Source organism: Rufibacter glacialis, from assembly GCF_008271745.1.
Lineage (GTDB): Bacteria > Bacteroidota > Bacteroidia > Cytophagales > Hymenobacteraceae > Nibribacter > Nibribacter glacialis.
Genome location: NZ_VKKZ01000024.1, coordinates 173,014 through 230,383 on the forward strand (window position 1 = coordinate 173,014; position 57,370 = coordinate 230,383).

The window sequence follows — 57,370 nt, forward strand, 5'->3', positions numbered from 1 at the left end:
AGGTGCATACCAATGACGGGCTTATTGTGGGGGCGCCCGGTGTGTTCAAAGGGCTGAGTGAACCCGCCTTCAGGGTAGGGGCTAACGCCAAAGCAGGGGTTTCCTTTGAGTATGGGCGGTATATGGAGAGCGTGACGGGGATTGAGGTAGGCATGATGGTAGAGGCATTTGCCGGAGATATGACCATGGTGCCCGATGCTCCCAAGCGTAATATCTTCAGGTCTGTCTACCTCACCCTGTATTACGGGCGCCGCCGTTGAACGATCCTACCTAATTGGCTGTTTTTTGCCTATCCGCTCCTCACTTAGTACCTTTGTACCATGGATCAATTGATTGCGTTGCCGGTTATTCAACCAGCTGAAGCTCAAACTAAACCCCGCAAGCCAGACTGGCTGCGTGTGAAACTGCCGGTAGGCAAGGAATACGCTAAAGTCAGACAACTGGTAGACACCTATAAACTACATACCATCTGCGAAAGCGGAAACTGTCCAAACATGGGAGAGTGCTGGGGAGCCGGCACGGCTACCTTCATGATTCTGGGCAACGTATGTACCCGCTCTTGCTCTTTCTGCGCCGTAGCTACCGGCCGCCCCAATGAATATGATCTGGATGAACCTCGCCGCGTGGCGGAGGCCATTCATCTTATGGGGGTGAAGCACGCGGTGATCACCTCGGTGAACCGTGACGAACTGAAAGACCGTGGCGCCAGTGTATGGCATGAAACCATTGTACAGATCAAGAAGCTTTCTCCTGAAACTACCATTGAAACGCTCATCCCAGACGTGAAAGCAAACTGGGAAGCGCTGGAGACCATGATCTCTGCCGGTCAGGAGGTAGTGTCCCATAACGTGGAGACGGTGAAAAGCCTCTACCGCCAGGTGCGGCCGCAGGCCAAGTATGACCGCAGCCTGGAGCAGATCCGGCGCATCAAAGAATACGGCAAGCGTACCAAGACCGGTATCATGCTTGGGCTGGGAGAAACCCAGGAGCAAGTATATGAGGCCATGGATGACTTGGCTGCCAACGGCCTTGATATCCTGACGTTGGGCCAGTACCTGCAGCCTACCAAAATGCACCTGGAGGTGGCGGAGTTTATCCACCCAGATATGTTTGCCCACTACCGGGAAGAAGGACTGCGCCGAGGCTTGAAATATGTAGAGTCTGGCCCGCTGGTTAGGTCTTCTTATCACGCTGAACGGCACGTACACGTATAGGTATTTTCAGTCATTCTCAAATAGTCCATAAAAAAAGCCCTGCTGATCAGCAGGGCTTTTTTTATGGACTATTTTTAGTGGTTTATTCACTAGTATAACTTAATCAAGATGCAGGAGAGGTTGCAAGGATTTGTATAAAAATAATAAAATGTATTTCCTGACATATAGATGGGTTTTAGCCGCCAAGGGGAAAATAAAGATTTCTTTCCTAGTATTAGTACTTACCTTGCGGAGATATTTACCTATTTACGCTGCAAAAAAAGAATTTTCCTGAACTGTAAACTCTATTGAAAGAGCAAGTGGCCATGCTACTTAAGGAAAACCAAATTCTGCCCTGGAACCCCGTATTGCATCTTTTTTATAAGTCAAAACCTTTATAGGAAAGCACAGTACATGCAGTGGTTCTATTCAAATATATGAATATCTAATAGCAGCTAGTACCATAACATCCTTTAGTAGATCACATGAAGAAAATTTTACTTTTGATAGCAGCGTTGTTTGCTATTTTCTCCCCTTCCCATGCGCAAACCCAAAGTAGCCCTACTTTTGGGGCAGCGCGTGAATTTGCAGTATTAGGGAGCGGCTCTGTTACCAGTACGGGTAGCAGTGTGCTGTACGGAGATGCAGGCACCTCTCCAGGAACAGTAGTGACCGTGCTTCCCCTAGGAAAAGTACTAGGCGATGTGGAGGCGGGTACTGCCATTGCCGCCGCCGCGAAAACAGACGTGGTGCGGGTATACAATGAGTTAGGCCGGTTTGCCTCTACCAGTAACCTTACTGGGCAGACCTTGGGCGAAGGCTTCAACCCAGGTGCGGCCGCAGTGCGCGGAACGACAATCACCAGAGGGGTCTACAAATTTGATGGCGACGCTCGCATCAGTGGCCGCCTGAAGTTTGACGGACAAGGCAACCCTAATTCTCTGTTCATCATTCAGGTAAACGGTGACTTGGTGATTGATCCAGGCTCCGCTATCAATATCTTCAATGCCAGCCCCAATAATATCTTCTTTTGGGTAACCGGCAAGGTCACGGTAGGTACCGGAGGTATGACCGGGACCCCTTCGGCGTTAACGGGTAACTTCATTGTTCAGAATGACGCCACCCTTAGCCTGAACACCACCCTGGTGGGCCGGGTACTGTCTACCAATGGCAATATCTTCCTGAACAACAATAATATCTCCTTGCCTGAACCTGTCACCACCGGTGGTGGAAGCGATGGCGGCGGCGGCCCTGGCGGAGGAACCGGTAGCCCTAACCTGCGGATCACCAAAGCCGTGAACGGTACTACCTTTACTATTGGCGACAATGTGACCTACACCATCCAGGTAAGCAACTCCGGCTCTGGAGATGCCAACAACGTGACCGTTACAGATCAACTACCGGCAGGTCTGGAGTTAGTGCCACCCGTGGAGACTGACAAAGGAACCTTTAACGCTACTACCGGCATCTGGACCATCGGGACCTTACCGGCCAACCAGACGGCAACGTTGCGCATCACAGCCAAGACAACGGCTATTGGTGAAATCACTAACGTGGCGGTACTAGGGAACGGCGGCGGTTCAGACGAAGCCGTCATCTGCGTGCGCCCTGCCCGACCAAACGTGGTGGGCCTGCAGGAAGTGTGCGTGGGAGGTACTGCTACCTATACTGTCAATAACATTTCTCCGGGTGTGACCAGGCTTGCTATCCTGGCGCCGGAAACCAATGGCATCACCATTGAGGCACAGACCTTGACTTCGTTCACATTACGGGTGAGCGCTACTACCGCGCCGGGTACATACCCTGTCACAGTAGTGGCAGTGGCTACCGGGAACTGCCTCAACAGCCAGGAGTTCCCTATTGAATTAGTAGTAAGAGCCGCCCCGATTGCCCCTGCCATCACGAGTCCGCAAGGGGCCTTGTGCGCCGGAACCACCTACCAGTACAGCATCAGCCAGCCAGTGGCAGGCATTACCTATACCTGGAGCGTTTCTGGTCCTGGTTGGGATAGAATCAGTGCCGCTACCGGTACGCAAGTGCAGGTAAAAGCAGGCACCGGTCCTGGAAGAGTGACCGTTGTGGCCTCTAACGGTTGCGGTACGGCTACCACTTCTACGCCAGAGGTAATCCCAGGCATTGCCCCTGCCACCCCAATTATCCTGGATAACAGCGGCCTGTGTACCGGTTTGGCCTATGCCATCTCTAACCCAGTGGCTGGTGTTACCTATACCTGGACTGCCCCGGCAGGTTTCACCTTCGCAGATAACAACACGACGGCTACAGGTACTTCAGTAAATCTGAAGGCTTCCAACCCTAATGCCGTAGGTACCCTCACGGTGACCGCCACCAACTCTACCGGATCTGCCTGCGCCAGCAATGCAGCCTCTGTAGAAGTTAGAGCCGCTGATGCCGGATCAGAGATTGTGCCTCCTACGGTGTTCAGCCCGAATGGAGACGGGATCAATGATACCTGGGTGATCCGGAACTTGGTGAACTACCCAGAAAACGACCTCACCATCTACAACCGTTGGGGCAACGAGATCTTTAAATCCAAAAACTACAAGAATGACTGGCGTGCCACCGGGCTCGAAGAAGCCACCTATTTCTACGTGCTGCGCGTGCGAGGCTGTGACGGCAAGGATCAGGTATTCAGAGGACCGGTACAAGTAGTGCGCTAGCCGCAGGCATCCAGAACATTAATTCACCTTATCAATGAAAAGATTAGTTATCATATTGATCACTATGTTCACCGCAGGCAGCGGTTGGGCACAGCACCGGTCACAATTCTCCCAGTACATCTTCAACCAGCTGGTGATCAACCCTGCCTATGCGGGTAGTAAAGAAACGCTTACCCTCAACGCCTTCCACCGCACCCAGTGGGTAGGCTTGAGGGGAGCACCCAATACGCAGACCTTCAGCATAGACGGACTTACCAGGAACAAACACCTGGGCCTAGGCTTCCATGCCACCCGTGATGAGATCTTCGCCCAGAACCGCAAGAACATTGAGGTAGACGCGGCCGTGAAACTGCCAGTGAGCGAGACCGGGGTTCTTTCCTTCGGTTTGGCAGCGGGGGTGTCCCACTTTGCGGTGAACGGCTCCAAGCTCATCACCGGGAACGACCAGGAAGACCCAGCCGTGATCTCGGCCCAAAAGGAGACCACCTGGAGCCCCAGCTTGAAAGCGGGTATCTTCTTCCACACAGAGCGCTTCTACGCCGGGGTTTCCGTGACTGACCTCTTGGGCATTGACAAAGACATCAACTATGACCCGGAGCGCCATTACTTCTTTAACGTGGGGTATGTGGCAGACATCAGCCACAACATCAAGGTAAAGCCCAGCATCATGCTGAAGGAGAATTTTGACGGCCCTACCAACGTAGACTTCAATGCTTTCTTTCTGTTTGGGGAGCGCATCTGGTTAGGCGCCAGTTACCGCACGGCCATGAACATCTTCAAGAATGACTTTGAAGCCAAAGGCCTTTCCGCTAAAGATGCCGTGGTAGCCATGGCAGACCTGTACGTGACCAAGCGGTTGCGCCTGGGGTATGCCCATGACTTCACGCTGCACAGCAACATGAATGATTTGAGCACCCATGAGATATCTGTTGGGTATAGCTTCCTGAGAAAGGAACCTACCAAAATGGTAACCCCCCGGTATTTCTAATTTTAAACAGACGCTTCTATGTATAAAATATACAAACCACTTCTCCTTTCCTTCTTAATTGGCAGTATGGCCCTGGGCGGCTGCCAAACCACTCGCAAGGCTGACCGGCTGTACGAGAACTTTGATTACACCTTAGCCATTGAAGAGTACCAGGAGGTTTTCGCCAAAAAAGACGCTGACCTGCAGGGAGCCCAACGCCTCGCTGATTCTTACCGCCTGACAGGCCGCACCAATGAGGCCGAGCAGTGGTACGCCAAAGTGGTGGCCATGCCCGAGGCCGATCCTATCAACACCTATTACTTCGCTGAGGCCCTTAGAAGCAACGGCAAGTACTTTGAGGCGAAAACGCAGTACCAGAACTACGCCATGAAAGTGCCCGCCGAGGCCGCCAAAGCCAACGCCAAGGCTCAGGCCTGTGATGCGGCCCTGAAACTGATGGAAGAGCCGCCTTCGGCCATTGTGGTCAATGAGACGGCCATCAACTCCGGCAACGCTGACTTCAGCCCCACGGTGTATGGCAACGGCATCTTGTTCGCCTCTGACCGGGGCGGCAACGTGAGCAACGCCAAAGATAAAGATGCCGGTACCTATGGCTGGACAGGCAGACCTTATCTGCAGATGTTCTATGCCCAGCGCAACCAGGACAGCACCTGGCAAATGCCCGCCATTGCCGGCAGCACCCTCAACTCTGCGTACCATGACGGCCCGGCCGTTTTAGATACTGCCCAAACCACCCTGTATTTCACCCGCACCAACATGGTGGAGAAAAAGGAGAAAGACGTCAACGTGGACCCTACCAGTTGGGTGAAGAAGCCGCTCTCCAGTGGCTATGTGAACCGGTTAGAGATCTTCTCGGCCCGCCGCAACGGCTCTAGCTGGGCAGATGTGAAGCCCTTTGCCCATAACAAGGTGGAAGAATACAGCGTGGGCCACCCGGCCATCTCCCCAGACGGGCAGGTACTGTACTTTGTGTCTGACAAACCCGGCGGCTACGGCGAGACGGATATCTACTACTCAGAACTGCAGGCAGACGGCACGTGGGGGCAACCCATGAACGCTGGCAACATGATCAATACGGCCGGTAAGGAAATGTTCCCGGGCTTTGACCAGTCTGGCAACCTGTACTTCTCCTCAGACACGCACACTGGTTTTGGTGGTTTGGACGTGTTCAAGACCAAAGGCAGCCGCGCTACCTGGGCCAAGCCAGAGAACCTGCGCGCGCCGGTGAACTCGCCCAAAGATGATTTCGGGATGGTGTTCATGCGGGGTGCCGCCAACGCACAGGTAGGATACCTTTCCTCTAACCGTGACAGCAACAACGGCACAGATGATATCTACTCCTTTAAGCTGTTGAGCAACGCCATCTTGTTTGTGACTACCCTGGAGCGGGTGCAGGTGAAAGGCAAGCGTGCCATCAACCAACCGCTGGCCGATGTTCGTCTGAAGCTGACTCCCAAAGAAACCAACGATTCTGTGGTGGCCTTCTCAGACCGCAACGGCGAGTATAAGTTTGGTGTCATGAAAGGTACCACCTATGACCTGATAGGCGATAAATTCGGGTACCTGACCCAGTCTGCCCTGGTAGCCATTGATACCGTGAAGCTGGCAGATACCACCCGAGTTACGCTTATCTTTGACAAAAGCCAGAAAAACCAGGCCATCGCCATTGAGAACATCTACTATGACCTTGACAAATGGAACATCCGGCCAGATGCCGCGGTGGAGTTAGACAAGGTGGTACAGATGCTCAAAGACAACCCCAGCATCAAGATTGAGCTAGGTTCCCACACAGATAGCCGCGAAGGCCACGGGTACAACCAGTTGCTGTCTGAGCGCAGAGCACAGTCAGCGGTGGAGTACCTGGTGAGCAAGGGCATTGCCCGTAACCGGCTTACCTGGAAAGGCTACGGCGAAACCATGCTGATCAACGGCTGCGCCGACGGCGTGGAATGTACCGAAGACCAGCACCAGCTGAACCGTAGAACCGAGTTCAAGATCAAGTAACCTGTTTCTACCCTACTTCTATAAAAGAGCCGCCTCTACAGGGCGGCTCTTTTTGTTTGCCGGCTCTCGGTTTAAGTCCTGTTTCAAGAAAAGGGCCTTGAAACAGGTTGAAAGCCAGAAAGGGTTTAGCAGCGTACATATAATATACTAACGTTCCAGTCCCATGCAGCCCAATGATGCCAACGCCGCCTTGCCCGTAGACCAGCGCCCCTTCCGGGTACTGCTGATTGCGGGCTCTAACCGCCGCCAGTACAACTGCCCCGGCGTAGACTCCAAAGCCCGGGCCCTCATGCTGAGAATGGCCGAACAACTGCCGCCTCAATGGGAGATTGACATTGAAGACATAGGCAACGTGTATGGGCGTGCGCGCATCCAGAGTTGCAATGCCTGCGTGAGTACCAGCATGGCGCTGTGCGTGTGGCCCTGCAACTGCTACCAGAAGAATGATGCTGCTGAGCCAGACCTCCTGTGGGATCTGGATATGTACGCCCGCCTGGACATGGCCGATGCCTGGGCGATTATAGGCCCCATTAACTGGTACGCCCCTAGCGCTAACCTCAAGCTCATGTTTGACCGCCTGGTGTGCATGAACGGCGGCAACCCCAAAGAAGGTCTTATTGAGCACAAGAACCCAGAGATAGCCGCCAAGCTGGAGCATTCTGAACAATGGCAGGAACTCAGCCAGAACCACCTGGAAGGCCGCACCGCGGCTTTCTTCTGCTACGGTGACGCCGGGGGCGATGAATTGGATGAAGCCGGAAAACCTAAGATCCTGCGGCACAAACAGTATTTCAACCCCGAGGAAGAGCCTTTTGAGAACAACCGCGACGCCTACGCCCCCTTGGTGTGGCAATGCCGGTACGGCGGCGTGGAAGTGCCAGACTCTTTGTGGCGGTATGAGGAGTTTGGCGTAGACGAGAAATACTCAGACAACCAGGCGGAGCACCTGGTGGAGCGAAAAGAGGTGATGCAGCATTTTGACAACTGGGTACAGGAATTCGCCACGTTTGTGGAGGCGAAGGGCAAGGTATTGCCCGGGAAATACCGGGCCTATGGGTATGAGCCGCCCAAGAACCGGTGGCATGAACTGAAAAGCGCCTTTAGGGACGCCCGTATGCGGGTGGGCTTGCCGCCCAAAGGCTCCTCGCCAGATCTGCAGCAGCAACAGGGCATCAACCAGGATGTGACCCTCAGGCCCGGCAAATCTGAGCGGGACCAAGGGCACGATCTATAAAAAAAGGCCTCTGCACACGCAGAGGCCTTTTCAAGGCTATTTTCTGAAAAAAGGCTGAAAACTACCGGCGGGCGGTGGCTCTCTCGTCAGTTTGAGGCGGGAACTTGGCCAGGATGCTGGAAACGATCAGCTGTACTTTCTCATCGGTCAGGGATCTTTCGGTGGCGGCGGTTTCACTGCTTCCGCGCCAGATCAGTTCATTGGATTTGGCATCTACCACATCCAGAATCAAGGTGCCTTGCTGGTAATCCTGTAGCGTGGTGGTATTGTAGAGGCGGTTGTAGGTATAAGCGTAGCGGTAGCCGTACCAGTACCCGAAGCCAATAGAAGGAACGCTCACAAAATCAGGGCGCAGGCGTTGCTGGTTCTCCACGGTAAAATCATACGCCAGCAGCATGTCTGGCTTCTCAGAAGCCGCTGCTTTCTGGAAACCCCGGCGCTGCATCTCGGTCTCTACCGCGTTTTTGACCCGTTTATCTAAAAACGTAGTATATCTGCGGTTTGTAGAGTCTTTGGCTACCGGTTGGTCCTGGTACCAGCGCCAGGTCTTGTAGGCTTGGAAATTAGTGCTCTTGTCAAAGTCGGTGGCCGCGTTGTAGGTAGTGGCGCACCCCGAGAAACCTATCACCAGTAACCCCATCATGGCCCTCGTTACCCACTTCGCTATCTTATTGAATGGTCTCATTAGTTTGTAAAGTTTAAGTGTAGTTGAAGAATGAGAAAGAACCTCCTCTTCAGGGTCTCCTTTGCCTTTTGAACTACCTGAACAGCTGAAAGGAATGTTCCTGAAGATGTTGCTTTCGTGCAAGAAGAACGCAAAAACTATGCCTTAATTATACCGTTTGGTTTATTTCAAGCTGAATCTGAAAAACATTTTTTACTCCGTTTTCAGAGGTTTTTTGAGAAAAGAGGGGAAAAACAAAAACGCCTGTGGAAGCTCCACAGGCGTTTTCTAAACAGGATTATCGTGTTCGCTTAAACGGCTTTCATCTCTTCACCTTGCTCATTATAAGCTTCAATAGGGGCGCAGCTGCATACCAGGTTACGGTCACCGTAGGCGCTGTCAATCCGACTCACGGTTGGCCAGAACTTGGCGGTGCGGGTATACGGCATTGGGTACACAGCCCGCTCGCGGGAGTAAGGCAACGTCCATTCTTCAATCAATACCACGTGCGCTGGGTGCGGCGCGTTTTTGAGCAGGTTGTTTTTCTGATCAGCGGCACCTTCCTCAATCTCCCGGATTTCCTCCCGGATAGAGATCATGGCATCGCAGAAACGGTCCAGCTCTTCTTTGCTCTCGCTCTCCGTGGGCTCCACCATCAAGGTGCCCGCCACTGGGAATGATACGGTAGGCGCATGGAAACCATAGTCCATCAAACGCTTCGCGATGTCTTCTACTTCTACGCCGGCCTTTTTGAAAGAGCGGCAGTCTAAGATCATCTCATGGGCGCAGCGGCCTTTGGAACCAACGTACAACACCGGGTAATGGGCTTCCAGACGCGCCTTGATGTAGTTCGCGTTCAGGATCGCCATTTTAGTGGCCTCGGTCAAGCCTTCGCCGCCCATCATGTTGATGTAAGCGTAAGAGATTGGCAGAATGCTGGCGCTACCCCAAGGAGCCGCCGATACCGCGTTGATCGCCTGAGGGCGCTCTAAGTCTACTACCGCGTGGCCGGGCAGGAAAGGAGCCAGGTCCGCTACTACACCAATGGGACCAACGCCTGGTCCACCGCCGCCGTGCGGGATACAGAAGGTCTTGTGCAGGTTCAGGTGGCACACGTCCGCGCCAATGTTGGCCGGGGAAGTCAGGCCTACCTGGGCGTTCATGTTGGCACCGTCCATGTAGACACGGCCGCCGTTCTGGTGAATGATCTCGCAGATCTCAATGATGCTTTCCTCGTACACGCCATGGGTAGACGGATACGTCACCATGAGGCAAGACAGGTCATCTTTGTGCTGCTCGGCTTTCGCTCTCAGGTCCGCTACGTCAATGTTTCCTTTCTCATCGCACTTCACAATCACCACTTTCATACCGGCCATCACCGCGGAGGCAGGGTTGGTGCCGTGCGCCGAAGACGGGATCAGAGAGATGTTACGGTGATGGTCGCCGCGCGATTCGTGGTAGGCTCTGATCACCATCAGACCCGCGTATTCGCCTTGGGCGCCGGAATTAGGCTGCAAGCTCATGGCGGCAAAACCCGTCACCTCGCATAACCATGCTTCCAGGTCCTGGAAGATCTGGGCGTAGCCTTGGGCCTGGTCTGCCGGAGCGAAGGGGTGCATTTGCCCAATCTCTGGCCAGGTCACCGGAATCATCTCAGCGGTGGCATTCAGCTTCATGGTGCAGGAACCCAATGGAATCATGCCGTGGGTCAAAGAGAAGTCTTTGTTTTCTAAGTACTTCATGTAGCGCAGGATCTCGCTCTCTGAGTGGTACTTGTTGAACACCTCGTGCTGCAGGTAAGGAGACGTCCGGATCAAGGCTTCTGGCCAAGTGATCTCGGTTTCTTCCGGAATGGTGTCCAGTTCCAGCGTGGCATCCGGTTTACCGGCTACTTTCGCGAAAACGGCCAGGATATCCTTCACCTCGTCCAGATCGGTGTTCTGGTTCAGGGAAATCCCGATGTTGTGGTTTTCTCCGAAATAACGGAAGTTGATCTGAGCGGCTTCGGCTTCCTGACGGATGGCTTGCTGCAACTCAGCGCTCTCGATGCGGAGGTTCAGCGTATCAAAGTAATTCTCGTTCAATTGCTCAAAGCCTAAACGCTCCAGGCCTTTCTCCAGAATCTGAGTCAGGCTGTGGATGTTCAGGCCGATGTACTTCAGGCGGCGCGGTCCATGATACACGGCATACATACCGGCCATCACGGCCAGCAATACCTGCGCGGTACAGATGTTGGAAGTCGCTTTCTCTCTCCGGATGTGCTGCTCACGCGTCTGCAGAGCCATACGGTAGGCTTTCTGCCCAAAGGCATCCTGAGACAACCCGATGATGCGGCCTGGGATTGAGCGCTTGTACTCGTCTTTGGTGGCGAAGAAACCGGCGTGCGGTCCGCCGTAGCCCATGGGCACGCCAAAGCGCTGCGAAGAACCCACCACTACGTCGGCCCCCATCTCACCCGGTGATTTCAACAGGGTCAAGCTAAGCAGGTCGGCAGCCACGGCCACCGGTACACCCGCCTCATGGGCCTGGGAGATAAAGTCTGTGTAGTCAAACACCTCACCGTCGGCGGCCGGGTATTGCACCAGGGCCCCGAACAGGGTGTCGTCTTGGCGGTCCATCTGGCGGTGATCACCTACTACCAGTTCAATGCCCAGGGGCGTGGCGCGGGAAACCAACACGTCAAGGGTTTGCGGCAGAATCTGGTCAGACATATAGTAGCGGTTGGCGTTTTTGCGGGCGCCTTTGCGCAAAGAGTATTGCAGGTTCATGGCCTCCGCGGCAGCGGTGGCTTCATCCAGCAGAGAAGCGTTGGCGATGGCCATGCCGGTGAGGTCAATGATCACGGTCTGGTAGTTGATCAACGCCTCTAGACGGCCCTGGGCAATCTCGGCCTGGTACGGCGTGTATGCGGTATACCAGCCGGGGTTCTCAAAGATGTTGCGCTGGATCACCGGGGGCAGAATGGTGTCATGGTACCCCAGCCCGATGTAGGATTTATAGAGTTTGTTCTGCTTGGCGATCTTGGCGAATTTCCGGAGGAAATCACGTTCCGTCAAGGCGGCCGGCAGGTTCAGGGGTTTCTTGAGGCGGATAGCCGGCGGAACCGTCTCATCTATCAATTGGTCTAAAGACGCTGCCCCAATGGTTTGCAGCATTTCCTGCATCTGCTCCTTGACAGGGCCATTGTGGCGCTCCTTGAAGATATCGGCAGGTTTGGTTTTAAAGATCATTTATCGCTGAGATTAAGGTAGATAAGTTTCTTTTGTCTGTGAACAAACGTTAGAAGCAAATGATTTAACAAAAGTACAGGTTAAAATTCACTAATTACAGGGGCAGCCCTTAAATTGCGCCACAGGCTGTGGAGAGTTATGGTTTTTGCCTTGTTTTGGGAAAAACAGCCGTGAAACAATGCTCAAAGGTTAGATCTGCTCTATGAAGAAGCTTAAGATTGGTGTGTTGCGTGAAGGCAAGGTGCCGGTAGACAAACGGGTGCCGCTTACCCCTAAGAAGTGCCTGGAGGTGCTGCAGACGTTCCCCTGGGTCCAGTTGGTGGTGCAGCCCAGCCCCATCCGGTGCTTCTCAGACAAGGAGTATGCAGAACTGGGCATTCCCCTGCAGGAGGACCTGAGTACCTGTGACGTGCTGTTTGGCGTGAAAGAGGTGCCGGTAGACCAGTTGATTTCTAACAAGACGTACTTCTTCTTTTCGCACACGATCAAGAAACAAGCCCATAATCAGAAACTGCTGCAGGCTATTCTGGCCAAGAAGATTACCATGATTGACTACGAGACCATCACCAACGCCAAAGGCGAGCGGGAAGTGGCCTTTGGCCGATGGGCGGGCATTGTGGGAGCCTACAACGGCTTGCTGACCTACGGGCGCAAATGGAACCTGTACTACCTCAAGCCTGCCCATGAGTGCCAGGACATGGATGACATGCTGGAGGAGTTCTTCAAGGTCAAGACCTTGCCTAGCATCAAGATTGCCGTGACCGGTGGCGGGCGCGTGACCCAGGGGGCGCTGGAGGTACTAACCAAGATGGGCCTTAGGCAGGTGTCAGCGTTTGATTTCCTCTATAAAGAGTTCGCGGAGCCGGTGTTTGCCCAGTTACGCTCCTCTGATTACCATGTGCGGCCCGATGTGGAGGTATGGGACTCCAAAGACTTTTACCAGAACCCGCACCTGTATAAATCCACGTTCAAGAAATTCTACCGGGTAACCGACCTGCTCATGGCCTGCGCTTACTGGAACCCGGCGGCGCCCGTGCTCTTCACCCAGCAAGACATGCAAGAGCCAGACTTCAAGATCAATACGATTGCTGATATCACCTGTGACGTGGATGGGTCTATTCCCTGCACCAAGCGGGTGTCTACCATTGCCGAGCCGGCCTTTGACTATAACCCCTGGACAGATGAATTAGAGGAGGCGTATTCCTCTGAGAAGAACATCACCGTGATGGCGGTAGACAACCTGCCGTGTGAACTGCCCCGCAACGCTTCCCGTGATTTCAGCCGGCAGATCATTGACAAGATCATGCCCCATCTGTTCAACGGAGACCAGGAAAAAGTATTGGCCCATGCGACCATTGCCCAAGATGGCGCCCTTTGTGAAAGATATAGGTATCTGGAAGACTATGCCTACCCCGTGGGGCAGGTTCCGGGGGAGAGGGCTTCTTAGGAAAGGAGTTGCCGGTGGAGGCTTGCTGAGACGGCAGAGGGTTGCTGGGCAACGCCTACTTCTTCTTTGGCCGCTTTGCCGGTGGCAATCCATTCCAAGGCAGAAGAGACCTCCCCGAAGTACTGCATCTCAAAGGGCATGAAAAAGTGATTGGAGTACACCATGTGGTTCAGGTTGAGCGTGTCTGCCCCGGTAGAGGGTTCCACTACTGCTACCCTGCGCAGCTGTGATTTCAGGAGCAAGGGCAAGGCCTCGTCAAAAAACCAATCCTGGTCCTGAGGCGGAAGACTCCTCATGCGGCGGCTATCATAGATGGCGGCTGTGATTCCTTTGGCTTTGATGAATTCTATTACATTGAGAATAGATTGCCTGAATACACTGCTGGGTACAAACCCTTCTAGGGCTAAGTGCACGACTTGGGCACCCAGATTGGTGTAGATATAGGTATAGGGCAAGTTTTTGCAAGGTAAATCCACAAGGCAGGGCTTTAATAACTATTACCGGGGAACGGGATTACAAATATAGAGCCTTATAGATAAGTTATATCATTTTGAAAGAAAAAAATTGAATAATTTTATCAACATGCCTGTTGATAAAAATCCGTTGGCCACCAGGCAGGGCTGACAGCCAACAGATTTATTACTACTTAATATAAGAGTATTTCTACTGATTCTCGGTCTTGTCTGCCACGCCATCATTGACTGGGCGGTCTTTTACGGTGATGGTATCAGTAGGGGAAAGAGCAGAATCAGCTTCCGCTTCAATCTCATCAGCGGCTGTTTCTGCGCTATTTTCAACGTTTTGGGCTGTTTTAGATTCACAAGAGGCAAATCCGAAGGCAAGAGCCATTGCAGCCACTGCCATAACCTTAGGTGCTTTTTTCATAGTTTTGATAGTTTAGTTCTATTGGAGAGGGTATACGGTAAATACAGACAATTAGATTAACTTCTTGAGATAAACCACATTGCCATTTCAGGTGGTAAGGCCCTTCCGGCAAAAATACGTATTTGAATTTTTATGAATATTTAAATAAAAAAATAAATTAATAATGTCTTTAACTCATCAGCTACTTGAAATATGTAAACCTAAATGGGTAAAATAAAGAAGTGTTGAAGCCAAAGGAAATGCGGGAAAGTAGAGCAGTCAATTGTAAGGGTTTTCAAAAAATTAAGCAGAAAATAGGCCAAGCAGGAATGCGTATTAATACCTGATTTTAGGGCGCTAATAGAAACGGAATTTGAAAGCAATTGATTATAGACTAGGCTCTAAGTGGCTGCAGCACAGAAAAATATGTGGGAAATTTGATTTTTTAATACCTGTATTTTGCTAATAAGAATTAGGGATAAACCTTGTCCGAAATAAAGTGGCGGTCGTTTAGGAAGTGGGTATATCATGTTTAATTCACTAACTATAATAGCCCATGTTCTTTCATGATCGCAGATTACAGTACAAAGTAAGGGTAGATAAACCCAATCCGGCATTTGCCCGAATGTTGCAGCAGGCCATTGGGGGTATTGAGGGAGAAATAAGGGTATGCTTGCAATACCTGTTCCAGGCGTGGGGCAACAGAGGCCCTGTCAAGTACAAGAACATGCTCCTGGAAACCGGCACAGAAGAGATAGGCCACATTGAGATGCTGGCAACTGCAGTGGCCTTGAACTTGGAAGGCGCTACCAGTTCACTCAAGGACGAGATTGTGGGAGCCAATCCAGTGGTGGGGGCCGTCATGGGCGGCATGGATCCCCGGCACTTCCTGTCTTCCGGGCTTTCTGCCATGGCCGTTGATGCCAATGGCGTTCCGTTCAATGGTTCCTGGGTGGTGGGCAGCGGAAACCTGGCCGCCGACATGTATGCCAATGTAATGGCCGAATCGACAGGACGGGTGCTGGCTACCCGGCTGTGGGAATCTACGGATGATCCCGGCATGAAAGACATGCTGGCCTTCCTGATTGCCCGTGACACCATGCACCAGAACCAATGGATGGCGGTGCTGGAAGAATTAGGAGGCATGACCAACAACCATCCCATTCCTAACAGCTTTCCGCAGGCAGAAGAGAACCAGCAATTCAGTTACGCCTTTGTCACCACCAACATCTTTAAAGACCAGGAAGCCTTTGGCCGCTGGGCAGAAGGTCCGTCTATTGATGGCAAAGGAACCTTCCAGATGGTGCCAGGTGAGCCCATGGGGGATATTCCCATCTTGCCGCCCCCGGCCCCGGAAGGACATGCCCAGGTAGAGCAGATGACCGGTGCTTCTGGTGACGGAATCATAGACAAAATCAAAAATGCTCTTTAAAACAGCCGGCATAAAAAAAGCCTTCCTTTCAAAAGGAAGGCTTTTTTTATGCCGGCTGTAACTGGTCTTGCCGGTATACACCGTCCAGTTTCTGCTTTCCTACCCTAAGGCCAAAAAGCGGGGCGTCTTCCGGCACACTCCAGTAGATGTCTGTGATCTCGGCCACCGGTCCGGCCGGCTGTTTGGCGGGTTTTACCCATTCCCCAAACGTGAAGGGCAGCCATGAGATGGTGGTGAAAAGGTCGGGCCGCACCTTGAACTCTTCATCTGAGTAGCGCAGGAGCAGCCACCCGTTTATCTCGCCCACTTTCTCAAACACTTTGTTGTGGGGCTCCAGTAACTCAAACTCCCTGCGGTTAGCCGGATGGATATGGGCGTAGCCATACCCCGGAAACCAGGAGTATAAACCAAACTCAAGGCTCTTCTTAGGCATAATTCCTTCTGTTTCGTACCAACTGCTTTGCTTCTACAAGGTGATCTGTAATTCCTGGGCCATGGCCTGCACCACCTCCCGGGCATAATTTTTAGAGATGACCAACTGGCCGGTCTGGCTGTAATGGGTGATAATGCTTTGGTCAAGGAGCATGGGGGTGGCGTAGGCACCATAACGCTCTATCAAGCCCCGCTGCACGGTGCACAGCAACTCCCGCCGGGCTTCGGTCTCAGGTGTCTTTAGCCGGGGTGGGTATTGGTTGGGCGGCATGCGGTTAGGGACCCTGCGTTTCTTGGCCTCCTCCAGGGCTCCGTTCATGATCCGCTGGAGCTGTTGCTCAAACCTTTCCTGCTGCACCCGGCCATGGATGCCCTTGGTGTGGTACAGCCACTCATTGATGGGTTGCTCTGGGTTGCTGAGCAGCTGCATGAGGGCATTGGTATTGATGACCTGCCCAGCCGGGAGGTTCCATTTCTGGGCCAGCTGGTCACGGAAGTCATAGATGGGCTTCAGGATGAACTGCTGCAGCAGGGTGAGCCGTTGCGGGAACTTGATCTTCAGGTGCGGGTCTTCCTGCTCTGCATAGGTGATGGATTCCAGCAGCTGGTCTTCCTCTTGCAGCCAGGCCAGGCGGCCCATCTCCTGTATCTTGGAGACCATGGCGTTTTTGAGTTCGTGCAGGTAGAGCACGTCTTGGGCAGCGTACTCCAGCTGGCGCTTAGACAGCGGGCGCTGGTTCCAGTTGCTCATCTGCTGGGATTTGTCAAGGCGCAGGCCCAGTTCCTCTTCTAAGAGCGTGCCCAAGGCCGCTTTGGCATAGTTCAGGATCTTGGCTGCTACCGCGGTGTCTACCAGATGGCGCACCTGGCACCCCAGCATGCTGAGCAGCATGAGGTCATTGTTGGCGTGGTGGAAAATCTTGAGGATGGCCGGATTCTCCAGAACATCCCAAAGCCCCTGGAGATCACTCAGCGGGAACGGGTCAATGATGAAACACGTGTGCCCGTCAGAGATCTGAATAAGGCAGAGCGTGAAACCATACGTATAATGGTGCTGGTCAAATTCCAGGTCTAGCGCTAGTTCGGGTCTCTGGCTGAGATGAGCGACCGCCTCTTGCAAGGCTTCATCGGTTTGTACCACATGAACTGGCTTGCCTTCCAGGGTAAATGCAGGTTCCTTCATAATCTTTCAAATGTACCCAAAAAACAGGATAGTTCCTTGACGGGGAACCCGAATAGGGTGTTGCCGCTTTGGCCCTGTTTTCCAGAAAAGGGGGTAAAAACGCTCAAAATGGGTATATAATACCGTAGATAAGGTGAAAAAGTACCGCGTCAGCAGGAAGAAAAGGTGTTTTGCCTTCTTTCTGCTGACGCGGTACCAAAAAATTTCCGCTAACCTCAACGGCTGCTTACAGCACCCAAGCCTTCTACTCTAACAGAAAGCTTACCTGCACGCTTGAGGAAATGATGATCTCGCCCAAGGCTAGGGTAGGGCCGCCTGCATCCATGGCCATGGATTCGCGCATCATGGTTTTGTACATGACAGGACCGCCCGGATTGGAATTCCCTCCTTCACTGATCTGGTAAGGACGGCCCACCTTTGCCCCTAACTCAGAGGCCAGGGTCTGGGCTTTCTGGCGGGCGTCTTGCACGGCTTTTTTGCGCGCTTCTTCCTGGTATTTCTTCAGTTGCGAGGTTTGGTAGGAAATGCCGTCTACGCGGTTAGCGCCCGCCTTATACAAGCCGGTCATAAGTTCGTCAAATTTCTCTGGTTTGGTAACGGTCACCGAGATGGAACGGGTAGCCAGGTAGAACTGGGGCGTGGTTTGGCCAAACTCACCGGTATAGACGGGTTGCAGCGAAAGGTGGGCCGTTTGCACGTGTTTGTCTTCCACGCCGCTTTTCTTCAGGTACGCCAGAAGCGCCGCCGTGCGCTGGTCTGCCACCCGCCGGGCGTCTTCCAAGGTTTTCTCGCGTATCTCCACCCCGGTCATGAAGGTGAGCTGGTCAGGGCGTACTTTCACCTCGCCCAGGCCAGAGGTGCTGACCAAGGGCGGCAGGGGGCTTTGTTGGGCATGGCTAGAAAAGGCAACCAAGGAGAGTACAAAGGCAAGGGCAAAGGGTAGGGCAGTTTTCATAGTTTTAATGGTATATATAGAAAGTATATTACAACTTCCATGCCGGGTTTCACGGCAGATACTGGTTTAACGGGTGCCACCAGCCCAAGAGTGTGTGCTATGCCGGTATGGTGTGTATCTTTGCGCCGTACCACCGGTTTTACCTCGTCTTACCCTTATGCAGCAGCACCTGACCATTTTTGATCCGTTTGACGGAATGCGTTTTGGGAACCATATCTGTTTCCTGTGCGGCACTACCGTGACGGCAGAGGAACAGACCACCATCTTCCCGACCTGGCTCATGCAGGAGTATGGCCTGAACCAGGAACTCCTGCGCCTCCTGGACCAGAGCGTGGTCACCTATGAATCCTTGAAGGTGCCTTGCTGCCCCACCTGCCAAACCCAGTTCCTCCAGCCCCTGGAAGAGCAGGTCCAGGCGGCGGTGCGCCAGGGCGTGGCCGGGCTGCGGGCCCTGGACGAGAAGCTGCTTTTCCAGTGGATGGGCAAGATGTTCTACGGCACCTTGATCACTGAACTCATTAAAGAGCAGAACCCGCTGGTGCAGCCGGAGTATGCCGTGAGTGAGCAACCCAAGATGCTCATGAAGTTCCAGGCTTTCTTCAGGGTATTGCAGTCGTTGCGGGTGCCCATGGAGTTCGCCGATTTCATACCGGCCTCTGTGTTTGTAGTAGACGTGGATGCCGCTGCTGAACCCAGCCGGTTTGAGTTCAGAGATGAACTGTCTACCATGATGTTCAGCCTGCGCCTGGACAATGCCCTGATCATCTGCTGCCTGTTAGACAACGGCATGATCAAAGACGCCCTGGGCCCCGTATGGCAGGTGGTGGAATCCCGGCAAGTGCAGCCCATTCAGGCCGCAGAGTTCAGCGCCCGCGTTTTCTATGCCGCCTATCTCCTGAACGTGATCCCCGACTATCTGCTCAGGCCGTTGAAGCCCACAGATGACCACCTGGTCATGGACACCCTTATTGATGACGTCACTAACGTGATCTTCAACCCGTGGCAGCATAGTTCCTATGCCAAGCTGCTGGCCACCGTCTGGAGCAAATGGGGCATTACTCCTGAAGACATTCTGCGGAACCCGCAGGAACCCCTGAGCATGCTTTTTTCCCACGAAGGCGAGTTTATAGAGTTCCCCGCCATTCCAGGGCAGAGTTCTTAAAAGTAAGGCCAGAAAGAGGAAGTCTCTTACGCGTTCCGTTCCGTTTCTTGGTAGCCGTTTAGCGGCAGATTCTGCAGAATCTGCCGCTAAACGGCTACTCGTTTTTACGGGCGGCAGAAAAGCTACAAGGGTTTAAGCCCTCCTTTTTCCCTAACGGCTAGGGAACGGGTTTGCCGCTTTGCCTCCAGCCTGGCTAAGTGCCTCAGAATAAACCTCTCTTGAAAAGCTTCGTACGCAAGTAAGCAGCCCTTGCTGCGCAGATCTAACCAACATAAAACTATGGCTGAAATAAACATTGAACCTAAAAAACGTTCTGGCTGGGGCTGGATTGTGGTGCTGCTGATACTGCTTCTGGTAGGGTATCTTCTGTACAGATATGTCTTTGAAGCGCAGGGGGGTAACCCTGAAACCACCGGCACCCCAACCTCAGGAATGGTGATGCCGCTGGCCCCTGTTTTCCTGTCTCATTAATCACAACCAAGCTAAAACAAATACCATGGCAAACCATGCAAATGATGGGCTGGCAAGACTAGCCCCTTTACACGACCTGAAAGATTTCAAAGTTGCTAACCGTAACCTGGATGTGCGGGGCTGGGAGGTGATAGGCTCAGACGGGAAACGGATTGGCAAAGTAGATGACCTGATCGTGGACCGTGAACTCATGAAGGTGCGCTACCTTGACGTAGACGTAGACAAGGAACACGTACTGGTAGATACAGACCCCCGCCATATCCTGATTCCCATTGGCGCGGCCCAGTTAGATGATGACGGGGACCAAGTGTTTGTGGGTCTGGATCAGATGTCACTGGCGCGCTTTCCGTTCTACCGAGGCGGCGCCGTGGATGCGGACTATGAATACCGCGTCATGCATGCCATCACCAGCCCAACCGATACCCAGTCCCAGCAGACCCAGGCCAATACCCAACAGGTGTCGCCTAACGCGGATTTCTACGGCCGCGAGCATTTCAATGAAGACCGTTTCTACGGCAACCGGCACCAGCGGAGCCAGTCTCATGCCCAGGACCAAAGCCATTTCCAAGGCACAAACACGAATCTGGGGTCTAATACGGGCTATTCCTCCAATACCGGTGTAGGGGCAGGGTCGGGCACGGATAGCAGGCCGGTGCAGGATGACATTGCTACCATTGAGCGGCTGCGCGCCATGCTAGAGGAAGGAACCATTACCCAGGAAGAGTTTACCGCCCTCAAGCGAAAAGCCATTGGCTTGTAGCCCTGTGCGGTTTGGAGCCTTGTTTCATAAAAAAGCCTCTAAAACAGCATGGGCCTCACCACCAGATGTGATTCCCCTATGAAAAAGAAAGGGCATGCTCCTCAAAGCATGCCCTTTCTTTTTGTCAAAGCCCTGAAGAAGATCAAGGGTAATTGTTGGTGATGTTCACGTTGGGGTCATGGCTGATGTTGCCCTGATCCTGCGTGTCAGATCCCCCGGGGGAGAAAGATTGGCCGGGCCTTCTGGCATACCCCGGCCAGGTTCTTTTCACCCGGGCGTTGGTGCTGGACTTGCGTTGCTTGGTGAAAGCATAGGTAGCCAAGCCGGCCAACGCCACCAGGCCAGCGGTAGCCAGTACCTTAGGCACGGTGTTGTTCACGGTAGGCGGCAGCTGTACCACCCCTGAACGGTCAGTGATGGCGGGCTCGGGAACATATCGGCCTTTGGCCGGAATGGCCAGTTGGTCAAACAGCCGGGCCAGTTCATCAAGCCCTTGCTTTAGTTCCTGGCCGCGCATGGGCAGGCCATGGCCGCTCGCCGCCACTTCCGGGTGTAGGTCAGCCAGTTTTCTAACGGAAGAACGGGCCGCTGCCCAGTCTGGGGTGAAATAGGCCGGAGGGCCGCAGACTTCCTGTTTCTGGGTTAGCACCGCCAGCGCCGACTCTGGTTTGCGGGTCACAAAGGCATCGCCTACCAGCAGCACCCGGTCATGCTCCCGGAAGAAGGAGACGTGCCCCGGCGAATGGCCCGGCGTTTCCAGCCATTTCCACTCTGGCATGAACGGCACTGACCCGTCTGGGTGAAGCAGTTCCAGCCGCCCTTTGAACGTGATAGGCTTCTTGGGATACATAAACGACATGTACGCCATGCCGCCGCCGCCCACACTGGAGTCTGGCGGAGGGTAGCTGGAGAGCCCGGTCAGGTAAGGCAATTCCAGGGGGTGGGCAAACACCGGTACCTGCCAGATGTCGGCCAGGGTCTGCAGGGCGCCTACGTGGTCAAAGTGGCCGTGGGTGAGCAGGATAGCCCTGGGTGGGTTGCCTTTGCCGAACTTGTCCTCGGCGGCTTTTCTGATCCGGTCGGCAGAGCCGTAAAGGCCCGTGTCTACCAGCACCCAGGACTTATCTGGGTTCTCAATGTAATACAGGTTCACGAAAACAATCTCCATGCCCATGACACCTGGTGCCACCGGAAAGCAGGAATGCTGCTTTTGCCGCAGCGCATTGGTGATATGATCTTGCATAAGTCTGGGAAACAGAAGTGGATTAACTGTCTAACCGGCCAAATACGCTCAACTCATCTCCGGTGTCATGCCGCGAGTTCTCATCTCCGTCAGTGGATTTACCGCCCTGACCGCCTTGGCTATTGCCGGGCTGCTGGCCTCCCTGCTTGAAACTGGCGTTGCCTTTGGCCTCAGCGCCGGGTTCCTCAGAGGTGTTTTTCAGTTCATCGGCAGATTCTTTTCCGTCAGGCAATTTCTCGTCTTGGTTAGGCTTATTGTTGTTTTCCATGATGTGGTATGGTTTAGGGTACAAAAACAAGGGTAAACCGGATGGGCCGGCTTGTGTTTGTACGGGCAGATGAAAAAGAGGGTGTCCCGGACCTGGGAATTTCTGCCGGGCTAAGTTGGAAAAATAAAATTACGTACGTATACTAGTCTTACTTTAAGCGGTAGGTATATGGTTTTGCCAAAGAAGGCCCATAAGCCATAATTGAAAGAGAGTCGTGTGCCGCCGGAATTTTTCTCACCTGTTTATAGTTGATAAGACATGGTTAATCTGATCTATCCACCTAGCTATATGGCGGTTTATGCAAAGTGCATTGACGCCACCCTGCCTACTTTTGAGCCTGAAGAATGGGTGCAAGAAGGGCATGTATACATTGTGAAACATTTTACAGAGCCTTTGAACCAAGAGGAAGGCATGGCGGTGACCATCATTGATGAAGAGGGCGAAGAGATCCATCCTTCTCCATCGCACTGGAGTTTTTCCTCTAACCGGTTTGAACTCTTCTCTATCTTCCTGAACTAAGTTTTTTAACGCTTCTTTTCAGAATATGCCATCAAAACAGAAAGGGCTGACCATTTGGTCAGCCCTTTCTGTTTTGATGGCATTTTTGGTTTTTAGAACAGGAAACCCGCCCGCAGCAGGAACTGGGTTTGCTCCTGAGACGAAGCCATGCCTAAGGAGATCACCACCTGGTTCAACGGGGAGAGCCACACGCCTCCGCCGTAGCCGGTGTGCCACTTGTCAGAGTCTTCATTGTCCATCCATACCCGGCCCACGTCATGGAACCCGAATACCCCCAGCGAAGCCGGGAACAGGTAGGTGGTGAAGCTGAACAGGCGAAGACGGGCCTCGGTGTTGTTGTAGAAGCTGCTCTGGCCGCTGAAGCGGTTGCGGCGGTACCCGCGCAGCATAGAAGGACCATCCAGGAACTGGGCCTGGAAGAACTCAAAGCTGTTCCCAAAGGTATGGCCCCCTCCAAAGCGCGTGGCCAACGTCAGTTTCAGCGGAACGCGCAGGGTTTTGTAAATGGCAAATTGGGTATGCACCCGCGCCACGTCTGAAGAACCCTGTTTGGTGCCCTTGAGCAGGTCTGCAGCTACTTGCCAGTGCACCCCTTTGCTGGGCAGGGCGGCCAGGTCACGCGAGTCCAGCACATACTCCAGGCGGGCCCCCGCGTAGGATTTAGGTTCATAGTACCCTATGCCTTGTTCCGTGCCCTCCAGTTGCATGGGTAGAAAGCGCCCCGGGATCTGGTCTACGTTCACGCTCTGGTAGGCAGGCCCCACAAACAACGTTTCATATTCACTCAGCTTGCGGCCCACCAGCAGGTTGGTGTAGAACTGAGAAGACTCAAACCGGTAATTCTCAATGTCAATATCTGGGTTGTAAGGCGTTTCATTGCCTAGCCCAAAGAAGTTCTCGGCAAAGCCCGGGCTTTTCCAGTTCACGTTCACCTTCAGGTCCAGGCCCAGGCGCAGGTTGGTGAAATGCGAGGCATAGTCTACCAGAAACGACTGGGTGTTGAAGGCGTAGCTGCCCACCAACCGGTGCATCATGCCATACGGCTCCTTCTGGAAACTCTGGGTTTTGAGCAAGACGCCCGCGCCCAAGATCAAACCATCGTCGCGGTTGTATTCCACAGAACCCAAGGGACCCAAGTAATTGTATTTGAAGCTCTTGCGGTCATACACCGGCGTGTTGCGCAGATGGGTGAGGTTTCTGGCTTCTGGCCCTAGCTGGAGCTGGGCGCCGTTGGGTTGGTCATACACATAGGTAAGCCTCCGCAGGCCCACCACGCTGGAACTATCTGTGATCAGGTCCTGGCCCTCGCCGCCTATGATCCTTAGCCTGATGCCGTCCGCGGCTTTTCCCCGCACAATGAACTCATCCGTGCCGCCCAGGCCGTACAGCCTGATCTCGCGGGTCTCATCTGGCAGGAAGCGGCGTCTGTACAAAACGTTCTCCGCGTCAGCATCCTTTTTCTTGGTAATGGTCACCAGCGTGGCGCCGCCTGGTTCCCGCAGTACCTCAAAACGCTCTTCCTGGTCAGTGCCTACCACGTCTACCTTGTGGGCCAGGAACTCATAATAGTCTTGGGCGTCGCGTTTGATGGTGGCGCGCCGGGCTTTCAGCGTTTGGGCCAGCTGCTGCCCAGAGACTTTCTGGATCTCTGCCGGTAACTGCCTTACCGCCTCCTCAATAGCGGCATCTGTGAGGCCGGCCTCCACGGAGTCTGCCATGGCCACCCAGTCTTGGCGTTCCAGGCCCGTGAGGAAATAGCGGTCAAAGTACCGGTTGTTGAAGTTGAAGCCCTTGATGTCGCGCAGGCTCTCGTCAAAGCCCTGTACTTTGGGCATGATCCAGCGGCGGCTGGCAATGTTCGGGATTACGCCCTGGTTCACGAAGAAGGCTTGGTCACGGTCGCGGGGAACCGGTCTGTAGAGCTTGCCTTTGCCCTCTTTCTTGAATTCCGCCCAGCGCCACTGGTCATCATGGCGGTCCCAGTCGGCAATGAAGAAGTCCAGGAGGCGGGCCCGCAGCACGCTGCGCTGGTCTACCTGGTCGTTCTGATCTTCCAGGGTGTTCTCCAGCACCTTGTCAGTGCCTACCACGTTCTCTGATCGGCCAAAGCTGGCAAGGTCAGACATGTCCTCGTCGGGGCGTTCCTCAAACATACCAATGGTGTTGGCGAAGCCTTTCAGGTATTTCCCGAACCGCGGGTCATCCGGGATAATGAAATACTGCGGATTGGTGTGGTACACGCCCACAGCGTTGGCCAGCCGCGGCACCACCAGAGCCCCGTACGGGTGGGAGGCCGAAATCTGGTCTTTCACCACATCGGCGGCCAGGGTATGGCGCAGGATCCTGGGCAAAGCGGCGTCTGGGTATTTCTCTACTGACCGCAGCACGTACTGGCGGCCGGTGCTGTCTTCCAGGCGCAAGGAAACAGTTTGGAACCCGCCGCCCTTCTGCACCACCTTCAGGCCGCCGTTTTGGGTGCCGATATCAAAAACCGGCAGAGAAACGGGGGTTTCCCATTCTGGCCGGTAGTTCTTGCCCAGCAGCCATTCCCTGAAACCGCTGGCTCTGTACACCAGGCTGGCGGGCAGGGCATCTTTCTGCCCCGCGAAGTTCAGGTTCAGTTTCTTGGTTTCCTCTTCTACCTGTTTCTGGGTAGGCTTGCGGGAGAGCAGAGTCCGGTAGGCCACCTTCCCCTGGGTGCTTTTTACGTCTGGGGCAGTCCAGATCTCCAGCCAGGTTTCCCCGTTGGGGAAGTACAGGAGCTTGGCAAACCCGGGCGCGTTTTCAGTGAAAGCCGCCGCAGCGTCATGGCCTAGCTTTGCTTTCTCCTGGCCCAGTCCCAAACCCAGGTAATGGATGCTGTCTTGACGGCTATGCGACAGAGAAGCTGAGTTCCCTTCTGCGTGTACCACACCTGAGTGTTGGGTGTACATCTGCGCAAGCTGGCGGTGCATGAGACGGCGTTCCAGGCTCTTCATCTTTGGGGAGGTGCTCATCACCACCAAGAGGTTTTTCTCTTCGTTGCTGCGCAACACATCATCCAGGGCGGCCAAGGTAGCCGTGACGCCGGTGGTAGGGCAGCTGCGTTGTTCCTCTTCCTCGTCCATGCGGCGGTTAGGCAGCAGCCATTGGGTGTCCATCAGAAACAGGTGCACGTCTTGGGTGAGGGAGACCTCGGCAGGGCCGGGGCAGTGGTTTTCTGGCAGGAACAGCTTCTCGTTCTTCAGGTAGGTGGTGATAAACCGCTCCTGGTTGCGTACCTCCTGTACCAGATTGCCTTTGGCGTCATGTTCACCGGGTAGGAGAATGAGCTTGCCTGGGTAGCCTTGCAGATAGCCCAGTTGGGTTTGCAGTTGGGCCTCCAGCTCTTTCCGGTTAGGCGCCGAGACGCCGGGCAGGGCCGCCGGTAGGAACGGGTTGCCTATAAACACCATGGCGCTTTTCTCGCCGGCCAGCTTAAGCTGCTCCTGCAAGAGGGGTAAGGGGGCCGCCGTGCTTTGCCCCGGAGACCACCGGCCCGCTAAAAGCACCGTGTAAGAAGGGGCACCAGAGGGTAAGCTGGGCTGTTGGGCCCAGGAGGTAAAAGGGCAGAAAACCCAAAGGCAAAGGTGAAGCAGGATTACCCTGAAGGGTAAATTTTCTTTCATGTTCATTAAAATTAGATGCTGGTAACCCGGTTGTTTCAGGCCTCTTCCCAGAAAAGGCAGGCCAAACCAAATAGACCCCACGGTATACACGCTGGGGAGTGTCCAGGCGCGTTTGCGGCTGTTTACGCATTTTTTGCTATATAAGGTTGATTCTAAGAGCGGCTTTCCTGCGTAAAAGTGGTCTTTTGTCAAAAGTTTGAGAACCGGCCCCTGAAAGGAATAATTTGAGGCCCTGGTTTGTTTACCCAGAAGAGACTTGATTTTACTATGCCTGCATTGGATAAAGACCTCCGGAAGGCCCTGTTGGCCTTGCCCGCCGCCAAAAAAGACAAGCTTTTGGTTCAGTTACTGGCTACCCAGCCCGTGTTGCAGGACCAGCTCAGATTTGAGTTACTGGAAGGGCCCAGCGCGCTGGAAGAAAGAAGGGAGGCGCTGCGAACGCAGGTGCAAACCCTCTCCCGGGGCTTTTACTACAACGCCACGGAGCTACTGACTGGCCTGCGGCAAATGTGCCCTCCGTTGAGCTACCATGTCAAAGTAACCGGTGATGTGTACGGAGAGGTAAGCCTGCTTTTGTTGCTCTTGCAGGAAGTGCTAAAGCATCAGCAGGAAATGCTGTCTTCTCTTTCTGGGGCCACAGAGGCCTTGGCGCTCTTTCTGGCCAAGCGGGCCCAGGAGCTGGTACAGAAACTGCAGAAGCTGCACGAAGACCTGCACGTGGAATTCTCTGAGGCGGTGAATGAAGTGCTCCCCAGGCTGCATGCTTCCGCGGCCGGATACTCCGCCAGAAAGCTGGGCGTACCCGTGCAATGGCAAGGGTAGGTGTCCCGGTAAACAAGGAAAATTAACGCTTGCGGTGCTGAAGGAAGTTTAAAGACCAGTTTTCAGAAAAGGGCGGCAAAACGAACACCCGGCTAAACATTCCCTGAAAAGGTCTTCCTTTGGCAGAAAGAGGTCCAAAACAGCTTATGCTGCCTCTAGCCAGTAACTCTCCGGCACGCCCGCATGTAAGGCTTTGACTGCAAACAGGCAGCCGGGTACATCTTTCTGCAACTGGCAGGCCCAGATCACCAGCACCTGCCAGCCGGCGGCCTTGAGTTTCTCCCGGTTCCGGTGGTCCCGTTCCTGGTTGCGGGCGAATTTCTCGGCCCAGAAAGTGGTGTTGGTCTTGGGCAGGGCCGGGGCGCAATAGGGGCAACGGTGCCAGAAACAGCCGTGCAGGAAGATCGCCAACCTGCGGCCGGGATAGCAGACATCGGGCTTGCCCGGCACCTTTTTCCAGTGTAGCCGGTAACCGCGTAACCCGCCGTGCCAAAGGGCCCGGCGCAGCAGAAGCTCTGGTTGCGTGTGCTTGGCTTTGTTGCCGCGCATGTACCGGCTTACGCGCTCCTGGGCGGTGAGCGGAGCGGTCTCTGCGGGAGCGTATTTCTTCTTGGTTTTTGGCATGCTACGGGGTGTGCAAAGAAAACACAATTACCATAGGCAGAGTGCCAGGCAAGGGTTCTTTTTAGGGTGATTGGAGTAAACCAAGGCGTAAACGCTACAAAGAGGCAAGCCGCTTTTGGTCAGTTTCTACCAAAACAGCCGTAAAATGGTCTCTCCCATGAGCAAAGAGGGGCTAACGGTTCAAGCTAATTTTTGGTGAAGCGGGTGACCTTGTGCTGCACGGCTGGTAGGCTCTGCAAATAGACATAGATAGCCTCCAGGTCTTCGCGCTCCATGCCGGCGTACATAGACCACGGCATAAGGGTGTTTAATTCACCTTTGCCTACGGTGTGGGGGCGGTACGAAGAGTCTGCGTATTGCTTGAACCGGCTCACGAAGGTTTCTTTGCTCCAGCGGCCAATGCCCGTCTGTGGGTCTGGGGTGATGTTGGCCGAGGCTATTTTGCCACCCCCCGGCAAGGGAAATTCAATTCCTCCGGCAAACTCCATTCCGGCCACGTTTTGGCCCTGCTTTTTCTGGGTATGGCATTTAATGCAGGCCGCCGCCGTGGTCAGGTATTTCCCGTACCGCACTTGGTCAGCAGCAGAAGGCACCGGCTGGAATGCTGCTTTCTTGGGTATGGTGTTCAGGAGGAAGTTCATGGGGAAGTCTGCGCGCGAGGCGGGTACCTCGTTTTCTATGGCCGGCAACGTGCGCAAATACGCCACCACGGCTTCCATGTCTTCCTGAGCTAACTGGCCGTACAGGTGGTGCGGCATCACCGGGAAAAGCGGATGGCCTTCTTTATTGACGCCCATGGTGATGGCCCTGAGCACTTCCCCGTCGGTCCAGTCACCTATGCCGGCCGGGGTGATGTTGCGGGCGTAAAACATGCCCGGGAACCCCATTTCTTTAGAGAAGGCTTCGCCGCCTTTGCCCCACGTGCCGTCTTTGGGCGGACCGGTGAATTTGGTCCAGTCCCGCTCAGAGTGGCAGTCTATGCACACCATCACGTGATGGGCCAGGTACCGGCCCCGGGCCAATTGGCTTTCAGTGGCGGTGATCTTGAGGTCAGGCGCAGCCCTACGTTGGGTAAGGCAATTTTTACATACGCCAGGGCAGAAAGAATTACTACCAGCAATCCCGCTCCGCTAATAAGGAAAATACGTCTCGCTTTTTTCATTGTCACATGATTCTTGGCAACCGTATGATAATTATATAATTATTGTAATAAAGAACTTTAATATTAACATTTTGGGCAAGAAAAAACTCCGCCTAATGCCTTAAGCGGAGTCTTTTACTGAAGAGAGAAGGGAAGGTCTGTTAGCGCACTTCCTCTGCCTCATTGAACTGATGGTTGCTGCCGTAAGAAACCAGCACAATGGCTCCAATGGCCACTGCTGCCACAGACAGCACCAATTGTACGGGCGTCAGTTTCTGCCGTACCTTCAGCAGCATTTTGCCAGCGTCTGACAGCAGTTCTGGCAGTGACTCATGGTTGCCTTGGTAAACGCTTACAATTGACTCCACGGTTTTGGCGAAGTCTTTTGGCTGTACAAGCTGAGGGGTTTGGGAAGAAGTATTCTGGTTTTGTTCCATGGTAGTGGTGTCTCTGATGAAAATCGGTTAAATAAAGAATCCCGGCCTGCGCTGGAGCCGGACCGGGATTTTTATACGCAAATACTGACGCTTAGGTCATGCTTTTTTGCAAGTTATGCCACTTGGCCACCCGCGCTGCGAACGGCTTCGTCTATTTTCTGGATGATCTTGTCTGGGCTGAACATCATACTGGCCGGAAAGCTGACCTGTACGTTGTTGATCTGCAGGGTCTGAGAGTTTTCTTCATACGCATAGTCGGCGGTGACGCCTTGCTTGGACACCCGCCCGCTGTTGCCTGCCAACTCAATGCCGGCGGCGCCTAATTTGCCTTTCAGGTTGTTGTACAGATCTGGGGTTATACCTGTGTAGGTAGCACTGTTTGCCATAATTATAGACTTAAGGTTTTGGAAGAATTGTTTTAACGCAGGCGCCAACCGCAAGGTTGACTTCTGGCCGTTGAGGTTAAAGGTATAAGTTTTCCGGCGGTTTTCAGTAAGGCAGGGCTAAAAGGCCGGTGGCAATTTGCCTGAACCTTTCCGGCCGTTTTAAGGTAAAGCTGAACTCTAAATTTAACCGCGTACATGAAGAGAAGGATTTTACTGGCACTGGTGGGGGCGCTATTCCTATTTGGGTTGGTGGACTTTCTCTTTCCCCAGCCTCCCGCAGAGCATGCCCCTGTGCCAGCCTTCCTGGGTAACGCCAGCCTGCTGAACAACCCCCATGACAGTGTGCGGGTAAGTGCCGGCAGCCACTACCAAATCAGCAAGGTGGGGGCCTTCTTTCTGGGCAAGCATTACCGTGATGTATGGGCGGTGCCGGTCAAGGCGAAGGTGTTCCACATGAAGGAGTTCCAGGGTGGGCTTTTGATAGAGAAGCTGGGCGGCGGCATGCAAACCACCAGCCTGACCCTCACTGACACCTTGGGCCGCCGGTTTGCCTTGCGTTCCTTAGACAAAGACCCCATCAGTGTGCTTCCGCCTTTCTGGCGCAAAACCTTTGTGGGGGCTTTTGTGCGGGACCAGATCTCGGCCACCAACCCCTATGCCGCCCTGGTGGTGGCGCCGTTGGCCGAAGCAGCAGGCATTTTCCATCCTTCGCCCCAGTTGGTCTACGTCTTGCCCGCAGATCAGAGCTTCAAGCAATATTCAAACCTTTTCGGGAACAAGCTTTTTCTGCTAGAGGAAAAGTTCTCCACCAAGACCTCCCTCACTGAGAAATTTGGGGCGGCCTCTGATTTGGTGAGTTCTGAGGAAATGCTGCAACAGCGCTTCGGGTCTAGCCGGCACCGCATTGACCAGTGGGCGTTTGCCCGGGCGCGCCTGCTAGACCTCTTGATCAGCGACTGGGACCGCCATGAAGGGCAGTGGGATTGGGCCGTGTATGCGCAGGAAAACGAGTTCTGGTACAAGCCGGTTCCCAAAGACCGTGACCAGGCACTCTGCCGCTATGATGATGGATTGATACCTTGGCTGGCCACCCGTAAATTCGCAGCCCGCAAGTTTGAGTCGTTCCATGAGGAATTCAAGGATGTGTTTGGGCTCACCATCAATGCGGCTTTCCTGGATGCCCGGGCCCTCTCTGAGGTTTCTTTGGTGGATTTCAGGCGGCTGGCACGGGAGATGCAGCTGGCGCTCTCTGACTCTGTTTTGCGGGAGGCTGTGCGCCAGATGCCCCCTTCGGTGTATGATCTGGTGGGCGAAGATACCTTTCAAAAGCTCAGAAGCCGCCGGCAGTTGCTGGTGCAGACCGCAGAGGAGTATTATAAGATCTTAGCCAAAGAGGTAGCCGTGGTGGGTTCAGATGAGCCGGAGCGGTTTGTGGTGCAACGCCTTTCACAGGGTAGAACCGTGGTAGAGGTATTCCGGTTGGGCAAAGGGAACATGAACGGTGCCAAACTCTACAGCCGTACCTTCTTTGCCAGCGAAACCGAAAGAATCAACCTCTATGGGCTCAAGGGACATGACATTTTTGACCTCAAGGGTTCTGCCGCCAAAGGAAGCTACGTCTATCTATACGGCGGGGCCGGCCAGGACCAGGTCACCGACAAGTCTACCGTGGAGGGCTGGCGCAAGAAGACCGTAGTGATAGATGATGTGCGCGGGGTGCAGGTACAGGCCGGGCCAATTACCAAGACCCAACTTTCTGAGGCCGCCGTAGATGTGCCTTCCTTTGCGCGGGTGCGCAACCGCGAGTAGCGTCTCTGTTTAAGGGGTGATTTTGTCAAAAGGCCGTGAAATAAGGGTAGAGCTAAATCTAGGAATAAGTAGGTTTTTGGTTATTCCCTTCCTTAGGCGTGGATGCCCTGCGCATTAATAACCACATTATATATAGGCCCTTCCTGTCATTTCTCTAAGCCAGCCACTTAGCCTTTATTACCCCTTAATTTCTGATTTTGGGCCTGTTTCTTGAAAAGTGTGCCTAAATCATGAGCATTCCCTAATTCATAGCATAAAACGAGACTTCATCTGAAGCAGCCTCTTTCCCTTCTCTCACTCATCCTTTCTCACTAATTCTCTCAATCACTCCTTCTCTCAATCATTCAATCCTTTCAAGGCCCTGCCTGCAATGATGTAGGTTTGGGTGCGTTCCCTGTAGGAATGAGATCAACTACTAGGGGGGTTGGCAGGAAAGAAAGAAAAAGCAGGAATAAAAGGGCTACTTCTGCTAAAGGTTTGTCCCTTATCTATTTATCTATAATTTCGCCTAAACCACGATTTTTCCGTATGCCATACATGATTTTGACAAGCAAAGGCAGAGGAGCCCGTAACTAGGGTGGTGAGAGGTGACAAGGCCGCATATTTGCCTATGCGAATTTAGGGCTATGTTTAATGGGCATCATTTTATAATTTGCCAATAATTAGGTAAGTACTAGTAATTCTTATGGATAAATACTCATATATAGCCAACGCGCACGGAACCTATATTGATGAACTGTACAAGCAGTATCAGCAAGATCCGGCCTCAGTTGAGTTTGGCTGGCAGAAATTCTTTGAAGGGTTTGATTTCTCCCAAAGCTACCCTAGTGAAAACGGCGAAGCCACCACAACCGCAAAGCCTGCCACAGGTTCCACCACGGGTGGCGCCTCTGTGGGGGAAGTAGAAAAAGAAATCCAGGTACGGAATCTGATCTATGCCTACCGTTCCCGCGGTCACCTGCGCTCTAACACCAACCCGGTAAGACCCCGCAAAGACCGCAAGGCCCTTCTGGACCTGAAAGACTTTGGCCTGTCAGAGGCTGATCTGGATACTAAATTCATCAGCGGCGCAGAATTGGGCTTAGGCACCGCTCCTTTGCGTGACATCTTAGCCACGCTTAAGAAAATATACGAAGGCACCATCGGGTTTGAGTTCATGTACATCCGCGACCCGGAAGTGTTGACTTGGTTCAAGCAGAAAGCCGAAAAGGAATCAGTGGCTTTCAACCCTTCGCCAGAATACAAAAAACGCATTCTGTCTAAGTTGAACGAGGCAGTGGTGTTTGAGAATTTCCTGCACACCAAGTTCCTGGGCCAGAAACGCTTCTCCCTGGAAGGCGGGGAAACCACCATTCCGGCCCTGGATGCCATCATTGACAAAGGCTCTGAATTGGGCGTAGAGGAAGTGGTGATCGGTATGGCCCACCGTGGCCGTTTGAACGTGCTGGCCAACATCATGGGCAAAACCTATGAGCAGATCTTCTCTGAGTTTGAGGGAACAGCTGTGCCGGATCTGACCATGGGTGACGGTGACGTGAAGTACCACATGGGCTTCTCCAGCGAGGTGAGCACGCCATCTGGTGGCAAAGTGAATCTGAAACTGGCTCCTAACCCTTCTCACTTAGAAGCGGTGAACCCTGTGGTAGAAGGCTTCGTGCGCGCCAAGCTGGACTCTATGTATGGCCGTGACACGAACAAAATCCTTCCTATCCTGATCCACGGTGATGCGGCCGTGGCCGGACAAGGCATTGGCTACGAGGTTACCCAGATGGCCAAGCTGGAAGGCTACAGCACCGGCGGTACCATCCACTTCGTGATCAACAACCAGGTAGGTTTCACCACTGACTTTGAAGACGCCCGTTCTTCCATCTATAGCACTGATTTAGCCAAGATTATTGACGCGCCAGTACTGCACGTGAACGGTGATGACCCGGAGGCCGTGGTGTTCGCCGTACGCCTGGCTACTGAATACCGTCAGAAATTCCACAATGATATCTTCATTGACATGGTGTGCTACCGCCGCCATGGGCACAATGAGGCAGATGAGCCTAAGTTCACGCAGCCGCAGCTGTATAACCTCATCTCCAAGCATGACAATCCAAGAGAGGTTTACAATAAAGACCTGATCAGACGCGGGGAGCTAGACGCCAAGGTAGCCGAGGAGATGGACAAAGAGTTCCGTCAGATGCTACAGGACCGTCTGGACATGGTGAAGCAAAAGCCGTTGCCGTACAACTACCAGGTGTTGGAGAAAGAATGGCAAGAGCTTCGTAGGTCAAAACCAGAAGATTTTCACCAATCGCCGGAGACGGGTATCTCTCTGGAGGCGGTGGAGAAAGTAGGGAAGGCGTTGACCACGCTGCCTGAGAACTTCAAGCCCCTCAAGCAGATCGAGAAACTGACCAAAGAGCGCCAGGACATGTTCTTCGGAAGCCGTTCGCTGAACTGGGCCTCCGCTGAGTTACTGGCCTACGGTTCTATCCTGTTAGAAGGTAAGATTGTGCGCATGAGTGGACAAGATGTGCAGCGGGGTACTTTCTCGCACCGTCACGCTGTGTTGCATGACGCCAATACCAGTGCCGCCTATACCAACCTGAACCACATTCAGGAAGGCCAGCAGAAACTGCAGATCTACAACTCCCTCCTGTCTGAGTATGGCGTGCTGGGTTTTGAGTTTGGCTATGCCATGGCCAATCCCAATGCCCTCGTGATCTGGGAGGCTCAGTTCGGTGACTTCGCCAACGGTTCACAGGTCATGATTGACCAGTTCATCTCTTCCACGGAGTCTAAGTGGCAGCGCATGAACGGCGTGGTGATGCTGTTGCCGCACGGCTATGAAGGCCAGGGACCGGAGCACTCCAATGCCCGCCCAGAGCGCTTCCTTCAGCTGGCGGCTGAATACAACATGTACGTGACCCAGTGTACTACCCCGGCGAACTTCTTCCACATGCTGCGCCGCCAGTTGGCCACGCCGTTCCGGAAGCCATGTATCCACATGTCGCCCAAATCCATGCTGCGCCACCAGAATGTGATGTCTCCGGTGGAAGATTTCACCCAAGGCTCATTCCAGGAAGTGATCGGTGATACCTACGCTGATGCCAAAGCCGTGACCAAGGTGTTGCTGTGTACCGGTAAAGTGTACTATGACCTGTTAGAGGAGCAGCAGAAAACCAACCGCCAAGATGTAGCCATCATCCGGATGGAGCAGCTGCATCCGTTCCCGGAGGTACAGCTGGACCGTGAGTTGAGCAAATACCCGAACGCGCAGATCTTCTGGGTACAGGAAGAGCCCTACAACATGGGTGCCTGGACGTATATTCTGAGCGTGATGCGCAAAGGCATTGATGACGTGGTTTCCCGTAAGCCAAGCTCATCGCCTGCTACTGGTTACAACAAGATCCACCAGAAAGAGCAGCGCGCGGTAGTAGAAAAAGCATTCAACATCTAAATAATTAAGAATTAGGAATTAGGAATTAGGAATGATGAAAGAGGAGAACGTTCTGTTAACCAAAAGTTACAGCTTTGCCGTTCGAATCATTAAGTTGTACCAGTTCTTAACCGAAGAGAAGAAAGACTATACCATTGGCAAGCAAATACTAAGGAGCGGAACCTCTATAGGATCAAATGCAGAGGAAGCCATGGGTGGTCAAAGTGACCGAGACTTTGTGAATAAACTATCTATCAGTTATAAAGAAGCCAGGGAGACCCATTATTGGTTGAGGCTGCTGAGAGATACAGGTTATCTGACAAAGGAACTTGCTTTTTCTCTCTTGAATGACTGTGAAGAATTATTGAAAATCATCGGCTCTATTTTGAGGACGATGAAGGGTAAGGGTGATTCAAATTCCTGATTCTTAACTTATTAAAAAGCAACATAGGAATTCTTAATTCCTAATTCTTAATTCCTAATTAGAAAAAGATATGTCATTAGAAGTAAAAGTGCCGGTAGTTGGCGAATCCATCACGGAAGTAACCATTGCCAAATGGCTCAAACAAGATGGCGACCAGGTGGCCATGGACGAAGTGATCTGTGAACTGGAGTCTGACAAAGCTACCTTTGAGTTGCCCGCCGAGGCTGCCGGTATTCTGAGAATAAAAGCCCAGGAAGGTGATACTATTGCCATCGGAGAAGTAATCTGTAGCATTGATGGTGCTGCGCAAGGCACTTCTGCGCCTCAGCCTACCACCGCCGCCAGCCAGGATAGCATCACAGAATCTAAAACCGTGACCGATCCTCAGAGCACCGTTGCCGCTGAGAACACGCCAAGCCAGGGAATCCCTAACCAACCTCAGGGTGGCGGAGCCGGAACCGGCCAAACCCTGGAAGTGAAAATCCCAACGGTGGGCGAGTCTATCTCAGAGGTGACCATTTCCAAATGGCTGAAAGCCGATGGCGACCAGGTTTCCATGGATGAGGTGCTGTGCGAGCTGGAGTCTGATAAAGCTACGTTTGAACTACCCGCCGAAGCGGCAGGTGTGCTGAGAATTGTGGCCCAGGAAGGTGATACCGTTGAGATTGGCGCAACCATCTGCCGCATTGAGGTAGGAGCCGGTTCTGGTGTTTCTACCGCTTCCGCTTCCCAGGCAAGTGCTCCGGCTGCCCAGCCCGCTTCTGCTCCTTCTTCTGGTGCCACTACCTATGCCAGCGGAACGCCCTCACCGGCCGCGGGTAAAATCCTTTCTGAGAGAGGCATCAACGCCGGTGACGTGAACGGCACCGGCCGTGACGGTCGCATCACCAAAGAAGATGCCCAGAACGCCCAGGCCCGTCCGGCCGCTCCGGCTCCGCAACCAGCCGCTGCTGCGCCTGCCGCCAAAGAAGCTTCGGCTCCTGCTCCGGCTGCCCCAGGTGCCCGTAACAGCCGCCGTGAGAAAATGAGCTCATTGCGTAAAACAGTTGCCCGCAGACTGGTGTCCGTGAAAAACGAGACGGCCATGTTGACTACCTTCAATGAGGTGGACATGAAGCCCATCATGGACATCAGAGCCAAGTACAAAGACAAGTTCAAAGAGAAGCACGAAGTAGGCTTAGGGTTCATGTCGTTCTTCGTGAAGGCGTGTACGGTGGCGTTGCAAGAGTGGCCGGCCGTGAACGCCCAGATTGACGGCACCGAGATGGTGTTCAATGATTTCTGCGACGTGTCTATTGCCGTATCTGCCCCTAAGGGTCTGGTAGTGCCGGTGATCCGCAACGCGGAGAGCCTGAGCTTAGACGGCATTGAGAAAGAAGTAGTAAGATTAGCCAAGCGGGCCCGCGAGAACAAACTGGGCATTGATGAGATGACCGGCGGTACCTTCACCATCACCAATGGTGGGGTATTCGGCTCTATGATGTCTACGCCTATCATCAACGCTCCGCAGTCGGCTATTCTAGGTATGCACAACATTGTGAACCGTCCGGTAGCCATCAACAACCAGGTGGAGATCAGACCTATGATGTACCTGGCGCTTTCGTATGACCACCGCATCATTGACGGTCGTGAGTCGGTGAGCTTCCTGGTGCGCGTGAAAGAGCTGCTGGAAGATCCAATGCGCTTATTACTGGGCGTTTAGTAAACAGACTTTGTTAAGGAGGAGTAAGCGAAAGGTTTGCTCCTCCTTTATTTTGATTGGCAACTAAAGAGCTATTGCCGCGCTGCTATTTCCTTTTGTCATCCAGAAAGGGTCTTGGTGGAGAACTGTGATAGCGCTTGAATAAAGATTTTCTGGCTGGCCCACAAGATCCTTCCAGGATGACAGGGGCAGAGGCCTTTTAGGCCAGATTTTGCGAAAACAGGGTTAAAAAGTTGTAGCGTTTTTCTTCTGCAGCATAAGTTTTAGAGAACGAGGAAGTTCTTCCTCTTTAAAAAAGAAAATAAAATGAAATACGATGTAACGGTAATTGGTTCAGGCCCCGGAGGGTATGTGGCGGCAGTTCGTTGTGCGCAGCTGGGCCTGAAAACAGCCATCATTGAAAAATATTCCGTCTTGGGTGGTACCTGCCTAAACGTAGGCTGTATTCCCTCCAAAGCGTTATTAGATTCATCTGAGCATTTCCACAATGCTGCCCACACGTTCAAAACGCACGGTATTGAGCTGGAGAACCTGAAGGTGAACCTGGAGCAGATGATCGCCCGCAAAAGCGACGTGATCAAGTCTAACAACGACGGCATCGCCTACCTTATGAAAAAGAACAAGGTAGACGTGTACAACGGCCTGGGCTCTTTCGTGAACAAGAATACCATCAAGATCGCCGGCCAGGACGGTGCAGAGCAGCAGATAGAAACCGATAAGGTAATCATTGCCACGGGTTCAAAACCGGTGAACCTTCCGTTCCTGCCCCTGGACAAGAAACGCATCATCACCTCCACGGAAGCCTTGACCTTGAAAGAGGTGCCCAAGCACATGATCGTGATTGGCGGCGGCGTGATTGGCCTGGAGTTAGGTTCTGTGTATGCCCGTCTAGGTGCGAAAGTGTCAGTGGTAGAGTTTACAGATGCCCTTATCCCTACCATGGATCGTTCTTTAGGCAAGGAATTACAGCGTGTTTTAAAGAAAACGCTTGGTTTTGAGTTCTTCTTCGGGCACAAAGTGACCGGGGCAGAAGTACAGGGCGAAAACGTAGTGGTCACCGCCGAGTCTCCCAAAGGCCAAACCGTGACGTTTGAAGGCGATTACTGCCTGGTTTCTGTGGGCCGTAAACCCTACACCGAAGGCCTGGGCTTGGAGAATGCCGGCGTACAGCTAGGTGAGCGCGGTATGATTGCCGTAGACGACCATCTTCAAACCAACGTACCCGGTATCTACGCCATTGGTGACGTAGTGCGTGGCGCTATGCTGGCCCACAAGGCGGAGGAAGAAGGCGTGCTGGTAGCCGAGCTCATGGCGGGGCAGAAACCGCACATCAACTACAACCTGATCCCGGGCGTGGTCTACACCTGGCCGGAGGTAGCCGGTGTTGGTTTCACTGAGGAGCAACTGAAGCAACAAGGCACCGCTTACAAAGCAGGTTCTTTCCCCTTCAAAGCCTCGGGCCGCGCTAAAGCGTCTATGGACACCGACGGTTTCGTTAAGGTGCTAGCCGATGCCAAAACGGATGAGATCCTGGGCGTGCACATGATCGGGCCCCGCGCCGCAGACATGATCGCCGAGGCCGTGGTGGCGATGGAGTTCCGGGCTTCCGCTGAGGACATTGCCCGAATGAGCCACGCGCATCCTACCTATACCGAAGCCATGAAAGAAGCTTGTTTGGCGGCTACCGAGAACAGAGCCATCCATATCTAGTTTCCGGGGTATTTATAAAAAGAGAAGGCCGTTCCTGCAGCAGGAACGGCCTTCTCTTTTTATGCTTGATTTGGCTAAAATAGCCTTGAAACACAGGTTAAAAATTCCAGCCCACAGTAGCGATGAGGTTGGTGTTTTTGTGGGTAGTGGTAACCAAAGGAACTTCCGCATCTCTGTATACAGAACCGGCAAGGCCAGCTTCCTGGTTGATATAAGGGCTATAAAGGCTCTTGTAGTTGCTGTATACCAATGCTGCGTCTACAAAGAAGTTGGTTTTCCGAATTCCCACCCCGCCTGTGAAATATGTTTTAGCCTGGCTTACTTCACTATCCTTGAACGGGTCTCCTGACACTCCTACACCTGCCCTTAGCCTAAAGACATCCAGCCTGGCTTCGCCCCCCAAACGATAGTTGAGAGCGCTCTGGTACTTGTTGCGGCTGGCATTATTGGCTTCTTGGAAAGACTCGCCGTCAGCGTTCAACCGAGCGTTGCTGTAGTCTACATACTCTACATCAGCTGAAATAAAGCCGTTTTTGCCCAGGAATACCGCCGCGCCGCCGCTAGCCCTGAAAGGAGTGGTCAGGCTATATTCAAACTCTCCTGGAACAGTTGCCGCATACTCCGTGTCGCGGTCAAATACTCCTGGGGTATAGTTCACCGTAAGATTCGTGCTATACCTGTCTGTTAGGTTGTACCACGTAGGCGTTTGTACCGTGAAACCTAACCGTAACACATCTGAAGGCCGAAAGATGGCTCCTACCTTCAACATTACCCCTGTTCCTTCTGTGAGGAGCTCGTCCATGAGGGTGAGGTCCTGTAAGGCGGACTGCTCGTTCTGTGCCTGAGTTGGGCCAGATTCAAAGTAAGTTCTGGTACGTCTGAATTTGATAGAGCTAACTCCCAGAGAGGCGCCTAAGAAGACTTTGTCCCGGAAGCTGGTGCCATAAGAGAAATCCCATTGGTTCTGGGAGCCAGTGGTGTTTATACTTTCACTGAAAGGTGTTTGAACCAATACGCGCTGAACATCCTCATCTTCGTTTGCGGGAGTGAAGGAGTAGTCAGGCGGATAATAGAAGTTTCCAATTTCATCATAGTTGATAAGACCGGTGGCAAAGGCTAAGTCCTCAATGTTAAAGTTCTCGTTTGTGTTGGATACTCCGTATAGATTGGCCAATTGGTCTGCATACTCTGCAAATTTGAGGCCTCCGGCAGGATGGGTGCCTCCGTAGGTCTGCCGTTCGTTGAAATTATTCAGCCGGGTGTAGCCAATCCCGAAGGAGCTGGAACGCCAGTCGCCTTCCTCATCGTCTGCCTTGCGGGTGGTGAATACCGCGGAAAGCCCTGGGATATTCAGGTTGTTGCGGCCGTTGGTAAGCGTGGAGCCATACACCGAGCTGGAAACATCATTGACATTGACGCCCGCAGACACTGTGATCTCAGAGCGTCTGAAAAGCCCCAGCCCCGCCGGGTTAGAAGAGAAGGAACCGGCATCGGCGCCAAGGGCTACGTTGGCGCCCCCCAATCCCATGGTGCGGGCCGTGCCACCAAAGTCTGTACGGGAGTAACGGAGGGCATCTACCTCATTCTGGGCAAAGCCCTTCCCGGCACTGCCTAGCAACGCTAGACAGGCCAAAAGAAAGCTATATCGTTTCATGTAAATTTGAAGAAGGGGGGTTAGTTTCTGCCTCTGCGGCTACCTCCAGAACTGCTTCCGCCGCTGCTGCTGCCAGAGGAAGAAGAAGAGGATGACCGGGTAGGCGGGGTGTAAGAAGGACTTGGCTCATAAGAGCGGGACCGGGACTCAGACGTTCTGGTTGGCGTAGGCGTATAGTCTACCCGTTGCCGTCTGGTTGGTTGGGTACCCTCAGAGCTAGTCCTGGAGTTGCTGGGGGCGTTAATGATTTGAGGTTGGCTTTGGCTGCCAGTAGGATCAGCTATCTGCCGGCGGCGCGGCTGAATAGTCGCGTCTCCGTTAGACTGACTGGCCGTGCTTCTGGTGGAACGGGTTCTGTAGCCTGGTTCCACAGACGCGTTGCTTGATCTGCTGGTGCCCGGGGCAACCGAGTTGTTACGCCCATTACGGGAGATGTTGCGGTTGCTGCTTCCGGTATTGGCGCTGCGGTCATCCCGGCGGCCATAAGACACCCGGTTATTGGCAATCACGCGATTACTGCCATAGTAGCTGTCATAGTAGCCCCCGCCATAGCGGTAAGGGTTGTAGCCGTAGCCATATCCGTAGCCATGCCCCCATGGGTTGTAATACCGCCCAAAGCCAAGGCCAATACCAATGCTCAGGCCTGGTCTCGGCCAGAAAGGATCGTACAAGGCCAAGCTTGCCATACTTGGTCCGTAGAAAGGATCATACCAAGGGTCCATCCATGGGTTCATCATCATGGCCCTGGAGTAATAGCGGCCCGGAGAATAGAAAGGCGACCCATACGCGTAGAAAGGGTTCCCGAAAGGGGCATCATAATAAGAGTACTGGTAAGGAGTGTTGCTGCTCCGGCGGCCGCTCTGGGCGTAGGATTCAGGATCGCTGACCCGTTCCGTGATGTCTTCAGAGCCATCCGTAACGTATTCGCCTTCAGCAGATGGGTCTGCGGCCAGCGGCTCTACGTAGGTTACTTTGTCTGAAGAGGAAAAGTACACATCATCTACCTCACTGGTCTGTAAGTTGGAAGAGGTGCTACACCCGGCGGCCAGAAACCCCAGCAGCGGCAGTATTAGAAGCCTTTTTGTAGTATATTTCATGGAAGTATAGTAGTTGGTAATGGATGCTAGATCAATTCACGAGCCCAGTCACACGAGTATCCGGATCGCCAACGTTTCTATTCAGATATATTAACGTATTTTTGAGCCGAAAAGGTATGGATTCTCCTGAATTAGGAGCAAAATCTGTGCCGCGTTATTCGTGTTTCGCTATATATTTCTTATCTATCAAAGATACAAAAAATGAGCAAAGGGTTGCCTAAACGAAGTGAGGATTATTCACTCTGGTATAATGAGTTAGTGAAAAAAGCCGGCCTGGCCGAAAACTCGGCCGTGCGGGGCTGTATGGTCATAAAACCATACGGGTACGCCATCTGGGAAAAGATGCAGCGCGTGTTGGATGATATGTTCAAAGCCACCGGGCATTCCAACGCCTATTTTCCCCTATTTGTACCCAAAAGTCTGTTTGAGGCCGAGGAGCAGAACGCGGAGGGATTCGCTAAGGAATGTGCTGTGGTCACCCACTACCGCCTGCAGAATGATCCCGATAAACCCGGCAAACTTCGGGTAGACCCCAATGCCAAACTAGAGGAAGAGCTTATTGTACGCCCTACCTCAGAGGCCATCATCTGGAGCACCTACAAAGGCTGGATCCAAAGCTACCGTGACCTTCCCTTGCTCATAAACCAATGGGCCAACGTGGTGCGCTGGGAAATGCGGACCCGCCTGTTCCTGCGTACCGCCGAGTTCCTGTGGCAGGAAGGGCACACCGCCCACGCCACCGCAAAGGAAGCCGTGGAAGAAACCGAGCGCATGCTGCACGTATACGCCGACTTCGCCGAAAACTATTTAGCCTTGCCGGTGATCCGTGGAAAGAAAACCGCGAATGAGCGCTTCGCCGGGGCCTTGGATACCTACTGCATTGAAGGCTTGATGCAAGACGGCAAAGCCCTGCAAGCCGGAACGTCCCACTTCTTGGGGCAGAACTTCGCGCAGGCGTTTGACGTGAAATTCGCCACCAAAGAAGGCAACCTGGAACACGTTTGGGGCACCTCTTGGGGCGTGAGTACCCGTTTGATGGGTGCTTTAGTGATGGCCCACTCAGACGATGAAGGCCTGGTATTGCCTCCAAAGCTGGCGCCTATCCAGGTGGTGATTGTGCCTATCTACAAAGGCGAAGTGCAACTGGCGCAGATCTCTGAGAAGGTTTCCGGCCTGAAAAAACAACTGGAGGCCAAAGGCATCTCAGTGAAGTTCGATGACCGCGACACCGAGCGCCCGGGCTTCAAGTTTGCCGAGTGGGAATTAAAGGGCGTTCCGGTACGCATCGCCATTGGCGGCCGTGACCTGGAGAACGGCACCGCTGAAGTGGCCCGCCGCGATACCAAAGAGAAAAGCTCGCAGCAATTTGATGACCTGGTGAACACCATTCCGGCCCTGCTGGACGAGATGCAGGCCAACATCTTCCAGCGCGCCTTAGACTTCAGGGAAGCCAACACCACCAAGGTGGATTCTTATGAGGAGTTCAAGCGTTTGCTGGATGAGAAACCCGGTTTCATCCTGGCTCACTGGGATGGTACCCCCGAAACCGAGGAACGCATCAAAGAAGAAACCAAAGCCACCATCAGGTGCATTGGCCTGGACACGCCGGAAGAAGACGGTGTGGACATGGTGACGGGTCAGCCTTCCAAGCGCCGGGTGTATTTCGCGAGAGCGTACTAAACTGACCGGGAAAGCCGCTACTGCGTTTTCTTTATCCAATGAAATAAAAACGGGACCGCTGGTAAAGCGGCCCCGTTTTTATTTTAGGTCTATTTTAGGAAAAAAAGGCTGAAAGCCCTTGGCTTCTCACCTTCAGCCTTCCGTAGGCGGAGGTGCTATTCAAGGGTCTTGATCAGCCTGGTTTCCCCGGCCAGCCAGACAATATCGCCTAAAGAGAAAATAGTGTCTGGGTCTGGGTTCAGGATCCGTTCGCCGTCGCGTTCAATGCCCACAATAAGGCCCATGGTCTTTTCTCTGATGCCAGACTCCCGAATGTTGCGGCCCAGAAAAGGGAATCGCTCATCTACCTGCAACTGCCGCAAAGAAACATCTGGCTGTAAAGACACCATCTCTTCTTCAGCCGCAACAGTCTCTACCAACGGTCTGAATTCTTCCAGCTGCTGATCGGTGCCAATGACGGTGATCCTGTCGGCGGGGTACAGGCGCTCGTTGCCGCGGGGGATGGGCAGAATAAGCCGGCCCCGTTCTATCTGGGCAATGCTCACCCCATACCGCTCCCTGATGGCTAATTCAATCAGGGTCTTGCCTACAGCCGGTGATTCAGGGCTTACCGTGAAGTGGGCCAAGTGAGCATCCCAGGGCAAGAGCTTCTTGGCAGGGTCCACGTTCTCTGTCTCCCGGGCATTCAGATTGGTGAGGAACCGTTGCTCAATACGGTCATAGGTAGTCCGGAGGCGCTTGGTGAGCAGCGGGAAAACAACGCCTATCAAAACCGCCGCTATGATCAGGGCTACCTGAATAGAGAAAAGGCGGTCCAGCAGGAAACCTACCAGCAGCAGGGCCAGCACGTAACGGCCCGTTTCCATGGCCACCAACGGGCCCCGGGTGTATTTCTTGTCGCGCCAGAGCCGGGTGTAGGCCGGGTTCTGAATCTGCTTGATGGCCAGCGCCCAGATGAACGGCGACATGAACACCAGCGCCACAAACACGGTGAGCAGGTTGCTCCAAAGAGTAGACGGTATGTTGGCCGCCACAAAGGGCGCCAGGAAATTGATGGCCAGCAGAATGATGCCCAGCATGACCACCGCGTTCACAATGATGGTCTGCCCAAACGCCTTCAAGACCAGTTGCCAGTCGCTGGCGCTGCTGATGGTCTGGGCACCGGAGCTGTAATTGGTGAGGGCGGCTTTCCAGCGCTCAGGCAGGTGACGTTCCAGCAGGTTGTAGAACGGCTCAGACATCTTGATCAGGAACGGGGTGGTAAAGGTGGTAATAGCCGATACCGCCACGGCAATGGGGTACAGGAAATCGCTGGTCACGTTGAGGGTAACCCCCAGGGTGGCAATAATAAACGAGAATTCCCCAATCTGCGACAAGCTTAACCCCACCTGAATAGATTGCTTGAGGGGCTGCCCAGAGATAAGCGCGCCCAGGGCACTGGAAAAGAACTTCCCGAAGATGGTGACGAAGGTGATCAGAATCACCGGGCCGGCGTGCTCCACCAGCATCTGTGGGTCTATGAGCATACCCACCGATACAAAGAACACCGCCCCAAACAAGTCTTTCACAGATTTGGTCAGGTGCTCTATCTTCTCAGTGTACACGGTTTCCGCTAAGATAGAGCCCATGATGAAGGCCCCCAGCGCGGGGGAAAACCCGGCCTTACTAGCCAACACCACCATCAACAGACACAGCGCCACCGAGATAACCAGCAGGGTCTCATCATTCATCAGTTTCTTTGACTTGCGCAGGAACGTAGGAATGAGGTAAATGCCGCCCAGGAACCAGAGAGCCAGAAAGAAGGCCAGCTTTAAGATGGAAAGCAACATGGCCTCGCCGCCAAATCCATGGCTCACGGCCACGGTAGACAAGAGCACCATAAGCAAGATGGCGACTAGGTCTTCCACAATGAGCGCGCCAAACACCAGACCCACAAACTTCTGGCTTTTCATGCCCAGCTCGTCAAAGGCCCTGATGATGATAGTGGTGGAGGAGATAGAGAGAATCCCGCCCAGAAAGATACTGTCCATGGTAGACCAGCCCAGGAACTTACCGGTGAGGTACCCGAAGAGCAGCATGCCTACCACTTCGGTGAGGGCCGTGATAGAGGCTGTACCGCCTACCTTGGCCAGTTTTTTGAAACTGAATTCCAGGCCCAGGCTGAAGAGTAGGAAAATCACCCCTATCTCCCCCCATACGGTAATATTTGCCCCGTCTACCACGGAAGGGAGCAACGGGAAATTAGGGCTCACCAGCAAACCGGCCAGGATGTAGCCCAGCACCACCGGTTGTTTCAATTTTTTAAAGATAAGCGTGGTCACCCCGGCGGTTCCCAGAATAAACGCTAAATCAGTGACAAGTTGGGGAAGATGTATTTCAGAGATGTCTGCCATAGAAGATAAGAAAAGATGACCCACACAGGAACGGGGATTTTGTCTGGTTTAAAACGATGGTTTAGAAAAGTTGGACTGTCGGTTTCAGGGCTGTTTTTGAGCAACGGACCCAAAACGATTACAAGTCCCCCTGCCGCGGGCACCTGTAGAAAACGAGGTTACCGCCGGGGTTCGGCTTGCCCGCTGCCCCAGCTGCCAAGGAAGCCTGCAAAAACGGGCGGTGCTGGCCAGGCGCAAAGGCGTCCTGGCCACAGAGGCCGTTGGTGCAACAGGATACGTGATTAGGAGCCCCATAGGGCGATGTGAAGGGCGGGAACAGAAGTACCCGCCAGGGGAAATAGCTAGGGAGCGTTGGCCTGAATGATGAGGGGGGCAATGCGCGCCACAAAACTGCGGCCAGGTGCCCGGGAGGCGTACGCGGGAATCACCTCTTTCAGAGGTACGTAGAAAGGCAGGAAAGCAGGGATCAGGTCGGCCTGCTTGAGGGTAATGTGGAAGAACCCGGCCCGCGCCTCAGTAGTTACTTTTTGCTTGCCTTTTCCCCGGGAAGAGGTGAGTTTCTGATGGGTTTTCTTGGGGGCGGTTACTTGGGGAAATCCTAATCTGGCGCCTATGGCCAGATGAGCGTTCGGTTTTTTTGGGGGAGGGCCTGCTTTTGCCTGCTCCCCATGCCCCAGCACGGCTCCCAGCAGGAACAGCGCTAACCAGAAATGGCGCAGAAAAATGAAAACAGGCAGTCTCTTACTCATAAGCGACTACAAAAATAGTCATTTTATCCTAAAGAAGACCGGGTAATTTTAATATGTGGTTAATAATCTGCATTTTAGAAAAGTAAGTCAAGTCACTTTACCAGTAACCTGGCCACGGTTTTCACCCCAGCGGAGGCTATAGGTTCAGAAGGGATGGAGGACGGCCGGGGTTCTCCTGCTTCTGGCACCACGGGATCAACTTGATTTTAATCCAAATCCACAAAACCAGAAAAGAAACGAAGTATGTACCTTTGCCGCACTTCTGTCTTTTACCTCAGTAGCCTATGAAAAGCATTGCCATTTTTTGCGGGGCCAGCAGCGGCCATAATCCTGTTTACCAGGAAGCTGCCCAGTCCTTAGGCACCCTGTTCGCCCAGAAAGGCATCCGGTTGGTGTACGGCGGCGGAAACGTGGGCCTCATGGGTGTCATGGCAGATGCCGTGCTGGCCGGCGGCGGAGAGGTGGTGGGTGTGATCCCGCAGAGCCTGGTAGAAATGGAAGTAGCCCATAAAGGCCTTACTCACCTGCACGTGGTACAGACCATGCATGAACGCAAAGCCCTCATGGCCGCCGAGTCGGATGCCTTTGTGGCCATGCCCGGAGGCTTCGGCACCTTTGACGAGTTCTGCGAGATTGTCACCTGGAACCAGTTGCGCATCATCCAGAAGCCAGCCGCCCTCTACAATGTGAACGGCTACTTTGACCATTTCCTGCAAATGCTGCGCCACAGCGTCACAGAAGGTTTTTTAAAGCCAGAGAACTTCGATAACCTGATCATCTCCAATCAAGAAAACGACCTGCTGGACCAGCTGCTGAACCACTCGCCGGTCATCACCCAAAAGTGGGTGGATTTCAAGCGGATTTAACACGAGGTTTTGCGGAGGAGGTCAGTCTTTAGAACGGAGAAGATACCGCTTAACGCAACCCGCCCGCAACCGTAGCGGCGTTACACGTAACGCCGGGGCTCTCTGCAACTGAACTGCCTCCAGTAGCTGGGACTTGTCTGCGCCAGCACTATTGGATAGGCAAGGAAAATCCAGCTCTTGCTATCGGCTGGGGGATTGCTTCGTAGGACCACGGCGTGACAGTGCCACGCCGCTACAGACCAAATAACTCAGCCAAACACAAAGCCATTTTCAGCCTGGTTCCTAGAAAACAGGCCAAAATCGCACTCCCTGTAAAAAGAGAAGCCCGCGTTCCTGTACGCGGGCTTCTCTTTTTACAGCTTAATCTATGCTTCCTGCACCATCTGGGTCACTGCTTCAATCCAGGAAGGGTGCGTGTTCAGGCTTTCTACCAGTTGCCAGTGTTCGCCACCGGCGGCCTCAAATTCCTCTTTGAATTCCTTGCCTACCTCAATGGTGGTTTCCAGGCAGTCGGCTACAAACGCGGGGCTAAAGGCCAGCACGCTTTTAATGCCATCGGCCGCCAGGTCTTTCAGGATAAAGTCAGTGTAGGGTTTGAGCCACGGGTCTTTGCCCAGCCGTGACTGGAACGAGACGGTGTATTTCTCCTCTGGGATGTTGAGGGCCTTGGCCAACTGGCGTGAGGTCTCAAAGCACTGGGCGCGGTAACAGTAGCGGTTGCGGCTGTGGTAGGTGTTGCAGCAGACGCCCAACTGGCAATAGCCTTTGGTGCTGCCCTTCAGAATCTGCCGCTCGGGCAAGCCGTGGTAGCTGAACACGAAGTGGTCATACTCGCGCTTGGCCATGTGCTGGCGGGCAATATCAGCGAAAGTGCCAATAAAGCCCGGGTGGTTGCAGAACGTGCTGATGAACCTGATATCTGGGATCACTTCCCACTTGCTCACCAACTCCATCACTTTTTCCTGCACAGAGCCGGTGCTCGCTGAGGCATACTGCGGAAACAGCGGCAGCACCACAATGCGGTCCACCACTTTGTCCTGCAGTTCTTTCAAGGCATTCTCAATGCTGGGGCTCTGGTACCGCATGCCAAAAGCCACGTGGTAGTTCTTGCCCAGTTTCTCCTGTACCAGGCGTTGCAGGTCCAGGCCATGGAACAACAGCGGCGAGCCCCGCTCGGTCCACAGCTGCGCGTACACCTTCGCCGACTTAGGCGCCCGGAACGGCGCGATCACACCGTTCACCAGCATGAACCGGGAGGGGGCGGCTATGTCCAGCACCCGTTTGTCCAACAAGAATTCGCGCAGGTATTTGCGCACGTGGGGCACGCTGGGAGAGTCCGGCGTGCCGAGGTTTACCAATAATACGCCTGTTTTGCCAAGGGCTCCACTTTTCATACACAGTCAATTGAGGTGCAAAGATACGGATTAGACAGGTAGGTCTAAAGCCTTGTAAAGATGATATGCATCATTGGCCTAACAGGTAAAAGGTCATTCTGTTTTAGGCCTGCTTTTCCAGGAACAAGCCTACAACAGAATGTTGGCGATGGTTGCCTAGTGGTCTCTAAAAAGCCAACCAGGCTTCGGGCAGGTTTGTACCTGTTGGCGAATACTCTTAGGATAGGCTAAATAGCACCTCAAAGCGGAATGCGGCAGAAGAGTTTCCTTCTGCCGCATTCCGCTTTGAGGTGCTATAAATCTGCTTCTTTCTTACAGTAGGAAAGCAATTCCGGCGCTAAGGTTGACCAGGCCAACCCCACGGTCTCCTGATTCTTCCCAGCTTCTGCCCTTATGGTAATCAGCTGAAATGGCTAAGGCTACCCATTGGCCTATCCTCTTTTGATAGGTAGTGCCCAATGACCAGGATAGGGCAGAGCTTTCATAGGTCAATTCTCCAAAGGAGGAGCTGCTCTTGTCCTGCATGTAAAACCTTCCTAGTCTCCCTTTAAAATCAAGCCGCGAAGTTTCTGACAGGTCCAGGGCATACATAGGCCCTACCATGAGGGTGCCAAGTGATACCTCGTGATGCGATTTATCTGAATGGAAATTTCCCTGGGTGTCATTATGCTGGTTTTCGGTATCATAAACAAAAGCTGCCCCAGACCAATTAGCGTTTACTCCAAAGCCCTTGTAAAAAGTATATCCTGCATTTAGCAACGTAACGTTTAGCCCTGTACCAGACCCCTGGTAGATTTTGTTGCCGCCCACTAAATACGACGGTCCCAGCCCAATGCCAATGTACCCAGATTTAGGGGTGAACTGTTTTTGCGCATACAAATTTGTTTGGGCAACCACGTATAAAAAAAAGACAAAGAGCAAGGAGTGAAGGCGCATTTCTAGTGAATGACAGGGTGAAAGGAAGAAAGTGTTCAAAAGTAGGCCTATAAAACTACGAACCAAGGAAAAACCACGCAATGGGGTGACAAGAAAAACCCAGGACCTATGCCATTTTATCCGCTCCATCCTTGATGCCTTCTATTTAAGAAACACCTGCCACCAGCATTAGATAACGCAAGACTCATAACTTCCTAAAAAACCGTACCTTTGCAAATTGTTTTAAAAGATGGAGAATAACGTAACAGAGAAGCCGCACAAAGCAGGGTTTGTAAGCATCATAGGCAAGCCCAACGTGGGTAAGTCAACTTTGATGAACGTGATGGTGGGCGAGAAACTCTCTATTATCACTTCTAAGGCCCAGACCACCCGTCACCGGATCATGGGAATCCTTAACTCAGAGGATTTCCAGATCGTGTATTCAGATACGCCCGGCATTATTCAGCCCCAGTATGAGTTGCATGAGTCCATGATGCGTTTCGTGCATGCTTCCCTGGAAGATGCTGATGTCATCCTATTTGTTACCGATATCTATGAAAAGCATGACGAGAGCGAAGTAGTGGAACGCCTGCGCCGGGCCAAAGCGCCTATTCTGCTGCTCATCAACAAGATTGACCAGGCCACCCAGGAAGAGGTAGTAGCCAAGGTTGCATACTGGAAAGAACAGTTACCGGCCCAGGAATACATGGCCATCTCAGCGCTGCACAGCCAGGGCACGCCCGGCGTTTTCCAGAAAATCCTGGACCTGCTGCCCGAGCACCCTGCCTATTACCCCAAAGATGAACTAACCGACAAGCCCGAGCGTTTCTTTGCCGCCGAGATGATCAGGGAGAAGATTTTCCTGAACTACAAGAAAGAGATTCCCTACAGCTGTGAGGTGGTGGTGGAAGAGTTCAAGGAAGACGAGACCATCATCAGAATGCGCGCCGAGATCTCTGTGGAGCGCAAAAGCCAGAAGGGTATTGTGATCGGTGACAAGGGCGCGGCGCTCAAAAAAGTAGGCACCCAGGCCCGCCTGGACATGGAGGAGTTCTTCGGGAAGAAAGTGTTCCTGGACCTCTACGTGCGCGTGAACGAGAACTGGCGCGCCGACAAACGCCTCCTGGACCGTTTCGGGTATAACAGCATTTAAAGAGAGACACAAGACACAGGATATAAGACACAAGATGGAAGGACCAGAATAAAAGTCTTGCGTCTTATGTCTTACCTCTTGTGTCTAAAAGATAGTGCCCTAGGCGGCGCCACGAAGGCGATACCGCGGGGATTCACCCGCGTTTCAGGAGAGATTCCCCAAAAGGAGCCTTGGAACGCACATTAATGTAGATATGGCACAAAATACAATCGCCATTGTAGGACGCCCCAACGTGGGCAAATCAACCCTTTTCAACCGCCTGGTAGGCCAGCGCAAAGCCATCATGGACAACGAGAGCGGCGTCACCCGCGACCGCCACTATGGCCATGGCAACTGGACCGGCAAATACTTCACCGTCATTGACACCGGTGGCTACGTGCGCGGGTCAGAAGACATCTTTGAGGAAGAAATCAGAAAACAGGTAGAACTGGCCATCAAAGAAGCCGATGTAATCCTGTTCATGGTAGACGTGGACGCGGGCCTCACCGGCCTGGACCAGGAATTTGCTGATGTGTTGCGCCGCACAGACAAGCCCGTGTACATTGTAGCCAACAAAGCAGACACGCATGCCCGTGGCCATTTGGCCGGCGAGTTTTATGCGTTGGGTTTTGAAGGCGAGATTTTTCCGGTTTCCAGCCAAAACGGCTCCGGAACGGGGGAACTGCTGGATGAAGTAGTAAAGCACTTTGAGGAAGAAGGCATTGAAAACCCAGAGGCAGGTATTCCGCGCATTGCGGTGGTAGGCCGGCCTAACGTGGGCAAGTCGTCTTTCGTGAACCTGCTGTTGGGCGAGGAGCGCAACATTGTGACTGATGTGGCGGGCACCACCCGTGACTCCATCCATTCGCACTACAACGCCTTTGGCAAAGAATTCATCATTGTGGATACCGCCGGACTCCGGAGAAAGAGCAAGGTGCATGAAGACATTGAGTTCTATTCGGTGCTTCGTTCTATCAGGGCGCTGGAAGAAAGTGATGTCGTGATTGTCATGCTGGATGCCACGCGCGGCATTGAAGCCCAGGACATGAACATCATTGGCTTAGCCGATAAAAACCGCAAAGGACTGGTGATTCTGGTGAACAAGTGGGACCTGGTGGAAAAGGAAACCAACACCATGCGTGACATGGAGAAGGCCATCTATGACCGTATCGCGCCCATCGCTTATCCGCCTATCGTGTTCATCTCTGTGCTGACCAAGCAACGGGTACACAAGGCCATTGAGACGGCTATTCAGGTGCATGAGAACCGCTCCATGAAGATTCCTACCTCTAAGCTGAATGACGCCATGCTGAAGGAGATAGAGCGCTACCCGCCGCCTTCCATCAAAGGGAAATTCGTGAAGATCAAGTACGTGACGCAATTGCCCACGCACACACCTACATTCGCGTTTTTCTGCAACCTTCCCCAGTACATAAAGGAGTCTTACACCCGTTTCCTGGAGAACCGTTTGCGTGAACATTTTGGATTTGAAGGTGTGCCCGTTAACTTAGTGTTCAGAAAGAAATAAGGCGCAAGCCTTTTTCCTTTCTTCGCGACCTAACCTTACAACCCCCTTTATTAACTACGTATGAGGACTATCTTATCACTAGTGGCAGTGGCAGGTCTACTGACATGCACAGCGTGCGATCCTAAACAACCGCTGGAGGGTTCCCCCTCTTCTTCCACCTCATTAGAAGAGGCCGCCAATGCCACTGATATAGCGGAAACCACTGCCTCTCCCATTGATACGGCCGGATACTCAACCGACTCTCTGGTAACTGATTCCATTTAAGCGCATACCCTGCGCAGAGCACATAATGTAAAGGCGTGGGCTGCTCCTGATTCTGTTCAGGAACAGCCCACGCCTTATTTATTTTAGAAGAATCTGATGGCACTGAGGGTATATCTTCCGAAGAAAATATATCTATTCTTCCATGCATGCGTACACTACCCCAACAACATGGTTTCCTGCTTTGCCAACTGCTTCTGAGTAGGCAAAAGGAGCCAGGAAAGAATATCTGTTCAGACAAGATAAGACTATGAAAAAGAAATTGTTTCTGTTTGCGATGCTGGGCGGTTTTGCCAGCTTCTCTGCCTGTGATTCAAAAAAAGAGAACCAAATGGAAGACCAGGCGGAGAAAGTAGAACTGCACGCTGAGATGGCCGGCGATTCTACCCTGGCCGAACAAGCCAGAGAAGCCAAAGACAGCATTGACAAGGCAGACCCCAAATAAGCTCCCCACAGCCCTTGCAGGCTTTTTCTGTTACGCGTACAAAATAAAACTATGAAAAAGACATTTTTAGTGACGGCCATGGCCGCAGGCATGATGACCTTCGCCTCTTGTGATTCTGCCAACGAAAACCGCGCAGAAGAGAAAACAGAACAAATGGAAGACACTGCTGATGACGCAGATTCCCCGGCCCTGGAAGAAGGCGCTGAAGAAGGGGAAGACAGCGTTGATGCCGTAGACCCACAGTAGCAACCAGCTACCAACAAACGAAAGAGGCGGCTTCCTGCAAAGGAGGCCGCCTCTTTTTATAGCTATACTTTTTTGGCAGGCAGAAAAACCAGTGTTTTTTTAAAACGGCCCCTAAGCGCCCAGCCTTTTCTGGATGAGGCTATTGACCACCGCAAAGAGCTGCGGAGGGCTGAGCGTACGCCACGGGATCTTGTCTAGCCCGCCGCCAAAGTTGATGTAGTAATCCAGGTGGAACTGCTGCATCTCCTGCACCACAAAGTCCTGGAAGCCTATGCCAGCGATCCAGCCGTCCTCTACCTCGTCAAACCACTCTTCATAGTAGGCATCATCTGAGCCATGGAAGTTGAAGACATTCTCCCCGATAAGAATGTAATGGTTGATGCCCTCGCCAATCATGAGGTCCAGGATGTTTCGCTTGAGGGTCATGATGTCATTGTTGAGCGTGTCGTTCCACTCGCCAATGAGTTCTATCACCGCGTAGCCGTCGTTGTAGTCGGCGTACAGGATCTTGATGAACAGCGTCTCAGAATCAATGTCGTCCCACTGCGGATGGATGTAGTACCCGTAAATGGTGTTGATATATTCCAGCTCATTGTTCTCAGCGCCGTACAGCGGCGAGCGCTCATCTTCAGACGCGGTATAGGCTTCTAGCCAGTTATAAAAGGGTTCAATGGTATGCATGGGAATAAGAGTGTGGGCCGAATTGCATAACGGAGAAACCGTGCCCAAGGTGGCAGAACAGCATAAAAAAAGATCCGCCAGGTAGAGGCGGATCTTTTTTGGCTTTGTTTCCTGAAAACAGGCGTTATTCTGGCGCCTTAGTGGCTTGCGTAAGACGTGATGGCGGCGCGTACGCTGCCATGCAGGTCCAGCAGTTCTCTCGCTTTCTCCTCAGAGATATTCAGCTCTTCCATGATCATGCGGGTGCCTCTGTCTACCAGTTTGTGGTTGGTGAGCTGCATGTCTACCATCTTGTTGCCTTTCACCTTGCCTAACCGGATCATGATGGAGGTAGTGAGCATGTTCAAGGCCAGTTTCTGGCCGGTACCGGCTTTCATGCGGGTGCTGCCGGTCAGGAACTCAGGGCCGGTCACTACTTCAACCGGGAACTGGGCCACCGCCGCTACTTTGCTGTCTGCGTTGCACACCACGCAACCCGTGGTGATGCCGCGCTCATTGCAAGCCTGCAGGCCGCCAATCACGTATGGCGTTCTGCCCGAAGCCGCAATGCCTACCACCACGTCTTTCTCATTCACGCCGTAGGCATCCAGGTCTTTGATGGCTTGTTCAAAATCGTCCTCAGCGAACTCCACCGCTTTTCTGATGGCCGTGTCACCGCCCGCCATGATCCCGATGACCATGTCAAACGGCACCCCAAAGGTAGGAGGGCACTCAGACGCGTCTACCACGCCCAACCGGCCGCTGGTACCGGCGCCAATGTAAAACAGGCGGCCGCCTTCTTTCATTTTGGCCACGGCTGCCTCTACCAGTTTCTCTAACTGCGGAATGGCTTTCTCTGCGGCCAACGGCACGGTTTTGTCTTCTTTGTTGATGTTGGTCAATAACTCAAGCACGCTCATCTGCTCAAGGTGGTTGTAATGCGAGGGGGTTTCTGTGGTACTCATACGGGGAGGTTCTGTTGGTGATACAGGCTCAGGCCTGCAATGGGGCTTTCTAAAATCTTACCTACGGCTATGCCGTACTGCTTGGCTACCGCCAGCAGGATATCTTTGAAATAAAAAGCGATGGAGCCTACAAAGTGGGTTTCCTTGTGCTGGTAGTCGGGGTATTTCACTACTGTTTTCTCAAAGAAATCAGAAAAACACTTCGTAATCAGGCCATGGATGAACGGGTGCTGCTGGTGGTCGAAAAGGAACTTGGCGTAGGTGGCCATGTACCGATTGGGGTAAGGCTTGCTGTACACGTGGTCCACAATCTCGTCGCGGTTAGTATTGTAGCGGTCCATGAACGCCTGGTGCACGTCTGTGGGCATTTCCAGGTTCAGGAAGGCCTGCACCAACAGTTTGCCCATGTAGCCGCCACTGCCTTCATCGCCTAAGATAAAGCCCAGGTTGGGTACGTTCTGCACGATCTGCTTTCCGTCATACAAACAAGTGTTAGAACCAGTGCCCAGAATGCAGGCAATGCCTTCCTGGTGGCCGCAAAGCGCCCGCGCTGCTGCTTCCAGGTCATGGTGCACCTGAACGTCTGCCGCAGGAAACAGGCTGGAAAGGGCCGCCGCCACAATCGCCTTTTTGTCTGGAGCGCTGCAACCGGCCCCGTAAAAGTGGATTTCCTGCGGAGAACCGTAGGAAGTGAGTTGCGGCAGCAGGCTCTCCTGGAGCGTCTGCGCTATTTCTGCCGTGTTCTGGTAATACGGATTGAATCCAACGGTATGGGCCTGGCCCGCTTCCCCCTGGGTGTCTAAAACACGCCAGGCAGTTTTGGTGGAGCCACTGTCAGCAATGAGAATCATATAGGCTATTTGAAGAACTTAGGCCAAATTTCTAAAAAAGTGAGCAAACAAAAGTTATTTTTTTAAAATTCCTATAATAGAGAACTTATCGAAGACATACTCCGTGTGCGGGGCATCAGCTAATTCCTCCGTCAGATCCTGGCCGGCCCAGTGTTCATAATGGTTTCCGCGCCGCCACAGCCGTGACTTGGTCACGTCATAGATGTCGCCTTTGTAGGCCACCCAAATCTCATCACGGTCTTGTCCGTTGCGTAGGGCCAACTGGGCGCGGGTGTATTCTTTTTCCATTGAATGAGGGAGAGAGTGAATGATTGAGAGAGTGAATGAATGAGAGAATGATAGAGTGAATGATTGAGAGAATGATAGATTAAAGGATTGGGTGGTGGGTTATTTTGAAGTATTCTTTCTGGCTTTGGCCAGGATTGATAAAATCTCTGTGGTTTCTGAGAGGAGGGTTTGAGCAGAGGAAAGCGGAATTGAGCCGGATTCTGTCAGTAATTCCAGCCAGAACAAAGTCTCATCTGCTTCCTCTACGCAGATGCTAAGCTTAGCATAAAATTCAGCAGCAGAACGGGCCCGGCAAGCAGCTCTGTAATTAGCCGCTACAGAAGTAGCAGAGCGCAGAAGCTGCCGTTTCATGATGGCTGCCTCCTCTGTTCTTGGTAATGATTGACTGAACCTGATAACATCTAAAGCAAGTCTTTTAGTACGCAGTTTAAACCGCTCTACAAACTCCTCCTTCGGTAATCTCTCACCCTGATCCATGTTATTGATAGTTCTTTAATTTACCAATGTTAAGGTAACCCATAAATCAAAACCCCACCCTCTCTCAATCATTCAATCATTCAATCTCTCAATCATTCAATCTCTCTCAAAACCTCGCCTGCATGAGAATCCAGCGGTTGGGCACGTCTCCGTCTGCGGCGGTGAGGTAGTCCTGGTAGCTGCAAGGTACCAGTAACGGCGGGTGCTGGCCAGAGAGGTCGTCTACCTGCATCCACCATTTCTCTGTATGGCGGTTCTTGAAGAAAAACATCTTGTTGGGGTTATCATGGAAACCCACCGCGAATTTGATGAACTGGTTGCTCTGGAAGTCCAGGCTGGCTTGCCGTTGGTAGAAACCTTCAATGGTGTACCAGACCATAGTGGCCAGGGTGGTGGCTGTGAGGTTGCGGTGGTCAAACTCGGGGCGGTAGCCGTAAAACCCGAAGGAACTCAGTTCATTGTTCTGCCCGGCATACCAGCACAGTTGGCACGCTTCTTCTCCGGTGAGCCCGAAGGGGTTGGCCTGTTGCTGTCCGGGAGCATCCTGGTGCCGGAGGGCGGCCACGTCAAAGCTGATCAGGTTGGCTTGCCTGATCACCGGTTCCATCTCTTGTATCTGCTGGCGCACTTGCCCTACCCTGAAAAGCTCAAAGTGTAATTTTTCCAAGGCGGCCAGGGTAGAAGCCTCTGTGAGGTAGGTTTGGTGCGCCAAATGGCTGAACCCGAAGAGGTAGTTGGGGTCATGCAGCAGAATGCGGTGCAGATGGCTTTGGTCCGGGGCGGCTTCGTCTTCGCTGGCCATGTCCAGCTGGCTGTCAATCATGACCAGATGCACCGTTTTAGATAAATGTTCATAGCCCAGGAACTGCCCGTAGGTGAGGTCATGGGAACCGCCCAGCAGAATGGGGAACTT

The 57,370-nt window shown here is 53.1% G+C and carries 50 protein-coding genes (2 of these 50 running past the window's edge); 24 read left to right on the top strand and 26 right to left on the bottom strand.

Annotation, left to right across the window (positions count from 1 at the left end; translation table 11 throughout):
- The 6 genes from FOE74_RS18485 to FOE74_RS18510 form a co-directional block, all read left to right on the top strand.
- Positions 1 to 260, top strand: the 3' end of a protein-coding gene (locus tag FOE74_RS18485; RefSeq protein WP_225840884.1) for a hypothetical protein. 496 nt of this gene lie to the left of the window's left edge; only the last 260 of its 756 coding nucleotides appear in the window; its start codon lies beyond the left edge, outside the window; it ends in the stop codon at positions 258 to 260.
- Between the two features lie 69 nt (positions 261 to 329).
- Entirely contained in the window at positions 330 to 1,214 is an 885-nt protein-coding gene (gene lipA / locus FOE74_RS18490) for a lipoyl synthase (RefSeq protein WP_149100238.1), read from the top strand.
- Between the two features lie 464 nt (positions 1,215 to 1,678).
- The gene (locus FOE74_RS18495) at positions 1,679 to 3,871 is read left to right on the top strand and encodes an ice-binding family protein (protein ID WP_149100117.1); all 2,193 of its coding nucleotides are present in this window, start codon (positions 1,679 to 1,681) and stop codon (positions 3,869 to 3,871) included.
- A 34-nt stretch (positions 3,872 to 3,905) separates the two neighbouring features.
- Positions 3,906 to 4,859: a PorP/SprF family type IX secretion system membrane protein gene (locus tag FOE74_RS18500; RefSeq protein WP_149100118.1), complete on the top strand. Its 954-nt coding sequence runs from the start codon at positions 3,906 to 3,908 to the stop codon at positions 4,857 to 4,859.
- An 18-nt stretch (positions 4,860 to 4,877) separates the two neighbouring features.
- Positions 4,878 to 6,863 carry an OmpA family protein gene (locus FOE74_RS18505; protein WP_149100119.1) on the top strand — a complete coding sequence of 662 codons (1,986 nt, stop codon included), beginning with the start codon at positions 4,878 to 4,880 and terminating at the stop codon, positions 6,861 to 6,863.
- Between the two features lie 163 nt (positions 6,864 to 7,026).
- Positions 7,027 to 8,097 carry an NAD(P)H-dependent oxidoreductase gene (locus FOE74_RS18510; RefSeq protein WP_149100120.1) on the top strand — a complete coding sequence of 357 codons (1,071 nt, stop codon included), beginning with the start codon at positions 7,027 to 7,029 and terminating at the stop codon, positions 8,095 to 8,097.
- 61 nt (positions 8,098 to 8,158) lie between these two features.
- On the opposite strand, the gene FOE74_RS18515 is transcribed toward FOE74_RS18510, so the two are convergent.
- On the bottom strand, positions 8,159 to 8,782 hold the full coding sequence (locus FOE74_RS18515; protein ID WP_149100121.1) for a DUF4136 domain-containing protein: 624 nt from the start codon (positions 8,780 to 8,782) through the stop codon (positions 8,159 to 8,161).
- Between the two features lie 290 nt (positions 8,783 to 9,072).
- Positions 9,073 to 11,991: an aminomethyl-transferring glycine dehydrogenase gene (gene gcvP, locus FOE74_RS18520; RefSeq protein ID WP_149100122.1), complete on the bottom strand. Its 2,919-nt coding sequence runs from the start codon at positions 11,989 to 11,991 to the stop codon at positions 9,073 to 9,075.
- 202 nt (positions 11,992 to 12,193) lie between these two features.
- Here gcvP and FOE74_RS18525 point away from each other — a divergent pair, with 202 nt between their 5' ends.
- Positions 12,194 to 13,438, top strand: coding sequence for an NAD(P)-dependent oxidoreductase (locus tag FOE74_RS18525; protein ID WP_149100123.1), 1,245 nt, complete (start codon positions 12,194 to 12,196; stop codon positions 13,436 to 13,438).
- On the opposite strand, the gene FOE74_RS18530 is transcribed toward FOE74_RS18525, so the two are convergent.
- Positions 13,435 to 13,893, bottom strand: a complete 459-nt coding sequence (locus tag FOE74_RS18530) for an STAS/SEC14 domain-containing protein (RefSeq protein ID WP_149100124.1) — start codon at positions 13,891 to 13,893, stop codon at positions 13,435 to 13,437. The genes FOE74_RS18525 and FOE74_RS18530 overlap by 4 nt on opposite strands.
- A gap of 208 nt (positions 13,894 to 14,101) precedes the next feature.
- Entirely contained in the window at positions 14,102 to 14,323 is a 222-nt protein-coding gene (locus tag FOE74_RS18535) for a hypothetical protein (protein ID WP_149100125.1), read from the bottom strand.
- Positions 14,324 to 14,858: 535 nt separating this feature from the next.
- Between FOE74_RS18535 and FOE74_RS18540 the strand changes: the two genes are divergently transcribed.
- Positions 14,859 to 15,734 (top strand): manganese catalase family protein, encoded by an 876-nt coding sequence (locus tag FOE74_RS18540; protein WP_149100126.1) that lies wholly within the window; start codon positions 14,859 to 14,861, stop codon positions 15,732 to 15,734.
- Positions 15,735 to 15,780: 46 nt separating this feature from the next.
- Here FOE74_RS18540 and FOE74_RS18545 read toward each other — a convergent pair whose 3' ends face one another.
- The 3 genes from FOE74_RS18545 to FOE74_RS18555 form a co-directional block, all read right to left on the bottom strand.
- The gene (locus tag FOE74_RS18545) at positions 15,781 to 16,167 is read right to left on the bottom strand and encodes a DUF6960 family protein (RefSeq protein WP_149100127.1); all 387 of its coding nucleotides are present in this window, start codon (positions 16,165 to 16,167) and stop codon (positions 15,781 to 15,783) included.
- Positions 16,168 to 16,200: 33 nt separating this feature from the next.
- Complete coding sequence (locus tag FOE74_RS18550) at positions 16,201 to 17,349, bottom strand: ribonuclease D (protein ID WP_149100128.1); 1,149 nt, start codon at positions 17,347 to 17,349, stop codon at positions 16,201 to 16,203.
- A gap of 244 nt (positions 17,350 to 17,593) precedes the next feature.
- Positions 17,594 to 18,304 (bottom strand): SIMPL domain-containing protein, encoded by a 711-nt coding sequence (locus FOE74_RS18555; protein WP_149100129.1) that lies wholly within the window; start codon positions 18,302 to 18,304, stop codon positions 17,594 to 17,596.
- A gap of 157 nt (positions 18,305 to 18,461) precedes the next feature.
- On the opposite strand from FOE74_RS18555, the gene FOE74_RS18560 reads away from it, so the two are divergent.
- The 3 genes from FOE74_RS18560 to FOE74_RS18570 all read left to right on the top strand — a co-directional run bounded on the left by FOE74_RS18560 (position 18,462) and on the right by FOE74_RS18570 (position 20,697).
- On the top strand, positions 18,462 to 19,466 hold the full coding sequence (locus FOE74_RS18560) for a hypothetical protein (protein ID WP_188686974.1): 1,005 nt from the start codon (positions 18,462 to 18,464) through the stop codon (positions 19,464 to 19,466).
- A 279-nt stretch (positions 19,467 to 19,745) separates the two neighbouring features.
- Entirely contained in the window at positions 19,746 to 19,937 is a 192-nt protein-coding gene (locus tag FOE74_RS18565; RefSeq protein WP_149100130.1) for a hypothetical protein, read from the top strand.
- Between the two features lie 25 nt (positions 19,938 to 19,962).
- Positions 19,963 to 20,697 carry a PRC-barrel domain-containing protein gene (locus tag FOE74_RS18570; RefSeq protein ID WP_149100131.1) on the top strand — a complete coding sequence of 245 codons (735 nt, stop codon included), beginning with the start codon at positions 19,963 to 19,965 and terminating at the stop codon, positions 20,695 to 20,697.
- A gap of 142 nt (positions 20,698 to 20,839) precedes the next feature.
- Here FOE74_RS18570 and FOE74_RS18575 read toward each other — a convergent pair whose 3' ends face one another.
- Positions 20,840 to 21,940 carry an MBL fold metallo-hydrolase gene (locus tag FOE74_RS18575; protein WP_225840885.1) on the bottom strand — a complete coding sequence of 367 codons (1,101 nt, stop codon included), beginning with the start codon at positions 21,938 to 21,940 and terminating at the stop codon, positions 20,840 to 20,842.
- Between the two features lie 22 nt (positions 21,941 to 21,962).
- Entirely contained in the window at positions 21,963 to 22,208 is a 246-nt protein-coding gene (locus FOE74_RS18580) for a hypothetical protein (RefSeq protein ID WP_149100132.1), read from the bottom strand.
- Positions 22,209 to 22,496: 288 nt separating this feature from the next.
- Between FOE74_RS18580 and FOE74_RS18585 the strand changes: the two genes are divergently transcribed.
- Positions 22,497 to 22,727 (top strand): hypothetical protein, encoded by a 231-nt coding sequence (locus tag FOE74_RS18585; RefSeq protein WP_225840886.1) that lies wholly within the window; start codon positions 22,497 to 22,499, stop codon positions 22,725 to 22,727.
- A gap of 92 nt (positions 22,728 to 22,819) precedes the next feature.
- Here FOE74_RS18585 and FOE74_RS18590 read toward each other — a convergent pair whose 3' ends face one another.
- A complete protein-coding gene (locus FOE74_RS18590; RefSeq protein ID WP_188686988.1) occupies positions 22,820 to 26,374 on the bottom strand; it encodes a BamA/TamA family outer membrane protein in 3,555 nt (1,184 codons plus the stop codon).
- A gap of 267 nt (positions 26,375 to 26,641) precedes the next feature.
- On the opposite strand from FOE74_RS18590, the gene FOE74_RS18595 reads away from it, so the two are divergent.
- Positions 26,642 to 27,196, top strand: a complete 555-nt coding sequence (locus FOE74_RS18595) for a hypothetical protein (protein WP_149100135.1) — start codon at positions 26,642 to 26,644, stop codon at positions 27,194 to 27,196.
- Positions 27,197 to 27,340: 144 nt separating this feature from the next.
- On the opposite strand, the gene FOE74_RS18600 is transcribed toward FOE74_RS18595, so the two are convergent.
- From FOE74_RS18600 to FOE74_RS18615, 4 genes are all read right to left on the bottom strand, one after another.
- Positions 27,341 to 27,820, bottom strand: a complete 480-nt coding sequence (locus FOE74_RS18600; protein WP_149100136.1) for a very short patch repair endonuclease — start codon at positions 27,818 to 27,820, stop codon at positions 27,341 to 27,343.
- A 185-nt stretch (positions 27,821 to 28,005) separates the two neighbouring features.
- Positions 28,006 to 28,842, bottom strand: a complete 837-nt coding sequence (locus FOE74_RS18605) for a c-type cytochrome (protein ID WP_308422732.1) — start codon at positions 28,840 to 28,842, stop codon at positions 28,006 to 28,008.
- A gap of 280 nt (positions 28,843 to 29,122) precedes the next feature.
- Entirely contained in the window at positions 29,123 to 29,398 is a 276-nt protein-coding gene (locus FOE74_RS18610; protein WP_149100137.1) for a hypothetical protein, read from the bottom strand.
- Between the two features lie 113 nt (positions 29,399 to 29,511).
- Complete coding sequence (locus FOE74_RS18615) at positions 29,512 to 29,784, bottom strand: hypothetical protein (RefSeq protein WP_149100138.1); 273 nt, start codon at positions 29,782 to 29,784, stop codon at positions 29,512 to 29,514.
- A 195-nt stretch (positions 29,785 to 29,979) separates the two neighbouring features.
- Between FOE74_RS18615 and FOE74_RS18620 the strand changes: the two genes are divergently transcribed.
- The 5 genes from FOE74_RS18620 to lpdA all read left to right on the top strand — a co-directional run bounded on the left by FOE74_RS18620 (position 29,980) and on the right by lpdA (position 38,856).
- Positions 29,980 to 31,593 (top strand): hypothetical protein, encoded by a 1,614-nt coding sequence (locus FOE74_RS18620; RefSeq protein ID WP_149100139.1) that lies wholly within the window; start codon positions 29,980 to 29,982, stop codon positions 31,591 to 31,593.
- A 685-nt stretch (positions 31,594 to 32,278) separates the two neighbouring features.
- A complete protein-coding gene (locus FOE74_RS18625; RefSeq protein WP_149100140.1) occupies positions 32,279 to 35,041 on the top strand; it encodes a 2-oxoglutarate dehydrogenase E1 component in 2,763 nt (920 codons plus the stop codon).
- A 31-nt stretch (positions 35,042 to 35,072) separates the two neighbouring features.
- Positions 35,073 to 35,444: a four helix bundle protein gene (locus FOE74_RS18630; RefSeq protein ID WP_308422733.1), complete on the top strand. Its 372-nt coding sequence runs from the start codon at positions 35,073 to 35,075 to the stop codon at positions 35,442 to 35,444.
- Between the two features lie 70 nt (positions 35,445 to 35,514).
- On the top strand, positions 35,515 to 37,146 hold the full coding sequence (gene odhB, locus FOE74_RS18635; RefSeq protein WP_149100141.1) for a 2-oxoglutarate dehydrogenase complex dihydrolipoyllysine-residue succinyltransferase: 1,632 nt from the start codon (positions 35,515 to 35,517) through the stop codon (positions 37,144 to 37,146).
- Between the two features lie 306 nt (positions 37,147 to 37,452).
- Entirely contained in the window at positions 37,453 to 38,856 is a 1,404-nt protein-coding gene (gene lpdA, locus FOE74_RS18640; RefSeq protein ID WP_149100142.1) for a dihydrolipoyl dehydrogenase, read from the top strand.
- Positions 38,857 to 38,953: 97 nt separating this feature from the next.
- Here lpdA and FOE74_RS18645 read toward each other — a convergent pair whose 3' ends face one another.
- Positions 38,954 to 40,510, bottom strand: a complete 1,557-nt coding sequence (locus FOE74_RS18645) for an OmpP1/FadL family transporter (protein ID WP_149100143.1) — start codon at positions 40,508 to 40,510, stop codon at positions 38,954 to 38,956.
- A gap of 20 nt (positions 40,511 to 40,530) precedes the next feature.
- Positions 40,531 to 41,607, bottom strand: a complete 1,077-nt coding sequence (locus FOE74_RS18650) for a hypothetical protein (protein ID WP_149100144.1) — start codon at positions 41,605 to 41,607, stop codon at positions 40,531 to 40,533.
- Between the two features lie 201 nt (positions 41,608 to 41,808).
- Here FOE74_RS18650 and proS point away from each other — a divergent pair, with 201 nt between their 5' ends.
- Complete coding sequence (gene proS / locus FOE74_RS18655; protein ID WP_149100145.1) at positions 41,809 to 43,287, top strand: proline--tRNA ligase; 1,479 nt, start codon at positions 41,809 to 41,811, stop codon at positions 43,285 to 43,287.
- Between the two features lie 155 nt (positions 43,288 to 43,442).
- Here proS and FOE74_RS18660 read toward each other — a convergent pair whose 3' ends face one another.
- Both FOE74_RS18660 and FOE74_RS18665 read right to left on the bottom strand, forming a co-directional pair.
- On the bottom strand, positions 43,443 to 45,680 hold the full coding sequence (locus tag FOE74_RS18660; protein WP_149100146.1) for a cation:proton antiporter domain-containing protein: 2,238 nt from the start codon (positions 45,678 to 45,680) through the stop codon (positions 43,443 to 43,445).
- 341 nt (positions 45,681 to 46,021) lie between these two features.
- Entirely contained in the window at positions 46,022 to 46,429 is a 408-nt protein-coding gene (locus tag FOE74_RS18665; RefSeq protein ID WP_149100147.1) for a hypothetical protein, read from the bottom strand.
- A gap of 284 nt (positions 46,430 to 46,713) precedes the next feature.
- Between FOE74_RS18665 and FOE74_RS18670 the strand changes: the two genes are divergently transcribed.
- Positions 46,714 to 47,295: an LOG family protein gene (locus tag FOE74_RS18670; protein ID WP_149100148.1), complete on the top strand. Its 582-nt coding sequence runs from the start codon at positions 46,714 to 46,716 to the stop codon at positions 47,293 to 47,295.
- 365 nt (positions 47,296 to 47,660) lie between these two features.
- On the opposite strand, the gene hemH is transcribed toward FOE74_RS18670, so the two are convergent.
- Together hemH and FOE74_RS18680 are read right to left on the bottom strand one after the other, a co-directional pair.
- A complete protein-coding gene (gene hemH / locus FOE74_RS18675) occupies positions 47,661 to 48,689 on the bottom strand; it encodes a ferrochelatase (RefSeq protein ID WP_149100149.1) in 1,029 nt (342 codons plus the stop codon).
- A 312-nt stretch (positions 48,690 to 49,001) separates the two neighbouring features.
- The gene (locus FOE74_RS18680; protein ID WP_149100150.1) at positions 49,002 to 49,664 is read right to left on the bottom strand and encodes a hypothetical protein; all 663 of its coding nucleotides are present in this window, start codon (positions 49,662 to 49,664) and stop codon (positions 49,002 to 49,004) included.
- Positions 49,665 to 49,854: 190 nt separating this feature from the next.
- On the opposite strand from FOE74_RS18680, the gene era reads away from it, so the two are divergent.
- The 4 genes from era (at position 49,855) to FOE74_RS18700 (ending at position 53,216) form a co-directional block, all read left to right on the top strand.
- Positions 49,855 to 50,757, top strand: coding sequence for a GTPase Era (gene era / locus FOE74_RS18685; protein WP_149100151.1), 903 nt, complete (start codon positions 49,855 to 49,857; stop codon positions 50,755 to 50,757).
- 193 nt (positions 50,758 to 50,950) lie between these two features.
- A complete protein-coding gene (der, locus tag FOE74_RS18690; protein WP_149100152.1) occupies positions 50,951 to 52,264 on the top strand; it encodes a ribosome biogenesis GTPase Der in 1,314 nt (437 codons plus the stop codon).
- Positions 52,265 to 52,775: 511 nt separating this feature from the next.
- Positions 52,776 to 52,970, top strand: coding sequence for a hypothetical protein (locus tag FOE74_RS18695; protein WP_149100153.1), 195 nt, complete (start codon positions 52,776 to 52,778; stop codon positions 52,968 to 52,970).
- A gap of 51 nt (positions 52,971 to 53,021) precedes the next feature.
- Positions 53,022 to 53,216: a hypothetical protein gene (locus FOE74_RS18700; RefSeq protein ID WP_149100154.1), complete on the top strand. Its 195-nt coding sequence runs from the start codon at positions 53,022 to 53,024 to the stop codon at positions 53,214 to 53,216.
- Positions 53,217 to 53,327: 111 nt separating this feature from the next.
- Here the strand turns inward: FOE74_RS18700 and FOE74_RS18705 are convergent, their stop codons facing one another.
- The 6 genes from FOE74_RS18705 to FOE74_RS18730 form a co-directional block, all read right to left on the bottom strand.
- Positions 53,328 to 53,897, bottom strand: coding sequence for a hypothetical protein (locus FOE74_RS18705; protein ID WP_149100155.1), 570 nt, complete (start codon positions 53,895 to 53,897; stop codon positions 53,328 to 53,330).
- A gap of 137 nt (positions 53,898 to 54,034) precedes the next feature.
- A complete protein-coding gene (murQ, locus tag FOE74_RS18710) occupies positions 54,035 to 54,841 on the bottom strand; it encodes an N-acetylmuramic acid 6-phosphate etherase (protein ID WP_149100156.1) in 807 nt (268 codons plus the stop codon).
- On the bottom strand, positions 54,838 to 55,692 hold the full coding sequence (locus FOE74_RS18715) for a BadF/BadG/BcrA/BcrD ATPase family protein (RefSeq protein ID WP_149100157.1): 855 nt from the start codon (positions 55,690 to 55,692) through the stop codon (positions 54,838 to 54,840). Before FOE74_RS18715 ends, murQ begins: the two co-directional genes overlap by 4 nt.
- A 54-nt stretch (positions 55,693 to 55,746) precedes the next feature.
- Complete coding sequence (locus tag FOE74_RS18720) at positions 55,747 to 55,980, bottom strand: cytochrome b5 domain-containing protein (RefSeq protein WP_149100158.1); 234 nt, start codon at positions 55,978 to 55,980, stop codon at positions 55,747 to 55,749.
- A gap of 99 nt (positions 55,981 to 56,079) precedes the next feature.
- On the bottom strand, positions 56,080 to 56,457 hold the full coding sequence (locus FOE74_RS18725) for a four helix bundle protein (protein ID WP_149100159.1): 378 nt from the start codon (positions 56,455 to 56,457) through the stop codon (positions 56,080 to 56,082).
- A 106-nt stretch (positions 56,458 to 56,563) separates the two neighbouring features.
- A protein-coding gene (locus FOE74_RS18730; RefSeq protein WP_149100160.1) for a formimidoylglutamase crosses the window boundary here: on the bottom strand, positions 56,564 to 57,370 show its 3' portion. Its footprint extends 342 nt past the window's final position; only the last 807 of its 1,149 coding nucleotides appear in the window; its start codon lies off the right edge, out of view; it ends in the stop codon at positions 56,564 to 56,566.

Excerpts from the sequence above, each read along its gene's own strand:
- FOE74_RS18495 (WP_149100117.1), top strand. The coding sequence starts at position 1,679 with ATGAAGAAAATTTTACTTTTGATAGCAGCGTTGTTTGCTATTTTCTCC.
- FOE74_RS18500 (WP_149100118.1), top strand. The coding sequence starts at position 3,906 with ATGAAAAGATTAGTTATCATATTGATCACTATGTTCACCGCAGGCAGC.
- FOE74_RS18505 (WP_149100119.1), top strand. The coding sequence starts at position 4,878 with ATGTATAAAATATACAAACCACTTCTCCTTTCCTTCTTAATTGGCAGT.
- FOE74_RS18510 (WP_149100120.1), top strand. The coding sequence starts at position 7,027 with ATGCAGCCCAATGATGCCAACGCCGCCTTGCCCGTAGACCAGCGCCCC.
- FOE74_RS18515 (WP_149100121.1), bottom strand. The coding sequence starts at position 8,782 with ATGAGACCATTCAATAAGATAGCGAAGTGGGTAACGAGGGCCATGATG.
- gcvP (WP_149100122.1), bottom strand. The coding sequence starts at position 11,991 with ATGATCTTTAAAACCAAACCTGCCGATATCTTCAAGGAGCGCCACAAT.
- FOE74_RS18525 (WP_149100123.1), top strand. The coding sequence starts at position 12,194 with ATGAAGAAGCTTAAGATTGGTGTGTTGCGTGAAGGCAAGGTGCCGGTA.
- FOE74_RS18535 (WP_149100125.1), bottom strand. The coding sequence starts at position 14,323 with ATGAAAAAAGCACCTAAGGTTATGGCAGTGGCTGCAATGGCTCTTGCC.
- FOE74_RS18540 (WP_149100126.1), top strand. The coding sequence starts at position 14,859 with ATGTTCTTTCATGATCGCAGATTACAGTACAAAGTAAGGGTAGATAAA.
- FOE74_RS18545 (WP_149100127.1), bottom strand. The coding sequence starts at position 16,167 with ATGCCTAAGAAGAGCCTTGAGTTTGGTTTATACTCCTGGTTTCCGGGG.
- FOE74_RS18550 (WP_149100128.1), bottom strand. The coding sequence starts at position 17,349 with ATGAAGGAACCTGCATTTACCCTGGAAGGCAAGCCAGTTCATGTGGTA.
- FOE74_RS18555 (WP_149100129.1), bottom strand. The coding sequence starts at position 18,304 with ATGAAAACTGCCCTACCCTTTGCCCTTGCCTTTGTACTCTCCTTGGTT.
- FOE74_RS18560 (WP_188686974.1), top strand. The coding sequence starts at position 18,462 with ATGCAGCAGCACCTGACCATTTTTGATCCGTTTGACGGAATGCGTTTT.
- FOE74_RS18565 (WP_149100130.1), top strand. The coding sequence starts at position 19,746 with ATGGCTGAAATAAACATTGAACCTAAAAAACGTTCTGGCTGGGGCTGG.
- FOE74_RS18570 (WP_149100131.1), top strand. The coding sequence starts at position 19,963 with ATGGCAAACCATGCAAATGATGGGCTGGCAAGACTAGCCCCTTTACAC.
- FOE74_RS18575 (WP_225840885.1), bottom strand. The coding sequence starts at position 21,940 with ATGCAAGATCATATCACCAATGCGCTGCGGCAAAAGCAGCATTCCTGC.
- FOE74_RS18580 (WP_149100132.1), bottom strand. The coding sequence starts at position 22,208 with ATGGAAAACAACAATAAGCCTAACCAAGACGAGAAATTGCCTGACGGA.
- FOE74_RS18585 (WP_225840886.1), top strand. The coding sequence starts at position 22,497 with ATGGCGGTTTATGCAAAGTGCATTGACGCCACCCTGCCTACTTTTGAG.
- FOE74_RS18590 (WP_188686988.1), bottom strand. The coding sequence starts at position 26,374 with ATGAAAGAAAATTTACCCTTCAGGGTAATCCTGCTTCACCTTTGCCTT.
- FOE74_RS18595 (WP_149100135.1), top strand. The coding sequence starts at position 26,642 with ATGCCTGCATTGGATAAAGACCTCCGGAAGGCCCTGTTGGCCTTGCCC.
- FOE74_RS18600 (WP_149100136.1), bottom strand. The coding sequence starts at position 27,820 with ATGCCAAAAACCAAGAAGAAATACGCTCCCGCAGAGACCGCTCCGCTC.
- FOE74_RS18610 (WP_149100137.1), bottom strand. The coding sequence starts at position 29,398 with ATGGAACAAAACCAGAATACTTCTTCCCAAACCCCTCAGCTTGTACAG.
- FOE74_RS18615 (WP_149100138.1), bottom strand. The coding sequence starts at position 29,784 with ATGGCAAACAGTGCTACCTACACAGGTATAACCCCAGATCTGTACAAC.
- FOE74_RS18620 (WP_149100139.1), top strand. The coding sequence starts at position 29,980 with ATGAAGAGAAGGATTTTACTGGCACTGGTGGGGGCGCTATTCCTATTT.
- FOE74_RS18625 (WP_149100140.1), top strand. The coding sequence starts at position 32,279 with ATGGATAAATACTCATATATAGCCAACGCGCACGGAACCTATATTGAT.
- FOE74_RS18630 (WP_308422733.1), top strand. The coding sequence starts at position 35,073 with ATGATGAAAGAGGAGAACGTTCTGTTAACCAAAAGTTACAGCTTTGCC.
- odhB (WP_149100141.1), top strand. The coding sequence starts at position 35,515 with ATGTCATTAGAAGTAAAAGTGCCGGTAGTTGGCGAATCCATCACGGAA.
- lpdA (WP_149100142.1), top strand. The coding sequence starts at position 37,453 with ATGAAATACGATGTAACGGTAATTGGTTCAGGCCCCGGAGGGTATGTG.
- FOE74_RS18645 (WP_149100143.1), bottom strand. The coding sequence starts at position 40,510 with ATGAAACGATATAGCTTTCTTTTGGCCTGTCTAGCGTTGCTAGGCAGT.
- FOE74_RS18650 (WP_149100144.1), bottom strand. The coding sequence starts at position 41,607 with ATGAAATATACTACAAAAAGGCTTCTAATACTGCCGCTGCTGGGGTTT.
- proS (WP_149100145.1), top strand. The coding sequence starts at position 41,809 with ATGAGCAAAGGGTTGCCTAAACGAAGTGAGGATTATTCACTCTGGTAT.
- FOE74_RS18660 (WP_149100146.1), bottom strand. The coding sequence starts at position 45,680 with ATGGCAGACATCTCTGAAATACATCTTCCCCAACTTGTCACTGATTTA.
- FOE74_RS18665 (WP_149100147.1), bottom strand. The coding sequence starts at position 46,429 with ATGAGTAAGAGACTGCCTGTTTTCATTTTTCTGCGCCATTTCTGGTTA.
- FOE74_RS18670 (WP_149100148.1), top strand. The coding sequence starts at position 46,714 with ATGAAAAGCATTGCCATTTTTTGCGGGGCCAGCAGCGGCCATAATCCT.
- hemH (WP_149100149.1), bottom strand. The coding sequence starts at position 48,689 with ATGAAAAGTGGAGCCCTTGGCAAAACAGGCGTATTATTGGTAAACCTC.
- era (WP_149100151.1), top strand. The coding sequence starts at position 49,855 with ATGGAGAATAACGTAACAGAGAAGCCGCACAAAGCAGGGTTTGTAAGC.
- der (WP_149100152.1), top strand. The coding sequence starts at position 50,951 with ATGGCACAAAATACAATCGCCATTGTAGGACGCCCCAACGTGGGCAAA.
- FOE74_RS18695 (WP_149100153.1), top strand. The coding sequence starts at position 52,776 with ATGAAAAAGAAATTGTTTCTGTTTGCGATGCTGGGCGGTTTTGCCAGC.
- FOE74_RS18700 (WP_149100154.1), top strand. The coding sequence starts at position 53,022 with ATGAAAAAGACATTTTTAGTGACGGCCATGGCCGCAGGCATGATGACC.
- FOE74_RS18705 (WP_149100155.1), bottom strand. The coding sequence starts at position 53,897 with ATGCATACCATTGAACCCTTTTATAACTGGCTAGAAGCCTATACCGCG.
- murQ (WP_149100156.1), bottom strand. The coding sequence starts at position 54,841 with ATGAGTACCACAGAAACCCCCTCGCATTACAACCACCTTGAGCAGATG.
- FOE74_RS18715 (WP_149100157.1), bottom strand. The coding sequence starts at position 55,692 with ATGATTCTCATTGCTGACAGTGGCTCCACCAAAACTGCCTGGCGTGTT.
- FOE74_RS18720 (WP_149100158.1), bottom strand. The coding sequence starts at position 55,980 with ATGGAAAAAGAATACACCCGCGCCCAGTTGGCCCTACGCAACGGACAA.
- FOE74_RS18725 (WP_149100159.1), bottom strand. The coding sequence starts at position 56,457 with ATGGATCAGGGTGAGAGATTACCGAAGGAGGAGTTTGTAGAGCGGTTT.